The sequence below is a fragment of the Glaciibacter kafniensis genome (assembly GCF_039538945.1).
In the GTDB taxonomy this organism is placed as follows: domain Bacteria; phylum Actinomycetota; class Actinomycetes; order Actinomycetales; family Microbacteriaceae; genus Cryobacterium; species Cryobacterium kafniensis.
In genome coordinates, this window is the sequence record NZ_BAABCN010000017.1 from 114,748 (window position 1) to 170,406 (window position 55,659).

The following is a 55,659-nucleotide window of genomic DNA, read 5'->3' on the forward strand; positions in this document are numbered from 1 at the left end:
ACGCGGTGTCGGCACTCTCATTTGTCATATTTGGTACCTCGCTTGTGCTCGTAACGGGGACGTTCTCGCTACCATCCATGCGTCTAAGAGAGGCAGTTGGGGCGCACAGTCAAATCCAGTCAGCGCTCCGGAAGGTTCGGCCACTAGTCGAGGGAGTGCCGTCTTCTCCGTTTACCAAAGCGCTGAGAGCGATTCTGGCAACAGCTGTGATTGCTGCATTTCCAGGATTGGCTCTCCTGGCCATTCAAATGGGTATCGGAATGACCCCGGATTGGAAAGCGATTGGCTTCCTCCTCGGGCTTTCAGGATTCTTCGCCATTGTCTCGTTCGTCTCTCTATTTCTCTGGCTTGTTTCAAGCCGAGGGATTTCAGATAGATTGCTTGCCGTTTGTGTTCCGTGCGTAATCATCGGAGCAGGGGCGGTCATTGTCTTTCTTGGCGCAATAAGCTCCGGGGTCGAAGCGGTTGCCGTCTCTCTGATCCCACTCGTCTTGGTTCCTTTCATTGTGACTTGGGTTCCAGCGGCAGTTCCCGCCCCAGCGAGGAGACATTCGTTGCGAAATGCGTCGGCAATCGCTGCGTATCGTTATCTGACCAGTCGGCTGGAGGCTGCTGAGAGTGACCTTCTCACATCGGGAGTCAGCAAACCCGATGAAGAAGACCGATCAATCCTTCGATACCTGGGTGTATCTGGTCGATAGCGCTATCCACCTTGCGCGGAAGGCCACGGGCAGAGCATCGCATCGCGAGTTCTTGGAAAAGTTCGGGCGCAGCTGTCGATTTGCGCACCTGGTCCGCGTCGTATAGGTAGGAGCCCCGATAGACGGGCCCACCTCCAACGAAAGGTACAGACCAATGTCGAACAACAAGTCAGCCACTACTCAGCTTGAGGCGACCGACGAGATCCGCAGCCTCTTCAGCGAGATCTACGCCGCCTGGGCCGACAACGATGCGGATGCCTTCGTGGCACCGTATCGGGATGACGCCACGGTGGTCATGCCGGGCGCATATCACCGTGACCGGGAGGAGATCCGCAGGTCAATGGCGACTGGCTTTGGGGGACCGCTCAAAGGTTCCCGGACGGTCGACGAAACTCTGAGCATCCGCCTTATCGGTGACACAGCGATCGTCGTCAGCAAGGCCGGCATTCTCCTGGCAGGTGAAGCAGAACTCCCGGCCGAACGGGAAGTCATTGCCACCTGGGCGCTGGTTCGAGAGGATGGGCGCTGGCTCGTCGCCTCATACGCCAACGCGCCGGCCCACTGAAACTCGAATGCCCAAACCAGAGTTCACACGACGGGAGTACGAAGTGTCAAAGTATTTGGTGATGATCTTCCAAGATGAAGTGGTCACGAAAGAAGAAGCCGGCGAGACGGTCAGCGACGACTACCTCGCGTTCATGAAGAGGCGCGGGGGATCTCTGCTCAACGGGGCCGCACTCGAGCCGCCGGAGACGGCCACGACCATCCGCCGCGATGGCTCCGGCGGATTCACGGTGACCGACGGTCCCTTCGCCGAGTCGAAAGAGACGCTCGGCGGCTACTACCTGATCGAGGCCGCCGACCTCGACGAGGCGCTGGAAATCGCCAAGGAAATTCCCGCCGGCGTCGCAGTCGAGGTGCGGCCGGTGCGAGTGGCGAGCTGATGTCGCCAGCCGCCAGCTCGGAGGTCGCTGCTGCGGTTGCGGATGCGCACCGTCGGGAGTGGGCGTTCGTGTTGGCGGCCACCATGCGTGTCGCCGGCGATATCGACACAGCCGAAGAAGCCGTTCAGGATGCCTACGCCAGCGCGCTGTCGACATGGGGCACGCGCGGCATCCCGGAGAACCCGGGAGCATGGCTCACCGTGACCGCACGGCGACGCGCGTTGGACATCCGCCGACGTGCCGCGACAGCGCAGCGGGCGCTCCCCAAACTTCTCGAACCAGAGGCGCATTTTGGAGATGAACCCGGCCAAGACACCGAGGACATCACCGACGATCGGCTGCGGCTGATCTTCGCCTGCTGCCACCCCGCCCTCTCCGCTGACGCCCAGGTCGCCCTGACGCTGCGGCTCCTGTGTGGGCTGTCGACGGCCGATGTTGCGCGCGCGTTTCTGCTGCCGGAGGCGACGATGGCTGCGCGGATCACCCGAGCGAAAAAGAAGATCTCAGCCGCGCACATCCCGTACCGCGTGCCGGCGGCATCCGAACTCAGAGAGCGTGTCAACGGCGTGCTCTCCGTCGTTTACCTGGTGTACACGACCGGGCACACCGCTCCCTCGGGAGCGAACTTGATGCGCCGAGATCTCGCCGAACGCGGCCATGAGTTGGCGAGAATGCTGCGCGTGCTGCTTCCCGGCGACCGCGATGTCGCCGGGCTTCTCGCACTCGTGTTGCTCACGGATGCCCGCAGGGACGCCCGGATCGATGAGCACCGTGAACTCGTGCTGATGGAGAACCAGGATCGAACGAAATGGGACCGCGCAGCCATCAACGAAGGGGTGGCGCTGCTGCGGGAGGCATTGACGCAGCGGCCTCCGAGTCGTTTTGCGCTGATGGCAGCGATCGCGGCCGTGCATGACGAGAGCGCGTCGTGGTCAGACACTGACTGGCAGGAAATCCGGGGTCTCTACGACCTCCTCGTGGAGACGTGGCCGTCGCCCGTCATTCAACTCAACCGGGCCATCGCCCTCGGCTTTGCGGTCGGATACTCGAGAGGCTTGGCCGAGCTGGATGCGCTCGGTTCCGAACCGCAACTCGCCCGCTACCCATATCTCGCGGGCGCCCGCGCCGATTTTCTGACCCGGCTCGGCCGTGTCGAGGAGGCCCGGGTCGCCTTCGAGGAGGCGCTCATCCTCACCGACAATGACACCGAACGACGCTATCTCCAGGGCCGTCTGAGCGAACTGCCGGGTTGACGACAGCTCAGGTGAGACGTTCGGACAAGTGAACGGTGACGTCATCGCCGACATTCTTGCCGAGCTTTTTGCGCAGCTTGGCGCTGATCGAGAGCATGTGGCCGCCGGAACCGGTCGGCATCAGTGCGAGTGAGACGGGTTCGTCATCGACTTCGCCAACCACTTTGATGGCCTTGCCTGTGCCGAACAGTTCGACCGAGTCCGGAACCTCCACGCACGACCACAGGTCACCCTTGATCTCGATTCCAATCGGGCCGGTGAAAGTGACGTCGAGGGGGCCGGGGGTTGTGCTCATAACAGGTGTTCCAATCTGGCCCAGGGGACCGCTCAGGCTCTAAAGAGCCTGAGGAGAGGCTACTCGCGAACGAGATCAGACGGATGATCCTCGGTGAGGCGGTCTCCATGGAGCGCTGCGAAAAATTCTTCTCCGTTTTTTGCTATTCAGTATTGCTATGTACCGGTACTCGTGCTTACTATGTACTGGTAGTTAGCATCACTGAGTAGTTAGAAGGACGAGTCCATGGGTAAGCAAATGACTGAGATGCTCAAGGGCACGCTCGAGGGGATCGTACTTGCGACGCTCGCCGTGCAGCCGGCATACGGCTACGAGATCACGGCGCGACTGCGCGAACAGGGATTCTCCGACATCGTCGAGGGCACCGTGTATGCACTGCTGATCAGGATTGAGCAGCGTGGCCTTGTCGACGTCGAGAAAGTTCCGTCTGAGAAGGGGCCGCCGCGCAAGGTCTACTCGCTGAACGCGCAGGGTGGCGAGTACCTCGACGAGTTCTGGAAGTCGTGGGCCTTTCTCGCAGAACGGATCGAACAGATCCGCGACCACATCGAGCATCCGCAAGAAGCACATCCGCAGGCAAAAGAAGCACATTCACAAGAAGAAGGAGCGTAATCATGGCGGCAAAATGGATCGAGACCCTCACCGGCTCGCTCGAGCAGAAGAAGCAATACAAGCAGGACAAGGCCCGCATCGACGCCCTTCCCGAGCCCTATGGGGCCGCAGCGAAGGCAATGCACCGGTACTTCATGTACTGCGGCGGCATCACTGACGGAGACACCCTCATTTCGATGTTCGGCGACCTGGCCGACCTGTGGGAGCGCGCCGCCGTCGACGGCACTCCGCTGCGCGAGATCGTCGGCGACGACCCGGTCGAGTTCGCCGAGACCTTCGCAGAGGCCTACAGCGGCAAGCGATGGATCGACAAGGAACGCGCTCGCCTGAACAAGGCGATCGAGGATGCCGAGCGAGAGGCAGAGAAATGAGCACCGAAACCGCTATCCGGGTGCAGGGCATCCAGAAGTCATTCAAGGACTTGCACGTGCTTCGAGGCGTCAACTTCGAGGTGAAGGCGGGGAGCATCTTTGCGCTGCTCGGCTCCAACGGTGCAGGCAAGACCACGCTGGTGCGCATCCTGTCAACGCTTGTGAAGGCCGACGCGGGCCGCGCCACTGTCCACGGCTTTGACGTCGCCGCGAAGCCCGGCGACGTGCGCGAGTCGATCAGCCTGACCGGCCAGTTCGCCGCGGTCGACGAAATTCTCTCCGGACGGGAGAACCTCGTGCTGATCGCCAAGCTGCGTCACCTGAAGAACCCGGGCGTGATCGCCGACGACCTCCTCGCCCGTTTCTCGCTCACCGACGCGGGAAAGCGCGCTGCGGCGAAGTACTCGGGCGGTATGCGCCGCCGACTCGATATCGCGATGAGCCTGATCGGCAACCCGCCGGTCATCTTCCTCGACGAGCCGACGACCGGACTCGACCCGCAGGCGCGCATCGAGGTGTGGCAGACCATCAAGAAACTCGCCGATAGTGGCACGACGGTGCTGCTCACCACGCAGTACCTCGACGAGGCCGAACAGCTCGCCGACCGGATCGCGATCCTGCACAAGGGAACGATCATCCAGAACGGCACCCTCAGCGAACTCAAGAAACTCCTCCCGCCGACCGCGGTCGAGTACGTCGAGAAGCAGCCTTCCTTGGAGGATGTCTTTCTCGCGCTCGTCGGCGACACCGGCGACACCGACTCCGCTGACGACAATGCCGACGTCCGCACCGAAGGTGCAGTCCCGTCAGGAAAGGAACTCCGATGACCACCAACGTCCTCAGCGATACCCGCGTCCTCACCGGCCGATCGCTGACCCACATCCTCCGCAGCCCCGACACGATCATCACGACCGCGGTCACCCCGATCGCATTGATGCTGCTGTTCGTCTACGTGCTCGGCGGTGCGATCAACACCGGTTCGGACGAGCCGTACATCAACTACATGCTCCCCGGAATCCTGCTCATCACGATCGCGTCCGGCGTGGCATATACCGCCTACCGGCTGTTCCTCGATCTGCAAGGTGGCATCTTCGAGCGCTTCCAATCGATGCCGATCGCCAGGTCGAGCGTGCTCTGGGCGCACGTGCTCACCTCCCTGGTCGCGAACCTGGTCTCGATCGCCATCGTCATCGGCGTCGCCGTGATCATGGGGTTCCGCACCGGAGCATCCGTCGGCGCCTGGCTCGCGGTCGCCGGCATTCTGGTGCTGTTCACCCTCGCGCTGACCTGGCTCGCTGTGATCGCCGGACTTTCGGCGAAGACCGTCGACGGCGCGAGCGCGTTCAGCTACCCGCTGATCTTCCTGCCGTTCATCAGCTCGGCGTTCGTGCCGACCGATTCGATGCCGGCCCCGGTCGCCTGGTTCGCTGAGAACCAGCCAGTGACCTCCATCGTGAACACCATCCGGGCCCTGTTTGCCCAGCAACCCGTCGGCAGCGACATCTGGGTCGCCCTCGCCTGGCTCGTCGGCATCCTCGTCGTCGCCTATGGGTTCGCGATCGCCATCTACCGTCGCAAAATCAGCTGACGCTCGGCTCGGCCCGCAGAGTGCGCGGCCCGCGACGAAAGCCGCTCGTTTCCACCAAGTGGACGCGAGCGGTGTCGTCATTGCGAATTGGCCTCGAAGGTTCTATCAGGCCGATGGGCGCCGCGACCGGACGGTGAATGAGCAGTCGAACTGGCGTCTCACCTTATTGAATGTGCCCCCACGCAGATTCGAACTGCGGCCCCTGCCTCCGGAGGGCAGTGCTCTATCCCCTGAGCTATGGGGGCCAGGGTGGTCACTACGTTACCAGTATCTGAGCGACGAAAATCCGCCACTCACGACGTCAGCACGACGCGACCACGACGCGACGACGACGCCGGCCCGCAGGAGGCCGCCCGAAACCTACCCCAGGTGCGACAGCACCGACGCGACGAGTGTCTGCGCATCGCCGGGCTCAGCGAACTCGGTCGAGCTCACGCTCACCCAGTGGGCGCCGGAGAGCACCTGAGCGGTGCCCACACCGCCGGAGGACGCAAAGAAACCCTCAATCGGCGTCGTGCCATACGTCGGCACGGCCTTGCCACCCAGCAGCGCCTGGTCGATCAGCGTGGCCTGCAGCACATCGTTCGGCTGCGTGACCGAGACCTCGAATGTCGCGTCGCTGGTCTGGTTAAGCCAGCCGCACGCCACACCGTCGTACTTCACCGCAGTCTGGGCCGCGGCACTCGTCGGCTCGAAATCGGGCGCGACGCCATAGTTCGGGTTGTACGCATAGACATCGTCTGGCGTCAGAATCTGATCGCAGGTGAGCGCGACAGGCGTGCCGATCGCCTCGGGAGTCGGCGTGGGAGTGGGCGTTTCGCCGGGGGCATCCGTCGCACCGGGGGCCGGAGCCGTCGCACCTGCCGAGGGCGTCGTCGACGAACCGGGCTTCGGCGAATCGGTGGAGCACGCGGTCAGCGCAAGAAGCACGAGCAATCCGGCGGCCAGGGGAGCGGCAACCCGGCGACGCGAGTTACGGCTGACAGACGGGCGGATGCGGGGAGAAGTCACGAGGGCTGGCACGCGATTGACCCTATCAAGCGCTCCATGCCGTTTCGGGTATTCGTCGCATCGACGCGACAGGTTGCCTACCGGTTGACACCGTATGGGCCCGGAATAGCATGAAAACAGGGCCCAGTTCAGAGCTCACACCCATAGAAAACTCAACGCAATCCAAGGAGATTGTCATGGCCGACAACGTCGTGACGCGCCTGGAAGTCAAGTCTCTCGACTTTCCCGACGACCGCCGCACTCCAGACAAGACCACCATCGACGTCAACACCCTCGGCGACTACTCGATCGGACGCCTCACCTTCCAGCCCGGCTGGAGCTGGTCAGAATGCATCAAGCCCGTCGTCGGCACCGATCTTTGCGAAGTGAACCACGTCGGCTACTGCATCGCCGGCGAAATCGAAGTTCAGACCGAAGACGGCACCCGCGTGCTGATCACCGCCGGCGACACGTACACGATCCCGCCCCGGCATGATGCCCATGTCGTGGGAGACAAGCCGTTCGTCACCCTCGAACTTGTCGGCGCTCCGAACTACGCGATGCCCAACGCCGCTCATCTGCAGAGGCCGCGACTGAGGTAGCGCGAACAGCGCAAGCGACACAGCTGGGGCACCTTTACCGCACCGCTGCCGGACAGCGCGGGATGCTGTCGTCGCTTGGCGCCAGCCCGCCGTTTTCACGGCGTTCAGCCGCGCGCCCGTAAGATTGAGCGTGTGACTCCTGCTGAACTCTCCCAAGCCCTGTTCGACCTCGTCAACGCGCTCGTTGAGCGACGACGCCAGGCTGGGAATGAGATCGCAGACCTCGGCCTCACCGTCGCCGACGTCACGCTCGAACGCCCGCGCAATCGCGACCACGGCGACTGGGCCTCCAGCATCTCGATGAAGATCGCCAAGCCGCTCGGCACGAACCCGCGCGAGGTCGCCACCGAGCTCGGCGCCGGCCTCGAAGCCGTTGATGGCGTCGCATCCGTTGAGATCGCCGGCCCCGGCTTCATCAACATCCGTCTCGAAGCCGCCGCCGCCGGCGCGCTTGCGAAGACCATCGTCGAAGCCGGAAGCGTATACGGCAACGGGCATATGTATGACGGCATCAAGATCAACCTCGAGTTCGTCTCGGCGAACCCCACCGGCCCGATCCACATGGGCGGTGTGCGCTGGGCCGCCGTGGGCGACAGCCTCGCCCGCGTGCTGCAGGCTGAGGGCGCGGATGTCACGCGCGAGTACTACTTCAACGATCACGGTTCGCAGATCGACCGCTTCGCTCGCAGCGTTCTCGCCGCCTACCTCGGCGAGCCCACCCCCGAAGACGGCTACGGCGGAGCGTACATCGCCGACATCGCCGACAAGGTCGTCGAGCTGTACGACGGAGACATCGCTGCGCTGCCGCGCGTAGAGCAGCAGGAGATCTTCCGCTCGGTCGGCGTCGACCTCATGTTCACCGAGATCAAAGAGAAGCTGCACAGCTTCGGCGTCGACTTCGATGTCTTCTTCCACGAAGACTCCCTGCACGAGTCCGGTGCGGTCGAACGCGCCATCGAGCGCCTGCGCGAACAGGGCCACATCTTCGAAGAAGACGGCGCCATCTGGCTGCGCACCACCACCTTCGGAGACGACCGCGACCGCGTCATCATCCGCTCGAACGGCGAGCCCGCCTACATCTCCGGCGACATCGGCTACTACCTCAACAAGCGTGAGCGTGGTTTCGACCAGAACCTGATCATGCTCGGCGCCGACCACCACGGCTACGTCGGCCGCATGATGGCCATGGCCGAGGCGTTCGGTGACACCCCGGGCGTCAACCTGCAGATTCTGATCGGCCAGATGGTCAACCTGCTGCGCGACGGCGAGCCCGTGCGCATGTCGAAGCGCGCCGGAACCATCGTCACCCTCGACGACCTCGTCGACGCCGTCGGTGTGGATGCCGGCCGCTATGCCCTGGTGCGCTCGAGCAGCGACTCGCAGCTCGACATCGACCTCGACCTGCTCGGCAAGCACACCAACGAGAACCCCGTCTTCTACGTGCAGTACGCCCACGCACGCACCTGCTCCGTTGCCCGCAACGCGCACGGCTCCGGTGTCGACCGCTCGGTCTTCGCCCCCGAACTGCTCGTGCACGACAGCGAGTCGGCTCTGCTCGGCGTGCTGCAGGAATTCCCGCGCGTGGTGGCCCAGGCTGCCGAACTGCGCGAACCGCACCGCATCGCCCGCTACATCGAAGAGGTCGCCGGCTACTACCACCGCTGGTACGACAACTGCCGCGTCATTCCGCTCGGCGAGGAGCCCGTCACCGACGTGCACCGCACCCGCCTCTGGCTGAACGACGCCACCGGTCAGGTCATCCGCAACGGCCTGGGCTTGCTCGGCGTCTCCGCTCCCGAAAAGATGTAGTCATGGCCGTCACCGTGAGTCGCCGCATCCGTGTTCTGGTCATCGTGGCGCTCTCGGTGCTCGCGCTCGTGGCGGTGTATTTCATCGCCGACGCCATCGCCCGCACCGTCGCCCAGAACCGGGTGGAGCAGGAGATCACCAGCAACCTGCCCGAGGGTGTGACCGGCGATGTCAACGTGACGATCGGCGGATTCTCGGTGATCGCCCAGTTCTTGGCCGGGGACTTCGACCGTGTGCAGCTCACCTCCTCGAACCTCTCGGTCAACGGGGCGACGGCCGTCGTCGATGTCGTGGCGACGGATGTTCCCACCAACACCGCAAAACAGATCGGCTCGGTCACCGGCGCGATCGATCTCGACCAGAAGTCGCTGAACATCCTGCTCAGCAAGGCGGTCGACGTGCCGGATGCGACCCTGGAGTTGCGTCAGGGCGATGTCAGCTACGCCGGGTCGATCGAGGTGCTCGGCATGCCGATCGGCTACACGGCGACAGCGATTCCGCAGGCGGCCGGCGACACGCTCTACCTGACTCCGACCTCGGCGGAGCTGACCAGTGCGCTCGGTTCGCTCGACGTGAGCGGCGTCATCAACCTGATTCTCGGGCAGAAGCCGGTGGCGATCTGCGTCGCCGAATACCTGCCGAAGGGTGTGGAACTGACCGGCGTCGACGTGACGCCCGAGCGCCTGCGGATCACGCTGGCCTCAAACACGCTGTCGCTCTCGCCGGATACCCTGAGCACGTTGGGGAGTTGCTCGGCGGGCTAGTTATTCGGCCGGCCAGTCGCTCGGCCGGTTGGCTGTTCGCAGCAGCGTCAGTTGTATTTCGTGATCGTCAGTGCGGCGGGCGTCCAGCGCACCTCCGCGCCGGTATCGGTCAGCATGCTCAATCCCGACTTGATGAAGACTGCTTCGCTCCTGCAGGTCGCTGCTTCTCTGCCCTGAACCGGATACGCCACCGAGAGGCAATAGCCTCCGGTGAAACTCCGCGCGATCCAGACGTTCCAGGCCACTGCGCCCGGGGACTGCAAGACCAGCCGGGACGACGCCGGGTCCATGAAGTCGTTCGGAGTCGGGAGCATGTCTTCGGACGTCTGCTGAGCGGCGAACCAGGTTTCGGCATTGTGAATGCCGGTTGCCAACTCGGCGACGGACAGAGCGGGCTGCGCCGACGGGTGTTCCGACGGGTGTGCCGACGGATCCGACGCCGGGTGCGCTGCCGGGTGCGCTGATGCCGATGGGCTCCCGTGATTCGTGCCGGCCAGGGCAGCCCCGCCAATTGCCCCGATCGCGACCAGGCCGATGGCGGCCAGCGTGATCAGCCCGCGATGCGAGGCCGTGGGCCGGGGAGGGGGAGCGACGGGCCTGAACGGTGAATCGGTCGAAGCCTCGCTCTCGCGGCCAGCAGCGCCAACGTTGCCGGCAGTGCCAGCAGTGCCAACAGCGCCGGCAACGTTGGCGTCTTCGATAGAACGGATGGCTGCAGCCTCGGCCGCCTGCAGCTGCTGAAGCGCCTCGTCGGCGCGTTGCTGTTCGGCGGGGGAGTCAACACGTCCGAATGCGAGGCGTTGGAGGTATGCGCGGTGCTCCGGGTCGTCGGCCGTCATGTCGTGAGCGTAGCCGGTCAGAAGTCAACGGGCAGGGCAATCGGAGAAAAGGGGCAACCCCTGCTCCGTTGGTCGAGGAGCGAGCGCCAGCGAGTGTCTCGAGACCTCGTGATCCGATATTCAAACGCAACTTGAGTCAAGGATTGGCTCGCGAGATCTCGAGACGCGGCCTCCTGCGTCGGCTGCTCCTCGATCAACGAAGTGGTCATTTGTCTAATAGACGCGGCCTCCTTCGTCGGCTGCTCCTCGATCAACGACATGGCCATGCCTCAGAGACGCATGCTCGCAGGCGCGCTCCTCGACCAACGAGGCGCACAGAGAGCGCCCCTACCGCGTGCGGGTGGCGGCCAGTTCCGCACCGTTCCAGCTCACGTTCACCCCGGTGCTAGTCGCCATGGACATTCCTGACGAAAGGAAACTGTCGGTGCTCCCGCAGGTGGACTCCGCAATCCCGCTCTCGGGGTGAAAAACCATCAGGCAGAACCCCTCCTCGCGAGTATTGCGTCCAATCCAGACTCCCCAGCCGTCCACGCCGGGGGCCTGAAAGACAAGCCGGGATGTCGTCGGATCAATCATCTCGATCGGCATGGGAAGAATGTCCTCCAGAGTCTGTTCGGTCGTGAACCAGCGCTCCGCCGCTTTGACATCGCCCACGGCCAGCACCGAGGGGAGCAAAGGTTGCGACGCGGCCGCCTCCAACGGAGTTCTCTCGTCGACATTCGTCGGAGTATCCGATGCGGTCCCCGGCGGGGCCTCGGCGGCGCTGCCACCGGCGGCGACCCCACCGGCGGCGACCCCACCGACGGCGAGCCCGACGAGGGCGCCAACGGTGATCAGTCCGATCGCCACGACCGGCAACACCCAGCGTGGCAGCGCAGAGAGCGGGCGGTCGAGCACGGATGCTGTGCGGGCAGCGCTGTTGACGTCGAATTCGTCGCGTGATTCGAGTGATTCGAGTGATTCGGGTGAGTCCGCGTGTGCGCCGTGCCGGGTGGCGTCCGTACCCCTGCCCGTTCTGGTCGCACCTGTTGCTGACCCGGTGTCGCGGATGCCGGTGGACTCAGTTTGCTGCAGCTGCCGAAGCGCCTCCAAAGCGCGCTGCTGCTCAGCGGGGGAGTCGGTGCGGCCAAACGCAATGCGTTGCAGCTGTGCGCGGTGCTTCTGGTCGTCGGCCGTCATGTCGTGAGCGTATCGGGTCAGCCGTCGCACCCGACTTCGGCACGAGTAAGGGGGCGCGTTTTCGCTTCTGAACTTGAGAGTCAAATGAGCCTGAAGTTCAGAAGCGAAAATGCCCAACCCCGTGGCAGCTCTATCGTGCCCGTGGCAGCTCTATCGTGCCCGTGGCAGCTCTGTCGTGCCCGTCGGTCGAGCCTGTCGAGACCCCGCGAGCCGAGCTCTCACCGTATTGCCGTATTGTCGCCCGCCGCCGCCACCGTTGTGGCGGCTCACCGATTCACGCCGGCACCGGCCGCTCGCGGCACACGGCGAGTCGCCGATTCGGCCAGCAATGCCAGAATGCGTTGCGCACCCGCGTCCACGGTCGTCGCCCGCCGGGTCACGACCGTGTCATAGCGAAAGACCGGATCGGTCAGTGAATGCAGCGTCACACCCTGCGGAAGGTGCCCAACGGTGAGTTCTGGAACAAGTGCGACGCCGGCGCCCGCCGCAACAAGCGCGAGAATCACCGAAAAATCGGTGGCCTCTGCAACGACCCGCGGGGTGAACCCGGCCAGACCGCAGGCACGCTGCACCATCTCGTAGCACGACCAGTTGCGGTGCGGAACGATCCAGTCGGCGGTCGCATATCCCGCCAGCTCGACCGGCGGGCTTACGTCCATGACCGGCAGTGAGGAGGCGAACCACACGGCCTCGGTCGCAAGAGGAGTCGCCACCAGGCTCGGAGACATCGTGGAGGGCAGATTCGAATAGGAGTGGGACAACGCAATATCGACCTCACCCGCCGCGAGGGCCGCGAGGGAATCCTCCGGTTCCATCTCGATGAGCTCAAGCCGCACCCCCAGCTCCGGGGTCTCCCGCACGCGAGCCCAGGTGTCGGCCACGATCGAGCGCGCGATCGACGGGAAAGCCGCCAGACGATAGGTGCCCGCCGAGCCCTCGCGGAGGGCGCTGACCTCCATTTCGGCCAGCGAGAGCATCTCCACGAGTGAGTGCCCGTGCTGGGCCAAGAGCCGCCCGGCTGGCGTGAGGGTGAGGCGTCTTCCGCTGCGTTCGATGAGCGGCAGGCCCACCTCGCGTTCGAGCGTGGCGAGCTGCATCGACACTCCAGGCGCGGTCAAGTGCAGGGCGCGGGCGACGGCGGCGACCGTGCCGAGATGGTCAAGTTCGGCGAGCATGCGCAGTTTTCGAATGTCCAACACATCAACCATATTTACGCCGCTGATCAGAAAAAGTAAATAGACCTAGTGGTGTTCGTCGGCAAAGCTGAAGCTATGCGATCTCCTCGAGCACTCCTCTCCGGCCTGGGCGTCGTCGTGCTCTGGGCGAGTGCGTTCCCGGCGATTCGGGTAGCAGCCCCCGAACTCGGCGTGGCCGGCCTCTCCCTCGCCCGGTTGGTGATCGCCGCTCTGCTGCTTCTGGTGCTCGCCCCGATTCTCAAAGTGCGCATCCCGGCCCGGCGCGACCTTCCGCTGATTCTCGCCTGCGCATTCTTCGGCATGGCTGCTTACCAGGTGCTGCTGAACTGGGGCGAACTCGACGTTCCGGCCGGCACCGCCAGCATCATCGTGGCCGCGGCCCCCCTCGTGAGCGTTGCCATCGCAGCCGGGCTGCTGGGCGAGCGGCTTACCGGCCTCAAGATCATCGGCAGCGCCGTGGCTCTCGCGGGTGTCGCCCTGGTCTCCCTGACCCGCTCGGGTTTCACCGCGTCATCCGCCCTCTGGATCGTGATTGCCGCCATGGTCGTGCAGGGCATCTATCACCCGCTCACCAAGCCGCTGCTCAAGAAGTACTCTGGCCTCGAGGTCGCTACCTATTGCATGGTGGGGGGCGCCGTCATGCTGCTGCCGACCGTGCCGTTCGCCTGGGCCGATCTCGGTCAGGCCAGCCCGGCCGCCTGGTGGGCCGCCGGCTACCTTGCGGCACTCCCGTCGGCGCTCGGCTTCGTGCTCTGGGGCTACGCTGTGGCGCGGATGTCGATGGCCACGTCGACCTCGCTGCTCTACCTGGTTCCGCCGGTCGCGGTGCTGATCTCGTTCCTCTGGTTGGGGGAGGTACCCTACCCGGGCGAGCTCGTCGGTGGAGCCGTGGTGATCGTGGGGGTGGTGACAGTGGTGCTCGGCGACCGACTGCGTGCTCGGTGGTCGGGGCATCCGTTGGCCGAGCCGCCTCCGGTGGTCGAGCGTGTCGAGACCCGGTCACGAGATCTCGACACGCTCGATCAACGATCGAGCTAGCCCTTGACCGCGCCCGCGGTCAGACCCTGCACGATGTACCGGCTGGCGAAGGCGAAGAGCAGCATCGTTGGAATGATCGTCAGCACTGCGGCCGCCGACATCGAACCCCAGTCAATGTTGAAGCTCGAGATGAAGCCGTTCAACGCGGTCGGGATTGTCTTGTTTGAATCCCGGTTCATCAGCGTGACCGACAGAAACAGCTCGTTCCAGCAGTTCACGAAGTTGAAGATGAACGCCGCCACGATGCCCGGCTTCATCACCGGAACGATGACCTTGAACAGGGCTCCGAACCGGGACAGGCCGTCGATCATCGCCGCTTCTTCGAGCGCATCGGGCACATTGGCGAAGAAGCCACGCAACATGATCGTCGAGAACGGAATGCAGACGGCGATGTAGATGAGCATCAGGCCCATCTTGTTGTCGACCAGACCCAGGTTCACCATCATCAGATAGAGCGGCCCGAGAGCGATGAACGCGGGAATCATCTGGGTGACCAGGAACGCCATCATCAGCACACCCTTGCTGCGAAACTCGAAGCGGGCCAGCACATACGCCGAGAGCATCGAGATCAGGGTGGCCAGGGTTGCCGCGACGGTGGCGACGAGCAGGCTGTTGCCGATGTAGGTGCCGAACTGGGCCTTCTCGAACAGGCCGATGTAGTTCTCGAACGAGAACACCTCAGGCCAGTAGGTGAGCGGGTAGCTGAAGATCGCGCCGGGCGTTTTGAACGAGGTGATGATGATCCAGTAGAGCGGGAAGATCGTGATGACCAACCAGAGCCCCAGGAACAACACCCGAACGATGCGGGCCGGCAGTGTTTCTCGATCGATCACGATGTAACCGCCTTCTTCTCGCGAATGGCCATCAAGTAGAAGGCAGAGAACACAATCAGGATCGCGACGATGATCAGGCCGATCGCCGAGGCCTGGCCGTAGTCGCCGCGCTGCGTGGTTTGAATCATCCAGGTCGTCACAATGTGCGTCTGGTTCGCCGGGCCTCCGCCGGTCATCGCCCAGATGATGTCGGGAAAGTTGAAGATCCAAATCACACGCAGCAGGATCGTCAAGGCGAGCGTCATCCGAATGTAGGGAATCGTGATCTCGAACAGCGTGCGCGCCTTACCGGCGCCGTCGAGGGCCGCGGCTTCGAAGAGCTCATCGGGCACCGACTGCAGCGCGGCCAGAATCATGATCGCGAAGAAGGTCACGCCGTACCAGACGTTGGCGATCGTGACAGCGATCATCGCCGTCGTCGGATCGGCCAGCCAGGGGATCGGCGTGTCGATCAGGCCAGCCTTCTGAAGCAGGTCGTTGACGACACCGAATTCGCTGTTGAACATCCAGCGAAACAGGATGCCGATGAGAAAGCCAGAGATCGCCCACGGAAAGAAGATGAGGGCCTGGTAGAGGCCGCGGAAGCGAAACTTGCGGCGCAACCACAGGGCGATCGCGAACCCGATCACCAACTGCGGAATGATCGAGCCGACGACCCAGACCAACGTGTTGCGCAGCACCGTATAGAACACGGGGTCGGCGAAGATCGTCTGAAAGTTCTTCAGGCCGACAAAAGAGGTGTCGGTGAGGTTGGCGAAGTTCCAGTTGCGAAACGCCATCTGGCTGCCCGAGAGCATCGGGTAGTAGATGAACACCGCGACGAACAGAATGGCCGGCGCCATGAAGCCCAGAATTGTCAGGCCCTTGCGCATGGTGAATGAGCGTTTGCGACTGGAACGGATGCCGGAGGGCGGCCCCGCCGGAGCGCCCGCACGAGGCGGACGCTCCAGGGTCTCAGTGAGTGTACGAGTCATGGGGAGTGTGGCCTAGGAGTTCTTCCACTTGTCGGTCCAGTAGCTGTCCCAGCTCTCGAGCAGCTGTTCCTGTGTCATCTGGCCGATCAGCACCTGCTGCAGTTCGGAGTCAGACTTCTGAATCCATTCCGTCCACCAGGCGGAATCCCGGGGCTGCACCGCTGTGATGTAGGTGTCGGGGTTCTCGTTCATCGTGACGTAACTGGCCCAGGCGCCGGTCTTGTAGAAATCGGTGTCGGCGGCATCCTTCAGGATCGGCACGAGGCTGTTCCCCTGCGCGAAGGTCGTCGCGGCGTCGCCTTCGGAGAGGAAGGAGATCAGCTTGGCGGCTTCGGCCTTGTGCTCGCTCGACTCGGCCGTGCCCCAGCCTGCGGTGGCCATGGGCTGGATCGCCTTGCCGGTCGGGCCGGTGAGCAGGGGAGCGGTGTTCCACTGCTCTGCGGTGACCGCGGTGGACTGACTGATCGAGGCGATGACCTCGGGGTCCTGCAGCAGGAAGGCGGTCGAGCCGTTCGAGAACGCCTCCACCATTTCGGGGTAACCCCAGGCGACCGACGAGGGCGGGGACGCCTGCTCGAAGATATCGAAGTAGGTCTTCAACGCATCCCGAGCCTCGGGAGCCGAGAAGATCGTCTTGCCGTTGGTCAGCTTGAACGCGTTGTCCTCGTCGATCTGGTCGGCCACGTAGGCCTCGATGGCAACGACGACGTTCGAGTTTCCGTTTGTGCCGCCCCGGAACGCGTAGCCGAACTTGTTCTTGTCGGGATCCTGAATGGCCGTGGCCTGATCGAGCAGGTCATCCCAGCTGGCCGGCGGGGCGCTGAACCCCGCTTCCTTCACCAGGTCTGATCGGTAGAAGAGGCTGAGGCCGTAGAAGCCGTACGGCACGTAATAGGTTTTGCCGTCAGCGGTCTTCGCGTACTTCGCCGCGTTGTCGGTCAAGTTCTCCCAACCCGACCAATCGGCGAGCTCGGTCGACATGTCGGAGAGCCAGCCGTTGGTGACGAACGGACCGACCGTGATGTCGCGCACCTCCAGCACGTCGATGCCGCTGCCGGCCTGCAGCATCTGCTGAATCTTCTGGTCGGCCTGATCGGTGGGCGGCGAAACGAGCTCAACGTTGATGTCAGGGTTCTTCTCTTCGAACTCGGCGATGAGTCCCTTCAGAAGATCGGTGCGCGCCGGGCTTGTCAGGCTTTCGACCATCTGTAGCGTGACCGTTCCGTCGTCGGCTTGGGCGGAGCATCCGCTCAAGGCGAGCGCCGCGACGAGACCGAGACCGAGACCGACGAATGACTTCTTGAGAGTCACAGTTTTCCTCTTTTCATGGTGATGGTGTGATGAAGCGATGGTGGTGCAGGGAACGTGAGTGAAACGGGTCAAGCTCGGGCGCGCGATGCCTCGCGCGCCCACTCGCCCAGCGCAGGAACACAGCGCTTGGCGAAGTAGTCGAAGTCGGCCGACGTGTTGTACACGTGGGTCGACAGTCGGTAGTAGCCGATGCCCTCGAAGCTGGTGAAGGCGCCCTCGACGCCCAACTCGGCAACAACCCGGTCGCGCAGGGCGTCGGCGTCGGCATGGGTTTCGGCCAGGCCGACCGGCAAACGCACCAGGCGCAACGCATTGACCGGCATTCCGACGTCGACGTGGTGGTCGTCGCCGGTGATCGCGCCGAACGCGGCAGCGATGGTGTGTTCGGCGTAGTCGGCCAGCTCGGTCAGGTAGCTGCGCGCGGTATCCCAGCCCCAGGTGTCCTCGATGAAGTCGAGTGAGGTGGGGGTGGCCAAATAGCTGGTGAGGTCGAGGGTTCCCTGGGTGTCGAAGCGGTCGGGAAACGGATGCGGGGCGCCCCAGGAATCGATCAACGGGTAGAGCTCGTCGGCGAGGGGCCCCTGGGCGACAAGTGCCGACGTGCCGCGGGGGGCGCAGCCGAACTTGTGGAGGTTACCGATCCAGAAGTCGCAGTCGAGCCCCTCGAGCGGACGCTCGTAGAGTCCGGGAACGTGGGCGCCGTCGACCAAAGTCGGGATTCCGCGGAGCCGGGCTTCGGCGGCGATCGACTGAACCGGAAGCAGCCGGGCGGTAGGTGACGTGATCTGGTCGATCACGATCAGCCCCGTCGCTTCGGTGACTTCGGCCATGATCGCGTCGTGCGCTTCGGCGGCCGTGGCGTTCAGTGGAACGTGGGCGGTGCGCACGACGCCGTTCCAACGCCGGGCCAGCCGTTCGGCGCCCATCGTGACGGCGCCATAGCCGTGGTCGGTGACCACGATCTCCACGCCGTCGCGCACCGGCAGGGAGGTGAAGACGACGCTGGCCCCGCCGCTCGCGTTCGGAACGAGTGCGGTGCTGCCGGGGTCGACACCGAGAAAGTCGGCGATCGCCAGGCGGGCTTCCCTCACCCGGGCCGGCAGCGCCGGAAACCACGCGACGGGCGCCGCATCCATCTCGGCGCGCAGCGCATTCTGATGCAGCTGAGCCACCAGGGGCACTGCGCCAAACGAGCCGTGGTTGATGTGCACGGAGTCGGAGTCCAACGTCCAGGCGGCGGCGGCGGGCCGGCCGTCCGGCAGCGAGAGGGCGAGAGGAGCAGTGGCTCGGATGGTGCTCATATGCTGGCGGTTTTCCTGTCTGATCACGAGGGAAGGTACGTACGACTCTCGCAGAGAGATCAGATGACTTCGATTACATCTTTGTTACAAGGTCGTAAACAGTGAGCCTAGAGGGCAAATGCCGAAAAGTCATCTAACAACTTTGTTGATGTGGTCTCCCGCGGCGAATATGCTGGAACCACAGAAAGAACCAGTCGGCATCCGCCGCACCGCTACCATGTGGCTTGCGGGTGCCGCTCTGCGGGCGGCAGCGACGAGATCACGAGTGAGGGGAACCGGATGTCTGCTGTCGACGACGCATTCCATGGCTTGCGGCAGATGATTTCTTCTGGGCGTCTCGTCGCCGAGCAGAAATTTCCACCGGAATCCGAACTGTGCGATGAACTCGGTGTCTCTCGCGGGTCGTTGCGTGAGGCGGTGCGGATGCTGTCGGCACTGGGTGTGATCGAGTCGCGACATGGGTCGGGCACCTACGTCTCCCAGCTCCGCGCCGAGGACATCATCGGGTCGCTTTCTCTCACGGTCGGGCTGCTTCCGCTGTCGGGGCTGCTCGACATGTACGAGCTCCGCCGCGTTTTGGAAGCCCACGCCGCGGCGCAGGCGGCGGCGCGCATCACCGACGAAGCCGAAGCTGAGATGCTCGGTCTCATCGCGCAGATGGAGGCCACCGATGACACCGATCTGGCTTCGTCCTGCGACGCCCGGTTTCATGAGGCGATCGCCCACGCGGGAGGCAACCCCACCCTGATGGCATTGCTGGGCGTGTTTCGGTCACGATCGCGGGCCTACCAAGTGTTCGAGTTGCCGAACGGTGCCGAACTCAAACGCATCAGCGACCTCGGCCACCGGGCGATCGCCGACGCGATAGTCGCGCGCGATCCGGCCGCGGCATCGGCGGCGGCTGCGGCGCACGTCGCGCAGACCGATGCCTGGCTGCGGCTCTATCAGCCCCCGCTCTCCGAGAAGTAGCGCGCCCGTCAGTGCGCCCGTGAGGTGCCAACTTCTGCTAGTCCGAATGCCTCGCAACTAGCAAAAGCCGGCACCTCACGGGAGACGACGGAAGACCGCCGAAGAAAACTTTGCCGACCGTGTCGATTGCAGCCGGTGCCGTTCGACGTCAGAGTATGAGGTAAAACTGCCTCTCCACGAAAAGCACGACGAACAAAGGGAAAGTGATCCGTCATGAAATTCATGCTGCTGCTCAAGGCCGATGAAAACACCGAATCGGCAGCGACTCCGACTGACGAAGACCTGAACGCGATGGGGCGCTACAACGAAGAACTCATCGCGGACGGTGTGCTGCTGGCCGGCGAGGGGCTGCACGGCAGCGCCTCAGGAGCCCGAATCGAGTTCTCCGACGACGACCGCACGGTCATCGACGGCCCGTTCACCGAGACCAAGGAGCTCATCGCCGGGTTTTGGATCATCCAGGCCGCCTCCCGCGACGAGGCAATCGAGCGGGCGAAGCGGGTTCCGCTCAAGACCGGCGAGATCGAGGTGCGCCAGGTGTTCGACGTGTCAGAGTTCGACCAGGACAACGAGTTCGTGAAGAAAGAGGTCGAGTGGCGCGAAGAACACGGGGAGTCCCGCACCGCCTGATCGATCGACCGATGACCTCCGAACCCGGCTCGACAGCCGACAAGGCCGCCGAGACCAAACGCGCGATCGAGGCGGTCTGGCGCATTGAGTCGGCCCGCCTCGTCGCCACACTGGTGCGCATGGTCGGCGATATCTCGCTGGCTGAGGAGTTGGCGCAGGATGCCCTCGTCGAGGCCCTGGAACAGTGGCCGCAGTCGGGCATCCCGCGCAATGCGGGTGCCTGGCTCACGGCCACCGCCAAGCGCCGTGCCATCGACAGCTGGCGCCGCAAGGAGCGGCTCGGCAAGAAATACGGCATGCTCGCCCACGATCTGCGCACTGACGAGCGCACGGCGCTGCATCCTGGAGACGCGGCTGGAGAGACGCTCGACGATCCTGTCGGCGACGATCTGCTGCGGCTCATCTTCATCGCCTGTCACCCGGTGATCTCGCGTCAGGCGCGGGTCGCTCTTACCCTCCGGCTGCTCGGCGGGCTGTCCACCGAGGAGATCGCTCGCGCGTTCCTCACGCCGCCGGCCACTCTCGCGCAGCGGATCGTGCGGGCCAAACGCACCATTTCCGACGCCCAGGTGCCGTTCGAGGTGCCTTCCTGTGCCGAGTTCGGGGCCCGGCTAAGCTCGGTGCTCGAAGTGATCTACCTGGTCTTCAACGAGGGCTACTCGGCCACCGCAGGCGACGACTGGATGCGCCCGGCCCTGTGCGAAGAGGCGCTGCGGCTCGGTCGGGTGCTCGCCGGGCTCATCCCGAACCAGCCAGAAGTGCACGGCCTCGTCGCGCTGATGGAGATCCAAGCCTCGCGGAGGGGAGCCCGCACGAACCGTTCAGGCGAGCCGGTGCTGCTGCTCGTTCAAGACAGGTCGCGCTGGGATCAGCTGCTGATCCGCCGCGGGCTGACCGCTCTGGCGAGAGCGGAAGCCGAGGCGCGTGGTGCCGGGCCGGGGCCCTACCTGCTGCAGGCATCCATTGTCGCGTGCCATGCTCGTGCCCGCCGCGCCGCCGACACCGACTGGGCACAGATCGCCGCGCTCTACGACCAGCTCGCCCGACTCACGCCGTCGCCCGTTGTCGAACTCAACCGCGCGGTCGCCGTCTCCATGGCAGCCGGACCCGCCGAAGGGCTGCGCATTGTTGACGCCATCGTCGCCACCGGCGCTCTCACTCGCTATCACCTGCTGCCGGCGGTGCGCGGCGATCTTCTGCTGAAGCTCGGCCGCTCAGCCGAGGCGCGCGACGAGTTCGAGCGGGCGGCCGCCCTCACCCAAAACGAACGCGAGCAGGCGTTGTTGCGGGCGCGGGCGTCTGGCGACCGGCGCTGAGCCGAGCGGCGCTGAGCCGAGCTGCGCTGAGCTGCGCTGAGCGTTCTACCGCCCCGGGGGCCGATATGCCGGTGACTTCGTGGCGGCTTCGTCAAGATCTTCAACGGTCATGAGTGGTCTCAGATGCAGCTTCACCGCGCCCGTCGAATTGATCATGAGCGACAGGGCAGCGGCGGAGGCCTGGTCTGGGATGTCGAAGACCCCCACGACGTCGGTTTCTCCGAATGCGTAGTAGAAGCATTCGAGCGAGCCTCCGACCGACGCCAGGGCGGTGACGACCGCTTCACGACGCTTGGATCCGCCCTCGCGCAGGAGCCCGCTGATTCCCTCGCCCACATAATTTGCTTCGAACAAGTATTTGGTCATGGTCTTTCCCGTCTCGTGATGTCCCGCACACGGGCATCCGAAGGTGCACCCCGACACCTCAGAGTGAAGGCCGGGTCTGGCCCCCAAGGCGGGCTTGGCGCACATGGTATGCCCGCCGCTGCGCGCCGACAACCGGGGCGGGCACGGCGAATTCGTTCGATGGTCGACCTGCTGGCGCGCGCTGCGACCAGTTGCGACCGGTTGCGACATACCGCGCTCTGCTGTCGATGCAGACGGATGTCGCCGGTGAATGCGGCAGGCGGCTCGCGACTGTGAGACGGTGAGTTGTGGAGATTTTCGGCAAGCCCATCGACGCCCAGACCCGGTGCGTTCACTACGCGACCGAGCATGATGTCGTCGCGATCAAGTTCGTCTGCTGCGAGCGCTTCTACCCATGTCACCTCTGCCATGAGCAGACTGCCGACCATGCGGCGCAACAATGGCCGGCCGATCGGCAGGGTGAGCAGGCGATTCTGTGCGGCGTCTGCCAGCAGACGCTGTCGATTTCGACGTACCTCGGCGTCAGCGCCTGCCCGCACTGTTCCGCCGAGTTCAACGAGGGGTGCCGGCTGCACCGGCACCTCTACTTCGAGGAGGCGCGACTCTCAGCTGTCGCGCCGTCGATCGTCTAGCTCGCGCTCATTCCGGGCTGAACCGCAACGTAGTCGATGCGATTCTTGGACTGCACGGTCTTGACCGGACGCCGTGAGAAGCCCTTGGCGTCGAGGTGGTTCTCGACTCGGTAGGTCTCCTGCGCAGCGTCGTAGATCTCGTTGAGCCGGCTGCCCGAGAACTCTTCGACTGAGCCATCGGCGAAGACGACGCCGACCTGAACGGTCTGCGGAAAGTGCCTGTTCATGCGGATGAAGCCATCGGCATCCTGCTTGAGCGTAATCATCTGGTTCCTGCCTTCGTGAAAGTGACCCCTTAGTCTCGCGCATGCGGCCGTTGCGTTTGTCGAGGAGGCCGCCCGCCATCGGGTCGAGACCTCGCGAGCCGATGTTCGAACGCAACCCAAGTTCAAGGATTGGCTCGCGAGATCTCGAGACGCGGCCTCCTTCGTCGGCTGCTCCTCGATCAACGAAATGGTCCTGCGTCGGCTGCTCCTCGATCAACGAAATGGTCCTGCGTCGGCTGCTCCTCGATCAACGGAATGGTCCTTCGTCGGCTGCTCCCCGAGCACCGAGAGCTAGCGCAGCGCCGCCACCCCCGTCAGCCTCTCGGCCTCCGCCCACAGCTCACCGGCCAGCGCCAGATCGCGAGCCTGCTTGCTCGAAGCCCCGTCTGGCTGCAGCCCGTCGAAGTACGTTCCACTCGGCGACGGGATCGTCTCGGCCGTGGCCAGGTGCACGAGGGGAGCGGCCCCGGCCTGCGGGGTGATTCCCAAGCCGCCGTTGCCGACGAGTGCGCCGACCTTCATGAGTGGCGAGTCTGCACCGAAACGAGTGTTCACGAAGCCCGGGTGAAATGAGTAGGCGTCGACTCCGCTGCCGAGAGTGCGGCGAGCGAGCTCGCGCGTGAACAGGATCGTCGCGATCTTCGCGGTTCCGTAGGCGCGCCAGCCGCCGTTCCAGCGGCGCTTCGTCCAGTCGAGGTCGTCGAGTCGCAGCTGACCGAACCGGTTTGCCACGCTCGCCGTTGAAATGACCCTGACCGCGTGCGAGCGCGCACCCGCACCTGGCGCACCCGGCGCATCCGCTCGTGCCATCGCATCCGTCACGTGGCCGGCCTCCGCAGCGGATGCTGTCGCCTCGAGACGCGGAAGCAGCAGCTGGGTCAACAGAAACGGCGACAGAAAGTTCGACTGAATCGTCAGCTCGTGGCCGTCTTCGGTAATCGTGCGCTTCGAGACGAGCCCGCCCGCATTGTTGGCCAACACGGTAATCGTGGGGTAGCGCTCGAGCAGCGCGTCGGCCAGCGCGCGCACCTCGGCGAATGACGCGAAGTCGGCCAGAAATGCCTGCCCGCCGACCTCCGCTGCGACGGCCCGGGTGCGCTCGGGATTGCGCCCGACGATGGCAACCTCGGCCCCGCGTTCGGCGAGGGTCTTCACGGCCTCCCGGCCGAGGCCCGAGCTGGCGCCGGTGACAACAATGGTCATGCCGTGCAGTGTGCGTTCCATGGGCTCAGCGTAACGAGCGAAGCTTCGCTCACTCCGAACGCTACCGTGAACTTAATGTTCCCGTTGCTGCAATACCTGATGTGAGTACCGATAGCGACATCCTCAACCGGTCCCGGGCGGCCCCCGCGGTGTTCAGCGAGCTCTACGATCGGCATGCCCCGGCGATTCATCGCTACGCGGCGCGACGCATCGGCGAGCATGCTGCCGACGACGTCATGAGCGAGACCTTTCTCGTCGCCTTCGAGCGCCGGGCAGACTTCGACGTCACGAGGGACGACGCGCGGCCGTGGCTCTACGGCATCGCGACGACCCTGATCAAGAAGCACGCGCGACTCGAAGCCCGATCGTGGAGAGGCTTGGTCGCGGGTGCCGCCGCCGACCGTGCCGCAGAAGGCGCCCACGACGCGATTGAGGCTGTCGGTGTGCGCGTCGACGCCGAAGTCGCGATGCGACGCCTCGCATCCGTTCTGAAACGGATGCCGGCACGCGACCGCGACGCCCTGCTGCTCTACGCCTGGGGAGACCTCGACTACGAGGGCGTCGCGCAGGCACTCGGCGTGCCGATCGGCACGGTTCGCTCACGTCTGAATCGCGCGCGGCAGAAGCTGCGCGCGGCCGTTGCATCGGGCTCTGCCCAGGAATTGGAGGTTGACCATGGACGATTTGACCCTCTTGCGCACAGTGCGCAGTGACGTTGCCGCCCCGACCGACGCCGTACTCACCCGCGGTCGCGCTGCACTCTTCGAGAAGATCGCGGAGGAGCCGGGGGAGCGGATCGGAGCACCGTCCGCGCTCGCCGCACCCGTCGCATCCGCGCACGGCCGACGCACGCCGCGTGCACGCCGGCTGCGCTGGGCCGGTTTCAGTACACTCGGTGCCGGCGTTTTGCTGACGACGCTGGTGCTCACCAACGTGCTCGGCTTCGGCGGCTGGCGCGCCACCGTCGATCCGGCCGCCGCCGCCGTGCTGAGCGACGCGGCATTCGCCGCCATCGAGAACTCCGATCCGGTTGTTGCTCCCGGCCAGTACCTGTTGGTCAACACCTCGGCGGTCTACGGGGCGACAGTCGACGACAACGGCAAACGCATCAGCTATCTGACCATCAACGAGGATCAGGTCTATCTGCCGGCCGATCGAAGCGAGGAATGGGTGTGGAAGCGCAATCCGCGGTCGCCGTACGAGTCTTTCGGAACTGAGTCGAAACGACTGGCTCTGAAGAGCTACGACGAAACGATGGCGGGGCCCGAAGCGAACGGCGAGCTTCTGCGCGCCACGGCCGGTGCCTTCTACAGCTCTCCGTCGCCCGTGTCGCCGACCGCTCTGGCGAAATTTCCGAGCGATCCGAATGAGCTGCTGAGCTACATCTACCGCGCAACGGAGGGGGGCGGCCAGTCGCGGGAGGGCGTGGCGCTGATGTTCATCGCCGAGATTCTGCGAAGCGGAGCGGTCGGGGCTGACCTGAGAGCCTCGTTCTACCAGGCTGCCGCGCTCATCCCTGGCATCGAGATCGTTGAGCGACAGGCCACCCTCGACGGGCGCACCGGAATCGCGATCGGCCGGGTCGAGAACGCCGACCACTCACGCCAAGACCTGATCATCGATCCGGCGACCGGGCTGCTGATCGGCGAACGCCGCGTGGAGTTGGAGGCTGTGGAGGGATATCCCGCCGGCACCGCCACATCGTGGACCGCGATCACGACGTCGGTCGTCGATGCGGCACCCGACGGTGGCACGCCCAATGGGGCAGCAGACGTACAGGGCTGCACGCTGACCGCACCGGGCACGTTCCAGTGCTGAGCCAGCCGATCGACGCGGTGGCAGCATCCGTTCACATGGATGCGTCAGGTCGCGCACTCGTGCGACCCGACGCGGTCGACCTGCCGCCCACCATCTCGATCGATCTGACCGCGTACCTGCGCCTTGTCGGGACACCCGACTGACCCGTAGCTCTCGATAAAGTTCAGCCCTGACGGCACACATCCTCTGGGGAGAGATGGTGCCGCTCAGGGCTGAACTTTATCGGTGCCGTTCACTGATCAGGATCAACAGCGGATGCGCGGCCGACGAGACGCAGCCGCAGAGCCGTCGCACTGGTCGAGGAGTCATATTCCATTCACGGCACGTGACACCCAATAAACTGGCAAACGCATCCCCGCAGCAGCCTGTATCCCCGGGCCTACGCAGACGATTGATTCGGCACGCTCACCAGGCGTTCGCTAGAATTCCCGTATTCGCTCGTTGACACAGCGATCATTCATTCACTGGCTTCAGGGACCAACCCGGGTTCGCTCGCCACTCAGTGAGACACCCACTCGATCATTCCGTGAGGTTTTCACCCGTGGCCACCAACCCCCTTGCACCCGACTGGCTGACTCTGCCCGCCGACGCCAACGCGCTCGCCGACGGTCTCTGGCCGGCAACCGCGTTTCGCACCGAAACGGGTGAATTCAGCGTCGGTGGAGTCGCCGCCTCCGAACTTGCCAGCACGTTCGGCACGCCGCTCTACGTCATCGATGAAGCGGATGCCCGTAGCCGCGCCCGAGCATTCCGCGTCGCATTCGAGACCGAGTTCACCCGCATCGGTACGACAGCCAAGGTGTACTACGCGGGCAAGGCATTCCTCACCACCGAGATCGTGCGCTGGATGCTGGCCGAGGGCCTCAATATCGACATTTGTAGCGGCGGAGAGCTCGCCGTTGCGCTCGCCGGTGGAGCACCGGCCGCGCGTCTCGGATTCCACGGCAACAACAAGTCCCTCGCCGAAATCGACGAGGCGACCCGGATCGGCATCGGCACGATCATCATCGACAGCACGATCGAGATCGAGCGCACCGCGGCCGCCGCCGCCCGGCACGGCATCGTGCAGAACGTTCGCCTGCGCGTGAACAGCGGCGTGCATGCGCAAACCCACAGCTTTCTGGCCACCGCGCACGAAGACCAGAAGTTCGGCATCACTCTCGATGACGCCCCGGCCCTCGTCGCCGCCATCCGCTCGCACCCGAGCCTCAACTTTCTCGGCCTGCACTGCCACATCGGCTCGCAGATCTTCGGCGCAGACGGTTTCGCCGAATCGGCCAGCCGCCTGCTCGCCCTGCACGCCACACTGTTGGAGACGGGACCTGTCCCCGAGCTGAACCTCGGCGGCGGCTTCGGCATCGCGTATACGAGCACTGACTCACCGACCCCGATCGCCGAACTGGCTGCCCGCATCGCCGACATCGTCGCTGCAGAGTGCGCCACCCGCGGGATCCCGCTGCCTGCCATCGCGTTCGAGCCAGGACGTGCCATCATCGGCCCGGCCGGTGTCACCCTCTATGAGGTCGGCACCATCAAACCCGTCGACGTCGGCGGCCACACCCGCCTCTACGTGAGCGTCGACGGCGGCATGAGCGACAATGCCCGCACGGCTCTCTACGAAGCCGACTACTCGGTGCGCATCGCCAACCGGCTCTCCGACTCCGACCCTGCGCTCGTGCGTCTCGCCGGCAAGCACTGCGAGAGCGGCGACATCGTCGTCGACGCCGACTACCTGCCCGCAGACGTCACCCCCGGCGACCTGGTGGCGGTTGCCGCAACCGGCGCCTACTGCTGGTCACTCTCGAGCAACTACAACTACCTCAGCCGCCCGCCCGTTGTCGCCGTCGTCGACGGCACCGCGCGCATCCTGATTCGTGGTGAGACGATCAACGATCTGCTCGCCCGCGACACCGGCATTGATACCGGTTATCGAGCCTGCCGAGATACGACGGTCTCGACAGGCTCGACCACCGATATTGACGGCGTCACGACACCCGCAACCAACGAACTGAAAGACAGCTCACGATGATCGAATACCGCAATTTGCGTGTCGCCCTGCTCGGTGGCGGCTCGGTAGGCGCTCAGGTCGCCCGCCTGCTGCTTGAGCAGAAAGAGGAACTCGCCAACCGCGTCGGCGCCGGCCTCGAACTGATCGGCATCGCCGTGCGCGACATCAACGCCGAGCGCACCGTCGACCTGCCGCGCGAGCTCTTCACCACCGACGCCGAATCACTCATTCTGGGCGCCGACGTCGTCGTCGAGCTCATGGGCGGAATCGAGCCGGCCCGCAGCTACATTCTGATGGCGATCAACTCGGGGGCGGATGTCGTCACCGCCAACAAGGCGCTGCTCGCGGCCCACGGCCCCGAACTCTTCGAAGCCGCCGACAAAGTCGGCGCACAGCTCAACTATGAGGCCGCCGTCGCCGGTGCCATCCCGATCGTGCGGCCGCTGCGCGACAGCCTGGCCGGTGACACCGTCAAGCGCATCCTCGGAATCGTCAACGGCACGACGAACTTCATCCTCGACCGGATGGACACCGAGGGAGACACCCTCGAAGAGGCCCTCGCCACCGCGACGGCACTCGGTTACGCCGAAGCCGACCCCACCGCCGACATCGGCGGCTACGACGCTGCGCAGAAGGCTGCGCTGCTCGCCAGCCTCGCCTTCCACACCACCGTGCCGCTCGAAGACGTCTACCGCGAGGGCATCACCGAGGTCACCCCGCAGGAGATCGAGTCGGCGCGCAAGGCCGGCTACGTGATCAAGCTCCTCGCCATCTGCGAACGCCTCACCCACCCGACCACGGGTGTCGAGGGCGTCTCGGCGCGGGTCTACCCGGCGTTCGTGCACCGCAGCCACCCGTTGGCCGCCGTGCACGGTGCCAACAACGCCGTCTTCGTCGAAGCCGAAGCCGCCGGCAGCCTGATGTTCTACGGCGCCGGCGCCGGGGGAGTGGAGACGGCCTCTGCCGTGCTCGGCGACCTCGTCTCGCTCGCCCGTCGCCACGTTTTGGGTGGTCCAGGTGTGGCCGCGTCCAGCCACGCCGACCTGCCGGTGTTCGAAATCGGCAATGTGTCGACGCGTTACGCGATCACCTTGGAGGTCAGCGATGAGCCCGGTGTTCTCGCCACGATCGCCAGTGTTTTCAGCGATCACGGCGTCTCGCTGGCGCAGGTCGAACAGTCGATGACGCCGGAGTTTCCGAGCACCGGCAGTCAAGAGGCGGTCTCGGCGACGGCTACCCTTGTGATCGGAACCCACCTTGCGAGGGAGGCCGCACTTGCGGCCACCGTGTCGGCACTTGCCGCCAACAGCGTCGTCACCCGCGTCGCATCCGTTTTGAGAGTTGAAGGAGCCTGATGTCCAGCGAACGAGAGTCCAGCCGGCCCGTTTCACGCCAGTGGCGTGGAGTGCTGCGCGAGTACGCCGATCGCCTCGACATTTCGGCGGCCACGCCCATCATCACGCTCGGCGAAGGCGGCACCCCGCTGATTCCGGCTCCGGCGCTCTCTGCCCGCACCGGTGCGAAGATCTGGATCAAGTACGAAGGCATGAACCCGACAGGTTCGTTCAAGGACCGCGGCATGACCATGGCCGTGTCCAAGGCGATGGAGGACGGCGCGAAAGCCATCATCTGCGCTTCGACCGGCAACACCAGCGCCTCGGCCGCCGCCTACGCGGCGCACGCCGGCATCACCGCCGCTGTGCTCGTGCCGGAAGGCAAGATCGCCATGGGCAAGCTCAGCCAGGCCATCGCGCACAACGGCCAGCTGTTGCAGGTGCAGGGAAACTTCGACGACTGCCTCGACATTGCTCGCGACCTCGCCGCCAACTACCCGGTGCACCTGGTCAACTCGGTCAACAACGACCGCATCGAGGGCCAGAAGACTGCAGCGTTTGAGGTCGTCGAGGTGCTCGAAGACGCACCCGACTTCCACTTCCTGCCCGTCGGCAACGCCGGAAACTACACGGCCTACTTCCGCGGCTACAGCGAAGAGCTGGCCCGTGGCGCCACCACGAAGCTGCCGCGCATGTTCGGCTTCCAGGCTGCCGGCAGCGCACCGATCGTTCTCGGCAAGCGTGTTGAGCACCCCGAAACCATCGCCAGCGCCATCCGCATCGGCAACCCGGCCTCCTGGGAGCCGGCCCTGGTCGCCCGCGAGACCAGCAACGGCTACTTCGGTGCGATCAGCGACGAGAAGATCCTCGAGGCCTACCGTATTCTCTCGGCCGAGGTTGGAATCTTCGTGGAGCCGGCATCCGCCATCAGCGTTGCCGGTCTGCTCGAACGTGCCGAGGCCGGTCAGGTTCCGGCCGGTGCGACGATCGTGCTCACCGTCACCGGTCACGGTCTGAAAGACCCGCAGTGGGCGCTTCGCACCGCCGACGGTTCCGACGTCAAGCCGACCATCGTCGCGGTTGACACGGCCGAGGTTGCCAGCGTGCTCGGGCTGGCCAAGGCATGAGCGTGAACCCCACGCTCGCCGGACGCTCCGTCACGGTTCAGGTTCCCGCCACCAGCGCGAACCTCGGTCCCGGCTTCGACACCCTCGGACTCGCGCTCGCGCTCTATGACCAGCTCGAGGTCAGCGTTCGGGATGCCCCCGGCGCGAGCGTCGAGGTGCACGGCGTCGGCGAGGGCGAGGTTCCCACCGACGAGTCGAACCTCGTCGTGCGTGCCGTCGCCCACACCTTCGCCCACTACGGCATCGAGCTGCCCGGGCTCAATCTCGTCGCGAACAACGTCATCCCGCACGGCCGTGGCATGGGCTCGTCTGGCGCGGCAATCGTGTCGGGCATCATGGCCGCCAAGGGGCTGCTCGAGGGAATCGTCGAGATCGACTCCGAGGCGCTTCTCGCCCTCGCCACCGAGATGGAAGGGCACCCCGACAACGTCGCACCCGCCCTCTTCGGCGGATTGACGATCGCCTGGACGACCCCGGAAGGCCCCCGTCACAAGCGCCTCAACGTGCACCGCGGGGTGTCGCCGCTCGTCTTCGTTCCCGAGCACGCCATGTCGACGGCGCTGGCTCGCAGCCTGCAGCCGGAGTCGGTGCCGCACGAAGACGCCGTCTTCAACGTGTCACGCTCCGCCCTGCTGATCGCTGCGCTCATCCAGAGCCCGGAGCTTCTGCTCGCGGCCACCGAAGACAAGCTGCACCAGAGCTACCGGGCCGCAGCGATGCCAGAGACCAACCGTCTGATCACGATGCTGCGCGAGCAGGGCTTTGCCGCTGTCGTGTCCGGCGCCGGTCCGTCGGTGCTCGTCTTGGCCAACGACCCCGGTCAGCGTCTTGTGGCAGCCGAGCTCGTCGCTGCGCAGTCCGAGACCCCGTGGCAGGCGCTCATGCTCGCCGTGGACTTCTCCGGTACGACGGTCACGCCGACCGCGGTGCGCGTCGACGCGTAGCCCGATTCATCCGTTTCATCCGTTTCGCGAAACTCCTCGTCTGCCGATCTCGGCGGGCGGGGGGTTTCGTGTTTCTTCCCCAGGGTTCGTCGCGCCGGCCGTTCTCGTTGCGGTTCTATCCCGTTGCGGTTCCGTCCCGTTGCGGTTCCGTCCCGTTGGTCGAGCTTGTCGGGGGCCCCGAGACCTGCCCTCCAGAACGCGCCCGACCCCTGCGACGAACTGTGTCAGATGACCATTTTCTTGCCCCAAAACGGTCATTTGCCACAGCTCGGCGCCAGAAATGGATCTCGTGATCGACCCGAGCGCGTGGCGCGGGTCGAAAACCGCGGCGCCGGCTGAACTCAACCGACATCACTGTTTTCAACAGGCGGCGCGGCACTTCGTCGGTCGAGTGGGGTCGAGTGGGGTCGAGTGGGGTCGAGCGGGGGCGAAGACCGTCGCGCGGGTCGGGTGCCGGCACGCTAGCCGGCGCCGTTGCGCGCAACGGCACCCGACCCGCGCAACGCTGGTCTCGAGGTCGAGAACCCAAGGGAATCGCACGCGACGGCGAGCGGATGCCGCGCGACGCATCCGCCCCACCGCGACGCGCCCCGCTGCGACGCGCCCCGCTGCGACGCGCCCCACCGCGATACGCCCCACCGCGATACGCCCCACCGCGACACACCCCACCGAGACGCGCCCCGCTGCGAGACGCCCCGCTGCGAGACGCCCCGCTGCGAGACGCCCCGCTGCGAGACGCCCCGCTGCGAGACGCCCCGCTGCGAGACGCCCCACCGCGACACGCCCCCAACGGGGGTGTCCTGTTGACGGATGTCACAGTGCTAGGCTTGCAAGGCACCCCGTTAGAAGTCGCCTCTCGCGAATCTGCCTTCGGTGCATTCCCTGTAACTCACTGCTATCGCGTTCCGTGCGTAGCTGTGTGTGTTCATTCCAATCCACCTCAACGGGTTGGATCACCCGCAGCGCCTCAGTCGCTGCAACAGCTCTCCTGGCACAGCATCATAGAAACCAGGGGAAAGGAACCCTCTTCGTGACAAACGTCAATCTCCGTGCCTCAGGTGCGGACTCTTCAAGCCTGAACGCCCTCCGCGTCGCCGAGCTCCAGACTCTGGCCGCCGACCTGGGCATTTCCGGCGCCTCCAAACTTCGTAAAGGAGAACTCGTGGAAGCAATTTCCGAGATCCAGAACAAGAACGCCGACTCCGCTGCTCCTGTGAGCACCGCGACCGTCGCCGAATCAGCCGCACCCGCCGCTGCTGCACCCGCCGCCACGGTTGACGCACCTGCGTCGACCGAGCCCGCCGCTGCGGCCCCCGCCGAAGCATCCGCCGACGCCGCGCCGCGCAAGCGTGCCTCGCGTCGTGTCACCACCGCAACCTCCGCCCCCGCCGCCACTCACGTCAACGCTGACGGCGCAACGGGCCTCGGCATCATGGTCCTCGACGCAACACCCGCGTCAACCGAAACTCCTGCAGCGGCCGCCACCGGCCGCTCACGCAGCCGCGCCGCTGCCGCCAGCACCGAGGTTGTGGCCGAGGCCGCAACCGCTGAGGCTCCGACGACGGATGCCGCCGCCGCTGAGAAGCCGGCTCGCCAGACCCGCAAGCGCGCCAGCAAGCCTGCCGGTGCCCCCGACGTGGCACCCATCGCTGACGCTGCATCCGCTGCCGGTGCGGCCACTGAAGCTCCGGCCGACGCACCCGCGGCCAGCGCAACAGACGCTGTGGCAACCGACTCCGTCGTCGATGCCGGCACCGGCCGTCGCGAAGGCCGTGAGGGTCGTCGTGGCTCACGCCGCGGCGCTGCTGCGCAGCGCGACGAGGCTCAGGCAGACGCTGCCGCCGAAAAGCAGGCCGAGAAGCCGGTTGAGAAGACCGCCGAGACCGAGACCGCTGCCGAAGGCACCGACGAGTCCGGCGCCGAGGCAACGACCGACGCGTCAGAGCAGCCCCGCCAGGGACGCAACCGCAACCGCAACCGTGCTGAGCGCGGAGAGCGTGCCGAGCGCAACCAGGGCGACCGCAGCCAGGGCGGCGCCGAGCGCGCGCCCCAGGGCGAACCGCGTGCTGAGCGCGCACCCCAGACCGAGCGCACCGACCGCACCGACCGCACCCAGGGCGGTGCCGAGCGCACCGAAGACGGCAACCGTCAGCAGAACCAGCGCCAGGCCAACAACCGCAACCAGAACGAGCGCGGCGAGCGTGCCCAGAACGAGCGCGGCGAGCGTGCCCAGAACGAGCGCGGCGACCGCAACCAGGGCGATCGCCAGCAGGGTGACCGTCAGCAGAACGAGCGCGGCGACCGTCAGCAGAACGACCGCAACCAGGGCGAGCGCACTCAGGAGCGCAACCTGCTCGAGGAGGAGCTGGGCGGCCGCAACAACCGCAACCGTTTCCGCGACCGCAAGCGTCGCGGCCCTGGCGTCGGCGACGACTTCGAGCCCGAGCTGAACGACGACGATGTGCTGATCCCCGTCGCCGGCATCCTCGACGTTCTCGACAACTACGCGTTCGTGCGCACCTCCGGCTACCTGCCCGGTGCCAGCGACGTCTACGTCTCGCTCGGCCAGGTCAAGAAGTACAACCTGCGCAAGGGTGACGCCGTCGTCGGCTCGATCCGTCAGCCGCACGAAGGTGACCAGGCCGGCCGCCAGAAGTACAACGCGATCGTCAAGGTCGACTCGATCAACGGTCTGACCGTTGAAGAGGCCGCCACCCGCGTCGAGTTCCAGAAGCTCACCCCGCTCTACCCGCAGGAGCGCCTGCGCCTCGAGACCGAGCCTGGCAAGCTGACGCAGCGCATCATCGACCTGGTCGCCCCGATCGGCAAGGGCCAGCGCGGCCTGATCGTCGCGCCGCCGAAGGCCGGCAAGACCATCGTCATGCAGCAGATCGCGAACGCCATCGCCACCAACAACCCCGAGGTTCACCTCATGGTCGTTCTGGTCGATGAGCGTCCCGAAGAAGTCACCGACATGCAGCGCACCGTCAAGGGTGAGGTCATCGCCTCCACCTTCGACCGTCCCGCCGAAGACCACACCACGGTCGCCGAGCTCGCCATCGAGCGTGCCAAGCGTCTCGTCGAGCTGGGCCACGACGTCGTCGTGCTGCTCGACTCGATCACTCGCCTGGGTCGTGCCTACAACCTGGCCACGCCGGCTTCTGGTCGCATCCTCTCCGGTGGCGTCGACGCCGCGGCGCTGTACCCGCCGAAGCGTTTCTTCGGTGCGGCGCGCAACATCGAAAACGGTGGCTCGCTCACCATCCTCGCGTCGGCTCTCGTTGAGACCGGCTCGAAGATGGACGAGGTCATTTTCGAAGAGTTCAAGGGCACCGGCAACATGGAGCTGCGCCTGTCACGCCACCTGGCCGACAAGCGCATCTTCCCTGCCGTCGATGTGAACGCATCCGGCACCCGCCGCGAAGAAATGCTGATGAGCGCCGACGAGGTCAAGATCACCTGGAAGCTGCGTCGGGCCCTGGCCGGTCTTGAGCAGCAGCAGGCGCTCGAGGTCATCCTCGGTCGCCTCAAGGAGACCTCGTCCAACGTCGAATTCCTGATGCAGGTTCAGAAGTCGATGCCGACTCCGAACGGTTCAGACAAGGACCACTGATGTTCGAGTCTGTATCTACCCTGCTGGCCGAACACGACGAACTGCAGGCACAGCTGGCCGACCCCGAGTTGCACTCGAACCCGGCCCGCTCGAAGAAGGTCAACCGGCGTTACGCCGAGCTCAGCCGCATCATCGCGGCCTACAACGAGTGGAAAGAGGTTGAGGACAACCTCGCCGCCGCTCGTGAGCTCGCCGATGAAGACGACGCGTTCGCCGAGGAGATCCCGGGGCTCGAAGAGCAGCTGGAGGCCACCGCTGAGAAGCTGCGGCGCCTGCTGATCCCGCGAGACCCCAACGACAGCCGCGACGTGATCATGGAGATCAAGATGGGGGAGGGCGGTGCCGAGTCGGCACTGTTCGCCGCCGACCTCCTGCGCATGTACCTGCACTACGCGGAGTCGAAGAAGTGGAAAACCGAGATCATCGAGCAGACCTCGAGCGACCTCGGCGGCATCAAGGATGTCCAGCTTGCGATCAAGGGCAACTCCACCGACCCGGCAGAAGGCGTGTGGGCGCACCTCAAGTACGAAGGTGGTGTGCACCGTGTTCAGCGGGTGCCGGCCACCGAGTCGCAGGGTCGCATCCACACCTCGGCCGCCGGCGTGCTCGTCTTCCCCGAAGTCGATGAGCCCGAAGAGGTCGAGATCCACCCGAACGACCTCAAGATCGACGTGTACCGCTCGAGTGGCCCCGGTGGCCAGTCGGTCAACACGACGGACTCCGCCGTGCGCATCACCCACCTGCCCACCGGCATCGTGGTGGCCATGCAGAACGAGAAGAGCCAGCTTCAGAACCGTGAAGCCGGTATGCGCGTGCTTCGCGCCCGCGTCTTGGCTCGTCAGCAAGAAGAGATCGACGCCGCGGCATCGCTCGTACGCAAGGGCCAGATCCGCACCATGGACCGCTCCGAGCGCATCCGCACGTACAACTTCCCCGAGAACCGCATCGCGGATCACCGCACCGGGTACAAGGCGTACAACTTGGATGCCGTCATGAACGGCGCCCTGCAGCCCGTCATCGAGTCGTGCATCACGTCCGACGAAGAGACGCGTCTGGCAGAGATCGGCGACACCGAGGCGTAGCCTCACCCGTACGTCAGTTCCCGAGAATCGCCGTTTCCACCGACAATCGCCGGTGGGGCGGCGATTCTTGACGTTAACGGCAACTCTCGCCGAGTTTGACACTTCCGGTCCACCTTCCCCGGTGTGCCGGGGAAACTTGACCGGAACGGTCAAGCTCGGCGCACCGGTCTGACGACGGATGCGTCGCGCCGGGCCCCGAGACAGCCGCCGCTAGGCTGAGCCACACCATGAACAGCCACTCGAGCCCCGACGAACCTGCAACGCCCGTGCGTGTCTCAACCGGTCGCCTGGCCGACGGCGAGCAGGTTCAACGGTTGCTCACCGAGGCCTACGAACGGTACGCGCTGGTGCACGAGGGCCGGGTTGCCGACTACATTCCGCTGCTCGCCCAGGCGTCACCCGACCTGTTCGGCCTCGCCGTCGTCAGCGTCGACGGTGACATCTTCACCGCCGGTGACGCCGACTACGAGTTCTCGATCCAGAGCGTCTCGAAGCCGTTCGTCTTCGCGCTGGTCGCCGAAGCCCTGGGCCACGCCGCGGCCCGCGAGAAGATCGGCGTCAACAACACCGGGCTCCCGTTCAATTCGGTCATGGCGATCGAACTCAACGACGACCGCACCGCCAACCCCATGGTCAACGCGGGCGCGATCGCGACCACGAGCCTGATTCCCGGCGACACCGCCGACGCCAAATGGCAGTTCATCCAACAGGGGCTCTCCCGATTCGCCGGACGCGAGCTGCAGCTCGACGGCGAGGTCTACGCCTCAGAAACCGCGTCGAACCGCCGCAACCAGGGCATCGCGAAGCTGCTCGCCGGCTACGACCGCATGTATTTCGAGCCCCTCGAAGCGACGGATGTCTACACCCGGCAATGCTCGCTCAACGTCACGGTCACCGACCTGGCTGTGATGAGCGCGACCTTGGCCGACGGCGGGATCAACCCGATCACCCAGCAACGCGTGGTCTCGGCCGACACCTGCAAGCGCGTGTTGGCCGTGCTGGCGACGGCGGGCCTCTACGAGCACAGCGGTGAGTGGCTCTATGACATCGGCCTCCCGGCCAAGAGCGGGGTCAGCGGCGGAATCATGACCGCCGCCCCCGGTAAGGGCGGACTCGCGACGTTTTCGCCGCCCCTCGACTCAGCCGGCAACAGCGTGCGCGGTCGGCGCGCCACGACGATGCTCTCCGACGTGTTGGGCCTCAACCTCTTCGCGTCGAAGTCGGCCGAATAGCCCGCACGCCCCCGCACGCCCCGCTCGCCGAGCTTTACACTTGCGGTCGAGTTTCCCCGGTGCGCTGGGGAAACTCGACCGGAACGGTCAAACTCGACGTGAAGGATGCTCGCGACAAATCGCGGATGCACGCGCCTTACTCGGAGTGGGTGAGCCCGCGCGCCGCCTCGATCGTTTCGGGCTTCGCCGGTCGAATCGTCGCGGGCACGCCGACGAGCAGCGAGTGGTCTGGCGCATCCTTGGTGACCACGGCGTTCGCGCCGACGGTGCTCCAGGCGCCGATCGTGATCGGGCCGAGCACCTTGGCCCCGGCACCGACCGTCACGCCGTTCTGCAAGGTCGGGTGCCGTTTCGCACCCCGGGGAATCCCGTGGGCGCTTTTTCCGCCCAAGGTCACGCCGTGGTAGAGCATGACGTCGTCGCCGAGCTCAGCGGTCTCGCCGATCACGACACCCATCCCGTGGTCGATGAATAGTCGTCGACCGATTGTGGCACCCGGGTGAATCTCAACGCCGGTCAAGAAGCGCGTGAATTGGGAGAGCAGGCGTGCGGGAAGGCGCATTCCGGCTCGCCAGAGTCGATTCGCGACCCGATACGACCAGACGGCGTGAAGCCCGCTGTAGGCAAAAAACACCTCAGCCTTGCTGCGTGCGGCCGGGTCGTGAGCGCGTGCCGCGGCGATGTCCTCACGGATACGCGAAAAAACTCCCATGCGCCTATTGGAACACAAAACAGTGGCCAGGCGTCCCCGCCTGGCCACTGCCTCTCCCAATCAGTCAGCCCTAGTCGAGCAGGTCTTCGTAGAGCATCGTCGAGATGTAACGCTCGCCGAAGTCCGGAACCACCACGACGATGGTCTTGCCGCTGTTCTCCGGCAGCTTCGCCTGCTCCAGAGCTGCCCACACGGCAGCACCGCCCGAGATGCCGGCGAGGATGCCTTCGTCGGTGGCCAAGCGACGTGCGGTGGCCAGCGAGTCGGCCAGCGTGACATCCGTGACCGAGTCGTAGATCTCACGGTCGAGAATGTCGGGAACGAAGTTCGCACCGAGACCCTGGATCTTGTGCGGGCCCGGCGTGCCGCCCGAAAGGATGGGGGAATCGATCGGCTCGACGGCGACGACACGCATGTCGGCGTTTTGCGATTTCAGGTACTGGCCGGCTCCGGTGATGGTGCCGCCGGTGCCCACGCCCGCCACGAAGATGTCGACGGCGCCGTCGGTGTCTTCCCAGATCTCGGGCCCCGTGGTCGCCGTGTGGATCGCCGGGTTCGCCGGGTTGGCGAACTGGCTGGCCAAGACGGCACCCTCGGTCTCGGCCACGATCTCGCGGGCCTTCTCGACGGCGCCACGCATGCCGTCGGCTCCGGCGGTCAGCACGATCTCTGCGCCATAGGCGCGCAGCAGCACACGACGCTCCTTGCTCATGGTCTCCGGCATAGTCAGGATGACCTTGTAGCCACGGGCTGCACCGACCAGTGCGAGGGCGATGCCGGTGTTTCCGCTGGTGCCCTCCACGACGGTTCCGCCGGGGAGCAACGCGCCCGATTTCTCGGCGGCGTCGAAGATCGCAACGCCGATGCGGTCTTTGACGCTCCCGGCCGGGTTGTAGAACTCAAGTTTGGCGAGCACTGTCGCCCCTGAGTTGCCGGTGACTCTGTTGAGTCGAACCAGGGGTGTCCGCCCGACCGCTTCAGTGATGTCGGAGAAAATCTGTGCGGGCATGTTCGGTGCCTTTCGGTGAGTGTCATCGGTGAGGTTCACAGCCGAGTTCAGCCTAGGCCCAGCGTTCCCCACCGGCGAGTGCGTTACGTTTCTTGATGTGAACCCGACACCCGCTTCAGATCAGTCAGCTCCGCAGCCAGCCCCGCTGCCCGCCCCGCACTCCGCCCAGCCGCCCGTCACCGTCGCCACCCTGCGCGACCAGGTGAGCACGATTCTGCGTGCGGCTGGCATCGTCGACCCAGAGGTTGACGCCGATCTGCTGATCGGCCACGTGCTCGGCCAGAGCCGCGGTCAGATCCAGGCCGCAGGCATCGTGGGCACGAGCCTGTCAGAAACGGATGCCGCCACCATCCTCGAACTCACCGCGCGCCGTGCGACGCGCGAGCCTTTGCAGCACATCACCGGCAAAGCTCCGTTCCGTCAGCTTGAACTGTCGGTTGGTCCAGGTGTCTTCGTGCCGCGGCCCGAAACCGAGCAGGTCGTGCAGTTCGCGATCGACGCCCTGATGTCGATGCCCGACGCCGAACCGATCGGCATCGACCTCGGCACCGGAAGCGGGGCGATCGCCCTGGCGATGGCCACCGAGGTGCCGCACGCGCGCATTTTCGCCGCGGAGAACTCGCCAGAGGCCTTCCCCTGGACCACGAAGAACTTCGCCGACTCCGGCGCGACCAACGCGACTCTCGTCTTCGGCGACCTGGCCGACGCGTTTCCGGAGCTCAATGGAACCGTGGCCGTCGTCATCTCCAACCCTCCCTACATTCCGGCCGCGGCGATTCCGCGTGACCCAGAAGTGCGTCTGTTCGACCCGGCCCACGCCCTCTATGGCGGAGAAGACGGGCTGGATGTCGTGCGCGATGTCTCGCAGACCGGGCTCCGACTGCTGCGCTCTGGCGGAGTTCTCGTGCTTGAGCACGGGGAGCTGCAGGGCGCCGAGATCCGCGCCATTCTGGATGCCGACGGCTGGCGTGCCACGGCCACCCACCGTGACTACACGACTCGCGACCGGGCGACGACGGCGATCCGCCCGTAGCCGCCTCGGCGCGCGAGTGCCGGTCCCGAATCCGTTGATCGAGGAGCAGCCGACGGAGGAGGTCGCGTCTATCAGGTAGATGGGCCATTTCGTTGATCGAGGAGCGCGCGAGCTTGCGAGCACGCGTCTCGAGATCTCGCGAGCCAATCCTTGAACTCGGGTTGCGTTCAAACAGTGGCTCACGGGGTCTCGAGCTGTGGCGCCGCTGCGCGGCATTGTGGTGGACGAATTTGACCATCTCGTTGGTCGAGGAGGCCGCCCGCGGCCGTCTCGAGACCCGGTGAGCCGACGTTCAGACGCAACCCGAGTCAAGAGATCGGCTCGCCGGGTCTCGAGCTGTGGCGCCGCTGCGCGGCATTGTGGTGGACGAATTGGACCATTTCGTTGGTCGAGGAGGCCGCCGGCGGCCGTCTCGAGACCCGGTGAGCCGACGTTCAAACGCAACCCAAGTCAAGAGATCGGCTCGCCGGGTCTCGAGACGCGCGCTCCTTCGTCGCGTGCTCCTCGACCAACGAAATGGCCCATATACCTAATAGACGCGCGCTCCTTCGTCGCGTGCTCCTCGACCAACGAAAAGGCCATATACCTAATAGACGCTCGCTGGCGCTCGCTCCTCGACCACCGAGGTGGAGGAGGATCAGCGCGCGCGACCCGCGAACTCATCGATCGCCGCGTTCAGTCCGGCGACGTCGTACTCCCCGTCGTTCTGGGTGAAGTGAAAAGCGTGCATCCCGGCATCCCTGGCGCCCTTCACGTTCTCGGCGCTGTCGTCGAAGAGGATCGCGTTCTCTGGCGCCACCCCGAAGAGTCCCAGCGCCCTCGTGTAGATCCGGCGCTGGGGTTTCTCGGCCCCGAGTACTGCAGAGGTCAGGTCGTTCTCTTTGAGGATGTCCGCGACATCGGGCGCCAACACCGGCAGCGAATCCCGAAACGGGATGGGATTGTTCGACAGCAACGACACCGTGCCCAGGGTGGCGGCCCGCCGAAGCGCGGCGATCGCTCCGGAAATCGGCGTCATCGCGGCAGCCCTGGCCTCCTGCCACTGCTCGAGGGTCAGGGTCGTGCCGGTCACGCTCTGCCAGACCTCGAGGTATTCCTCGGTCGAGCGGTACTCCCCGGCGTTCGCCGCCGCCTCGTGCCCGTTCTCCCACCAGGTCTTGGCCAGGTGGTACTCGCTGGCCCCGGTGAGCCGAGCCAGTGCAGGCAAGCGACGGCGAAAATCGTAGGCATAGAGGGTCTTGTCGCAGTCGAAGAAGTACACGTCCGGAGCCATGTCCCCAGTATCCCCCAAGGCATCTGCATTAGAATCGGTGCAAATGACACGCATCTACAACTGCTCGGTCGCATCGGAATTCACGGCCGGCATGAGATTGGCACGCTCGGCGATCGGTCGCGGTGCCCTCGTCGTCATCCCCACCGACACGGTCTACGGCATCGCCGCCGACGCATTCAGCCCAGAGGCTGTGCAGAAGCTGCTGGATGCGAAGGGGCGTGACCGCCAGTCGCCGCCGCCCGTTCTCATCCCCGGCCTACCCGCCCTCGACGGCCTTGCCGCCGAGGTTCCGCAGCCGGCCCGCGACCTCGCAGAGGCGTTCTGGCCGGGTGGGCTCACCCTCATCCTCAAGGCACAGCCGTCGCTCGCCTGGGACCTGGGGGAGACCAAGGGAACCGTCGCGCTTCGTGTTCCGAGCAACCAGGTCGCACTCGATCTGCTCGCCGAGACCGGGCCGCTCGCCGTCTCATCCGCCAACCGCACCGGAATGCCGTCGGCGATCGACGCGGAGGGCGCCGAAGAAATGCTCGGCAACAGTGTCTCCGTCTATCTCGACGGGGGAGTGGCCGGGCTCGAATACGACGCGATCGGCGACCGCCCCGGTGACACCTCGTCGACGATCGTCGACGCGACGGGTTTCGAGCACAATGGCGGAAAGCTGCGCATCGTGCGAAACGGCGTGATCTCGCGCGCCCAGATCGAGGCCGTGATCGGCGACGCTCTCGCGGCGATTGCAGAGCCGACGGCTGCCGATGCCGCGGAGGCGACGCCCGCGAAGGATGCGACGGACGCGACGGACGCAGCAGCGACGGACGCAGCAGCGACGGATGCATCAGCGACGGAGGCCGCAGTGCTTCCCGTCGATCTGACTGCCGCCGACTCCTCTGCGCGCCGCTAACCATGACTCTTTTCTTTCTTCTCGCGCTGATCTCAGCGGTCGTCACCTTCGGGGCATCGCTCGTGGTCTACAAGGTGGCGCACAAGTACCGGCTCTACCCGAAGATCCGTGAACGCGACGTGCACACCCGGCCGACGCCACGGCTCGGCGGCGTCGCCATGTTCCTCGGAATCATGGTCGCGTTCGGCGTCTCCTATCTCATCGCATCCCAGTTCGCCCCACTGCGTCTGGTGTTCTCGAACCCCACGCAGATCTTGGCCATTCTCGGCGCGGCCCTGCTGATCGTGCTGCTCGGCGTGGCCGATGACCTCTGGGACCTCGACTGGATGACGAAGCTGGCCGGCCAGTTCATCGCCGCCGGCCTCGTCGCCTGGCAGGTGCAGATTCTCTCCCTGCCGATCGGTGGCCTCACCGTTGGGTCCGGCTGGATGTCCATCGTGATTACCGTGATGGTGATCGTGATCGTGATGAACATGATCAACTTCATCGACGGTCTCGACGGTCTCGTCGCCGGTGTCGCACTCATCGCCAACGGCACGTTCTTCATCTACAGCTACCTGTTGGTGCGCGACACCTCACCCACCAACTACTTCAACCTCGCCTCTCTGATCGCGGCAATCCTGGTCGGCGCCTGCGCCGGATTCCTGCCGCTGAACTGGCGCCCCGCCAAGTTGTTCATGGGGGACACCGGATCGATGCTGGTCGGACTCTTGATGGCCACCTCCGCCATCGCGATCACCGGTCAGATCGACCCGACCGCGCTCAACCGGTCGCAGCTGTTCCCCGCCTTCATCCCCATCCTGCTGCCGGTGGCGATTCTGATCATTCCTCTCCTCGACTTCGGCCTGGCCGTGTTCCGTCGCGTACGGGCCGGCAAGTCGCCGTTCAGCGCCGACCGCAAGCACCTCCACCACCGCCTGCTCGACATGGGACACTCGCACCTGCACGCCGTGCTGATCTTCTACGGCTGGACTGCCGCGGTATCCATCGGCTGCCTGCTCTACTTCGTGCTCCCCGTCTACCTCGGGCTGCCCAGCTGGTACGCAAGCATTTTTCTGGTGCTCGCCCTGCTCGCCTGCACCATCGTGACGCTGGCTCCGCTCAGCCGTCGCAAGGCAGCAGAAGCAGCGACCCAACTCACACCGACCCAGAATGACCCGAACGAAGCAAGCGTGGGATTTGACCCCCTGGATGCGGCTTCCACGATGACCAAGGACAACTCATGACCTCCGCTTCTCCCGCCTCGACACCGGCGCCCGAACCCACCTCGGTGCCGATCTTCCGCAAGATTCTGGTCTACGGCTCGATCCTGTCGCTCGGCATCGCCGTGATCGGAGCCATCATCGGTGGAATCGTCGCTGGCGGCAACGGAGTGATCAGCGCACTGGTCGGAGCGCTCATGGCCGCGATCTTCATGGGCATCACCGCAGGTAGCCTCCTGATCGCCAACAAGTACGCCGGGCGTGAGTCTGCGATCGGTGCGTTCTTCGGCATCGTGATGGGCGGCTGGCTGCTCAAGTTCGTGCTCTTCCTGGTGCTCGTCGTGCTGCTCAAGGGGCAGCCCTGGATCGAACCGGGCGTGCTCTTCTTGAGCATCATTGCCGGCGTCGTCGGCTCGCTCGTCGTTGACATAGTTGTGCTGATGAAGAGCCGGATGCCGTACGCCAGCGACATCACGCTGCCGCCTGCCCCCCACGACGACTGAATCTCGCTCTCGATTCGGTCTCAGCACTGTTTTATTGCTACAGTGTGTAGAGATCCCCCCCGGTTGACAGCTGCTTCACTGCGGTCAAAACCGGCCCCCATTCGTCGTCGCGTGAGCCTCGTGCTCCGCCCCGAAACAGGAGATAGCGCTGCTAGAGAACGCTGTAAACCTGCTGGTCCCGCTCGCCAACGACGACGGTGGCTTTCATGGTCCTACGATCAACGAATTCTTCCCCGAAGTAATTTTCTTCGCCGACACCCCCTTCGAGATGAACCGAATCATTCTGATTCGTTTTCTCGCGGTTGCTGTTCTGATTCTGGTTTTCTGGATCGGCACGCGCCGTATGAAGATCATCCCCACCCGGATGCAGAGCCTGGCCGAGATGGGCTTGGACTTCGCACGCGTCAACATTGCTGAGGACATCCTCGGCAAGAAAGACGGCAAGCGATTCCTGCCGCTGATCACCACGATGTTTTTCATGGTTCTGTTCATGAACCTGACAGGCGTCATCCCCGGCTTGAACATCGCGGGAACGTCAGTCATCGGTGTTCCGCTTGTTCTGGCGGTTATCTCCTACGTGACGTTCATCTACGCCGGACTCAAGAAGCATCCGGGCACGTTCCTCCGCAACTCACTGTTCCCACCCGGAGTTCCGCCGGCCCTGTACATCATCGTGACGCCGATCGAGTTCATCTCGACCTTCATCATCCGGCCGATCACTCTGACGCTGCGACTCTTGATGAACATGGTCGTCGGCCACCTGCTGTTGGTGCTCTTCTTCGCAGCAACCCAGTTCTTCTTCTTCGCGACAGACGGCGGGTTCAAGCTCTTCGGAGTGGGAACCCTCGTGTTCGGCTTCGCGTTCACCCTCTTCGAGGTGCTGATCGCGGTCCTTCAGGCTTATATTTTCGCCCTGCTCACCGCTGTCTACATCCAGCTTGCGCTGGCTGAGGAACACTAAACAACGAATCCGGCACTCGCCGAATTTCGCTCATCACGGAAGGAATCACACGTGGACGCAACAACCGTTCTCGCGGCACTCTCAGGAAACATCGCGACCGTTGGCTACGGCCTCGCCGCAATCGGCCCGGCAATCGGCGTTGGTATCGTCGTCGGCAAGACCATCGAGGGTGTTGCTCGTCAGCCCGAACTCGCCGGTCGTCTGCAGGTTCTGATGTACATCGGTATCGCCTTCACCGAGGCGCTGGCCTTCATCGGTATCGCAACATACTTCATCTTCACCACCGGCCAGTAATCCTCTTTTCTCTCTAGTTAGGAGGCATGATGCTTCACGCAGTAATAGCAGCAGCCGCCGAGGGTGAGCAGATCAACCCGCTCATCCCTGCGGTCTACGACATGATCTGGTCGGCAGTCTGCTTTGTCGTGATTTTGTTCTTCTTCTGGAAGCTCTTTCTTCCGAAGATGCAGAAGCTTCTCGATGACCGTGCAGAGGCCATCGAAGGCAACATCGCCAAGGCTGATGACGCCCAGCGCAAGGCCGAGGCTGCTCTCGAGCAGTACACGGCTCAGCTCGCTGACGCGCGTGCCGAAGCCGGAGCGATCCGCGACCAGGCTCGCACCGACGGAGCCAAGATTGTCGCTGAGCACAAGGACCAGGCACTGGCTGAGGCCGCGCGCGTTACCGCGACGGCTAAGGCACAGATCGAAGCTGAGCGTCAGTCGGCCGTCGTGTCGCTGCGCAGCGAGGTCGGAACCCTGGCCATCGACCTTGCCTCCGGTGTTATCGGCGAGAGCCTGACCGACGATGCGAAGGCTAGCGCCATCGTTGACCGGTTCCTGGCTGACCTCGAAGCCTCGGAGTCCTCGGCTTCCGTAGCCGGAAAGAAGTAACAACATGGGAAGCGCCACCAGAGAAGCACTGGCTTCGTCGCGGGCAGCACTTGCTGCCCTCGACGCAACCATTGATCTGGCGACGGGCGAAAGCCTCCTCGACGCCGGCCGTGTGATTGGCAGCTCGTCGCAGCTGCTCTCCGCACTGGCCGACCCGTCGGCGGATGTCTCGGCCAAGCAGGCACTCGTCTCGCGCGTGTTCGGTACAGCCGTGACGCCTGCCGCCTTGGAGCTGCTGAAGGCCGTCTCCGCTGAGCGCTGGTCGAGCCACGGCGACGTGCTCGCCGGGATCGAAGAACTCGGACTGCGGGCAACTGCCCGCTCCGGTGCCGGAGACGGATCGATCGAAGGCGAGCTCTTCGCTTTCGGCACGACGGTTTCCTCCGACTCCGAGCTCGAGCTGGCCCTGGCCAGCAAGCTCGGACTCCCCGAGGCAAAGGCCGGTCTGGTTCAGGCCCTTCTGGCCAACAAAGTCTCTCCGCAGACGCTCGTCATCGTGCGTCACCTCGTGCAGCAGCCGCGCGGCCGTCGGATCGGTGAGCTGCTTCGGCACGCTGCCACCGTCGTCGCCGACCAGGCTGGAACCACGATTGCAACTGTCATCTCGGCGAATGCACTCGCACCCGCCCAGATCGACCGGTTGAAGAAGAGCTTGGCCGACCGCTATGGCCGCGCCTTGACGCTCAATCAGATCGTCGACACCAGTGTCGTCGGCGGCCTGCGGGTGCAGATCGGGGATGACGTCATTGATGGCAGCATCGCAACCCGAATTGCTGACCTGCGACTCCAGCTTGCTGGCTGACCTCACACCAGCCAGAACTCATGAACCTCGAAACGGCAGCGTTTCGAAAAGACAGAACTGTACACCCAGTACAGAAAAGGGAAGATGATGGCAGAACTCACGATCAGCCCGGATGAGATCCGCGGCGCTCTCCAGGACTTCGTTAAGTCCTATGAGCCAAACAAGACCGCGACCACCGAGGTCGGTTACGTCACCACCGCCGGTGATGGAATCGCTCACGTCGAGGGTCTCCCCGGCGTCATGGCCAACGAACTGATCAAGTTCTCCGACGGAACCCTGGGCCTCGCTCAGAACCTCGACGAAGACGAGATCGGTGTTGTTGTTCTCGGTGAGTTCACCGGCATCGTCGAAGGCATGGAAGTTCACCGTACCGGTGAAGTTCTCTCCGTTCCCGTCGGCGACGGCTACCTCGGCCGCGTCGTCGACCCGCTGGGTGCCCCGATTGACGGTCTCGGCGAGATCGCCACCGAAGGCCGCCGCGCACTCGAACTGCAGGCGCCCGGCGTCATGCAGCGCAAGAGCGTTCACGAGCCCATGCAGACCGGTATCAAGGCCATCGACGCCATGATCCCGATCGGCCGTGGCCAGCGTCAGCTGATCATCGGCGACCGCCAGACCGGTAAGACGGCCATCGCGATCGACACGATCATCAACCAGAAGGCCAACTGGGAGTCCGGCGACACCAACAAGCAGGTTCGCTGCATCTACGTCGCCATCGGCCAGAAGGGCTCCACCATCGCTTCGGTGAAGGGTGCCCTCGAAGACGCCGGAGCGATGGAGTACACCACCATCGTCGCCGCCCCCGCTTCAGACCCGGCCGGCTTCAAGTACCTCGCCCCCTACACCGGCTCGGCCATCGGCCAGCACTGGATGTACGCCGGCAAGCACGTTCTCATCGTCTTCGATGACCTGTCCAAGCAGGCAGAGGCCTACCGCGCTGTCTCGCTGCTGCTGCGTCGTCCGCCGGGACGCGAGGCATACCCGGGTGACGTGTTCTACCTGCACTCCCGTCTGCTCGAGCGTTGTGCCAAGCTCTCCGACGAGCTGGGCGCCGGCTCGATGACCGGTCTTCCGATCATCGAGACCAAGGCGAACGACGTGTCTGCCTACATCCCGACCAACGTGATCTCGATCACCGACGGCCAGATCTTCCTGCAGTCCGACCTGTTCAACGCCAACCAGCGTCCCGCTGTCGACGTGGGCATCTCGGTCTCGCGTGTTGGTGGCGACGCTCAGGTGAAGTCCATCAAGAAGGTTTCCGGAACGCTGAAGCTCGAGCTGGCCCAGTACCGCTCGCTCGAAGCTTTCGCCATGTTCGCGTCAGACCTCGACGCGGCCAGCCGCCGTCAGCTCGCCCGTGGAGCACGCCTCACCGAGCTGCTCAAGCAGCCGCAGTACTCGCCGTTCCCGGTTGAAGACCAGGTCGTTTCGATCTGGGCAGGCACCAACGGCAAGCTCGACGAGGTTCCGGTTGAAGACATCCTGCGCTTCGAGCGCGAGCTGCTTGACCACCTGGCCCGCAACACGAGCGTTCTGACCACGCTGCGCGAGACCAACGTTCTCTCCGATGAGACCGTTGCCACGCTGACGGCTGAGGTCGACAAGTTCAAGCTCGAGTTCCAGACGGGCGAGGGCAAGCCGCTCGCCTCAGTGGGCAAAGAGCAGTTTGACGCCATCGCAGTCGAAGACGTCAACCAGGAAAAGATCGTCAAGCAGAAGCGCTAGCTGATTCCGACCGGTTCGACGCCCCAGCGGTGGTCGAACCGGTCGGAACTGGCAACCGATCTCGGTTGCTTCGCTTGTAAAGACACAACCAACACCAGAGAAAGAGACACATGGGAGCGCAACTTCGGGTCTACCGGCAGAAGATCAAATCTGCCCAGACGACCAAGAAGATCACTCGGGCCATGGAGCTGATCTCCGCCTCGCGCATTCAGAAGGCGCAGGCGCGAGTCGCGGCGTCCACCCCGTATTCGCGTGCGATCACTCGTGCAGTGTCCGCGGTTGCCACCTACTCGAACGTTGAGCACGTGCTGACGACCGAACCGGAGAAGATCCAGCGCGCAGCCGTTGTGATCTTCGCCTCCGACCGTGGTCTGGCCGGAGCATTCAGCTCGCAGGTCCTGCGCGAGTCTGAAGAGCTCAGCGAGCTGCTGCGCAGCCAGGGCAAGGATGTCGTGTACTTCCTTGTTGGCCGCAAGGCAGTCGCGTACTTCAGCTTCCGTCACCGCGCTTCAGAGCGAATCTGGACCGGCGGAACGGATCAGCCGCAGTTCGAGACCGCGAAGGAAATCGGCGACGCACTGCTCGAAAGTTTCCTCCGCGACTACGAAGACGGTGGCGTTGACGAGATTCACATCGTTTACAACCGCTTCGTCAGCATGGTCACTCAGGTGCCAGAGGTTGTTCGTCTGCTGCCCCTTGAGGTTGTCGAAGGAGTCGAAGAGCCCTCGGAGAGCACCATCCTCCCGCTCTACGAGTTCGAGCCCGAAGTTGAGACCGTTCTTGACGGTCTCCTGCCGGTGTACATCGAGAGCCGCTTGTTCAACGCCATGCTGCAGTCGTCTGCTTCAGAGCACGCCAGCCGCCAGAAGGCAATGAAGTCGGCAAGCGACAACGCAGACAAGCTCATCACTGACTTCACGCGCTTGGCTAACAACGCGCGTCAGTCTGAGATCACGCAGCAGATTTCCGAGATCGTGGGTGGAGCCGACGCGCTCTCATCCGCCAAGAACTAAACCCCAGAGAAGAGAGAGCAATGACTGACACCGCAACAGCGCCAGTCCAGGCCGTGGCGCCGGCTGGTGCCGTGGGCCGTATCGCACGCGTGACTGGCCCCGTCGTCGACATCGAATTCCCCCACGACTCGATCCCGGGCATCTACAACGCGCTGAAGACGACCATCGTCATCGGCGAGACCTCGACCGTGATCACGCTTGAGGTTGCACAGCACCTCGGTGATGACCTCGTTCGTGCGATCGCACTGAACCCGACCGACGGTTTGGTCCGTGGCCAGGAAGTTCAGGACACCGGCTCACCGATCACGGTTCCCGTCGGAAACGTCACAAAGGGCAAGGTCTTCAACGTCATCGGCGAGGTGCTCAACGCCGAGCCCGGCGAGAAGCTCGAGATCACCGAGCGCTGGCCCATCCACCGCAAGCCCCCGGCATTCGACCAGCTCGAGTCGAAGACTGAGCTCTTCGAGACCGGTATCAAGGTCATCGACCTTCTCACCCCGTACGTTCAGGGTGGAAAGATCGGCCTCTTCGGTGGTGCCGGTGTCGGCAAGACCGTTCTGATCCAGGAAATGATCCAGCGCGTTGCGCAGGACCACGGTGGTGTGTCGGTGTTCGCCGGTGTCGGTGAGCGTACCCGTGAAGGTAACGACCTCATCCGCGAAATGGAAGAAGCAGGCGTCTTCGACAAGACCGCCCTCGTCTTCGGCCAGATGGACGAGCCGCCGGGAACGCGTCTGCGCGTCGCCCTCTCCGCCCTCACCATGGCTGAGTACTTCCGCGACGTGGAGAAGCAGGACGTTCTGCTCTTCATCGACAACATCTTCCGCTTCACCCAGGCCGGTTCCGAGGTGTCGACCCTTCTCGGTCGTATGCCTTCCGCCGTGGGTTACCAGCCGAACCTCGCCGACGAGATGGGTGTTCTTCAGGAGCGCATCACCTCGACGCGTGGTCACTCGATCACCTCGCTGCAGGCGATCTACGTGCCGGCCGACGACTACACCGACCCGGCTCCGGCGACCACCTTCGCCCACCTCGACGCCACCACCGAGTTGTCGCGTGCGATCGCCTCGAAGGGCCTCTACCCGGCCGTCGACCCGCTGACCTCCACCAGCCGCATCCTCGACCCCCGCTACTTGGGTGCCGATCACTACAACACGGCTGTGCGCGTCAAGGCCATCCTCCAGAAGAACAAGGAACTCCAGGAGATCATCGCGATCCTCGGTGTTGACGAGCTCTCTGAAGAAGACAAGGTCACCGTCTCGCGTGCCCGTCGCATCGAGCAGTTCCTCTCGCAGAACACCTACATGGCGAAGAAGTTCACCGGTGTTGAGGGTTCGACTGTTCCGCTCAAGGACACCATCGAGTCGTTCACGGCTATCGCCAACGGCGACTTCGACCACGTGGCCGAGCAGGCCTTCTTCAACGTCGGTGGCATCAACGACGTCGAAGAGAAGTGGGCTCAGATCCAGAAGGAGAACCGCTAACCATGGCTTCAGCCCCGCTGAACGTCAGCGTTGTCGCGGCGGACCACCAGGTGTGGTCCGGCGAGGCGACCATGGTCGTTGCTCGCACCGTCGAAGGTGAGATCGGTATTCTCGCCGGGCACGAGCCGATGCTCGCGATCTTGGCTCAGGGTGAGGTTCGTATGACTCTCGCCAACGGTTCCAAGGTCACGGCTTCGGCCGATGACGGGTTCCTCTCTGTTGAGAACGACACGGTCACCATCGTGGCCCGCAAGGCAGAGCTCGTCTAACACGTGCTGGTACTGCTTCCGCCTTCGGAAACGAAGCGCGACGGCGGAAGCGGCGGCCCATTGCGGGTCGCCGCTTTCGCTTATCCGGCGCTGACCGACCAGCGCAGCACGCTCGTGCGTGCGCTGGTTGCTCTCGCCCACGACACGGATGCCTCGGTGGCCGCTCTCAAGCTGGGTCGAACGCAGCTGGCTGAGATCGACCGCAACAGGGTTTTGGCGTCGTCGCCGACAATGCCGGCGATCGACCGGTACACCGGGGTTCTCTATGACGCGCTCGACGCGGAGAGCCTGGACGCGGCAGACCGTGAGTTCGCCGGTCGGCACGTGCTCGTGCATTCGGCACTCTTCGGTCCGATCGGTGCGCTCGATCTCGTGCCCGCCTATCGTTTCTCTCACGACTCGCGACTTCCGGCGCTGGCCTTGAAGAAGCACTGGAGCGCATCCGTCGCTGCAGCCCTCGCTGAGACCTCCGGACTCGTGCTGGATCTGCGGTCTGAGGCCTACGTGGCGCTGGGTCCCGTGCCGAAACGCACCGGATCGTTCTTTCTGCGTGTCGTCACCGAGGCTGCCGACGGCCAGAAACGCGCGCTCAACCACTTCAATAAGAAGTCAAAGGGTGAGTTCACCCGCGCGCTGCTCAAGAGCCGGCGCAACTTCGAGACCGTCGACGAACTGCTGAGTTGGGCACCGACGGCGGGGTTTCAGTTGCAGCCCGGTGCGCCAGGCGAACTCGAGCTGGTTGTCGAGCAGATCGTGGCGGCGAAGCGCGCCTGAATCGAGTCGGCAGCTTGTCTAGGCCAAGCCGCTCCAGGACGGGCCGCTCCAGGACGGGCCGCTCCAGGCCGGGCCGCTCCAGGCCGGGCCGCTCCTCATCAGGCCGTCTCGACCCGTTCGCTTCAGACCACGTCGACTTCGATCAAATCGAGGATGGCCCCGACCGGGTCGGTCTCGATGCGCGGCGGTGCGACCACGAACGGGATTCGCTCGTGGGTGAGGAGCCACGCCTTGGTGACTACTCCGGCGCCCTGGCTGTAACCCGTGATCTCGCCAGAGACCGAGAGCACGCGGTGACAGCCGATGAAGAGGGGGAGCGGGTTCGCTGCGATGGCGCCGCCCACCGATCGACCGGCGCCCGGCTGGCCGACAGCCTGCGCGACCGCGCCGTAGCTGGTCGCCGTGCCGAACGGAATGGCCTTCAGCGCCGACCAGACGCGTTGCTGAAACTCTGTTCCGTGATCGAGGCTCAACGGGAGGTCAAACGTGGTGCGGGTGCCGGCGAAGTACTCGGTGAGTTGAAGCACTGCGGCGTCAAGCAGCGGCGAAGGATGCTCGCCGAACGCATCGAGCGGGAGTTGGTCGGCGTAGCCGATCCTCACCGACAGAAGATGATCGTCATCTGCGGTGAGTTCGATTCGGCCGAGGGGACTTGTCATGCGCGCAAGCGCGTAGTGCTGCGGGAGGGCGGTCTGTGAAATGTGTGGAGTGGTCATGCCGCTGACGGTAGTTAGCGCGGGGTGCCCACAAAGGGCGGTGTACACGTTCGGTGGAGAACTCACGCCCTGCCTCTCCGGTGGAGAACCCCGCACGTACTTCGCCGAGTTTGACACATGCGGTCGAGGTACCCCGGCACACCGGGGTACCTCGACCGGAAAGGTCAAACTCGGCGGGCGAGCGGGCAACGCTTAGGGTGGAGGCATGGCTGACATCGACTATCGCAGGCTCGGCAACTCAGGACTGATCGTTTCGACGATCGGACTCGGCTGCAACAACTTCGGGCGCACTGGCACAGCATCGGAGGGACAGATCGGCACGAGCGCCGTCATCGATGCGGCGATTGACACGGGCGTCACCCTGTTCGACACCGCTGACATCTACGGCGCTGAGCGCGGCCTCAGCGAGACCCTGATGGGTCACGCGTTGAAAGGCAAGCGCGACACCATTGTGCTGGCGTCGAAGTTCGGCATGGACATGGGCGGACTGAACGGCCCCGACTGGAACGCGCGTGGCTCACGCCGCTACATCCGCCTCGCCGTCGAAGCTTCACTCCGCCGCCTACAAACCGACTGGATCGATCTGTACCAGTTGCACCAGCCCGACCCGAATACCCCGATCGAAGAGACGCTGTCGACACTCGATGATTTGATCACCGAGGGAAAGATTCGTTACATCGGCCACTCCAACCTCGCCGGCTGGCAGATTGCAGAGGCCGAGTTCACCGCCGCGCTGCATGGGCATCCGAAGTTCATCTCGTCTCAGAATGAATACAGCCTGCTGGTGCGCGGTGTTGAGGCCGAAGTGCTGCCGGCCGTGAACGCCTACGGGCTCGGCTTCTTGCCCTTCTTCCCGCTCTACAACGGACTCTTCACCGGCAAGTTCAGCCGCAACGGCGGGCCAGCCGACAGCCGCATCATGCGCATCAGGCCTCATCTGGCCAACGAAGCGCCCTGGGACCTGATCGAGCAGTATGAGGCATTCTGCGCCGAGCGCGGAGTGAGCATGCTCGCCGCGACGCTGGCCTGGCTGCTCGCCCAGCCCGGCCTGACCAGCGTGATCGCTGGCGCGACGAAGCCGGAACAGATCGTGCAGAACGCGGAGGCCGCAACGGCCTGGAAACCCACCGCCGACGACGTCGCCTGGATCTCGAACCTGTTCGCCTGAGCAGTTTGCGCCCGAGAGGCGAGCGCACCGCGCCATCCGCTGAGTCGCATCTGAACGTCCACACAGACTCCTTGTGAGTGAGCGCTCACTCAATTACGCTCGCCCCATGGTTGAGACGATCGCGACAGAGAAGAGTGCGACGGAGAGGCCTGCGCGGGCGCCGTCGTTGTCGGTCGAAGACCGGCAGTCGATGCTCATCGATGTGGTCACCCCTCTGCTGTTGCAGCACGGCCGCGCGGTGACAACGAAGCAGATCGCCGAGTGCGCCGGCATCGCTGAGGGCACCATCTTTCGCGCGTTCGGCAGCAAGGACGAACTCATTCGGGCGGCAATCGACCGGCACCTCGATCCAGAGCCGTTCCGGGCGCAGCTGCGCCTGGTCGACCTTGACCTTCCGCTTGAGGAACGCATCACCGCCATCGTCACTCTCATGCGCGAGCGCTTCACGACGGTGTTCACCCTGATGAGCGCGCTCGGCGCCACCGGTCCGCCCCCGCACAGCGACGACGGTCGGCGCGAGTTCGCCGAGATCATCTCGCGTTCGTTGGCCGGGGATGCCGCGCGGCTGAATGTTGACCCGGCACGTGCGGCCCAGATCGTGCGCATGATCGCTTTGGCGGCCTCGGTTCCGCAGATGCGAAACGGTCAATCCTTCGACGACGGCGAAATCGCCGCACTCATTTTGTATGGCATTGCCGGCCGACCGGCCGACCGCGTCTCGAACTAGGAGAATCACGTGCTCTGGAAATTGCTTGTGCACCATTTGCGGCCCTACTGGCCGCTGCTCGTCGCGGTCGTCGTCTTTCAGACCGCGCAGTCGATCGCATCGCTCTACTTGCCGACGCTCAACGCTGACATTATCGACAACGGCGTCGCCACGGGCGACACCGACTACATCATGAGCACGGGCGCGATGATGCTCGGCATCACTCTGCTGCAGATCGCCTGCGCGATCACCGCGGTCTATTTCGGCGCGAAGGTGGCAATGGCGCTCGGCCGCGATCTGCGCCGCGAGGTTTTCACCCGGGTGGGGGAGTTCTCCGAGCAGGAGGTCACCCGCTTCGGCGCGCCGTCGCTGATCACCCGGTCGACCAACGATGTGCAGCAAGTGCAGATGCTCGTGCTGATGACGACGACCTTGGTGGTCGCTGCGCCCATCCTCTGCATCGGCGGAATCATCGTGGCCATGCAGCAGGACCTGCAGCTGTCGTGGCTGATTGTGGTCAGCGTTCCGATCCTGCTGATCGCGGTCAGCCTCATCGTGACGCGCATGGTGCCCCAGTTTCGCAAGATGCAGGTGCGCATCGATACCGTCAACCGGGTGCTGCGTGAACAGCTGACCGGCATCCGTGTGGTGCGTGCATTCGTACGTGAGAACGTGGAGACAGAGCGATTCACCCAGGCGAACGCGGATGTCACGGAGGTCGCTCTGAAGGCCGGCCGCCTGATGGCGTTGATGTTTCCGGTGGTCATGCTCGTGCTCAACGTTTCGAGCGTCGCGGTGATCTGGTTCGGTGCATTCCGGATCGAGGACGGCTCGATGCAGGTCGGCACCCTGATCGCATTCCTCAGCTACCTGATGCAGATTCTGATGGCGGTCATGATGGCCACGTTCATGTTCGTGATGATCCCGCGGGCGGCGGTCTGCGCCGACCGGATCGGCGAGGTGCTCGGCACAGAGACTAGTGTCAGGCCGGCAGTCAACCCGGTCACCGAAACCAGCGGGGCCGGTGAACTGGAAATGCTCGACGTCGGCTTCTCCTACCCGGGTGCAGAGCAGCCGGTGCTCAGCAACATCAGTTTGATCGCCCGGGCTGGCGAGACCACCGCCATCATCGGCAGCACCGGGTCGGGCAAGACGACACTGGTCAATCTCCTGCCACGCCTCTTCGACGTGTCGACGGGAGCAGTGCTCATTGACGGCGTCGACATCAGGGAGATGAGTCAGGACCTGCTCTGGAGCTACATCGGCCTGGTTCCGCAGAAGCCATACCTGTTCTCGGGAACGGTACGCAGCAATCTGCACTACGGCAGACCCGATGCGACAGAGGAGGAACTCTGGCAGGCACTTTCCATCGCCCAGGCGA

58 protein-coding genes and 1 tRNA gene (2 of these 59 cut by a window edge) are annotated in these 55,659 nt (G+C 64.6%); 42 read left to right on the top strand and 17 right to left on the bottom strand.

The window, feature by feature from the left end; translation table 11 throughout:
• The 4 genes from ABD791_RS19330 to ABD791_RS19345 all read left to right on the top strand — a co-directional run.
• On the top strand, positions 1 to 701 hold the 3' portion of the coding sequence (locus ABD791_RS19330) for a hypothetical protein (RefSeq protein ID WP_345069516.1). Its footprint begins 397 nt before the window's first position; only the last 701 of its 1,098 coding nucleotides appear in the window; its start codon lies off the left edge, out of view; the stop codon is at positions 699 to 701.
• 154 nt (positions 702 to 855) lie between these two features.
• Positions 856 to 1,266, top strand: a complete 411-nt coding sequence (locus ABD791_RS19335) for an SgcJ/EcaC family oxidoreductase (protein ID WP_345069517.1) — start codon at positions 856 to 858, stop codon at positions 1,264 to 1,266.
• Positions 1,267 to 1,309: 43 nt separating this feature from the next.
• Positions 1,310 to 1,645, top strand: coding sequence for a YciI family protein (locus tag ABD791_RS19340; protein ID WP_345069518.1), 336 nt, complete (start codon positions 1,310 to 1,312; stop codon positions 1,643 to 1,645).
• Positions 1,645 to 2,898 (top strand): RNA polymerase sigma factor, encoded by a 1,254-nt coding sequence (locus ABD791_RS19345; protein ID WP_345069519.1) that lies wholly within the window; start codon positions 1,645 to 1,647, stop codon positions 2,896 to 2,898. Before ABD791_RS19340 ends, ABD791_RS19345 begins: the two co-directional genes overlap by 1 nt.
• Before the next feature lie 7 nt (positions 2,899 to 2,905).
• Here the strand turns inward: ABD791_RS19345 and ABD791_RS19350 are convergent, their stop codons facing one another.
• On the bottom strand, positions 2,906 to 3,193 hold the full coding sequence (locus ABD791_RS19350) for a DUF1905 domain-containing protein (protein ID WP_345069520.1): 288 nt from the start codon (positions 3,191 to 3,193) through the stop codon (positions 2,906 to 2,908).
• 225 nt (positions 3,194 to 3,418) lie between these two features.
• Between ABD791_RS19350 and ABD791_RS19355 the strand changes: the two genes are divergently transcribed.
• From ABD791_RS19355 to ABD791_RS19370, 4 genes are read left to right on the top strand one after another with little or no spacing between them, the layout of a single operon-like run.
• A complete protein-coding gene (locus ABD791_RS19355; protein ID WP_345069521.1) occupies positions 3,419 to 3,805 on the top strand; it encodes a PadR family transcriptional regulator in 387 nt (128 codons plus the stop codon).
• A 2-nt stretch (positions 3,806 to 3,807) separates the two neighbouring features.
• The gene (locus tag ABD791_RS19360; protein WP_345069522.1) at positions 3,808 to 4,176 is read left to right on the top strand and encodes a DUF1048 domain-containing protein; all 369 of its coding nucleotides are present in this window, start codon (positions 3,808 to 3,810) and stop codon (positions 4,174 to 4,176) included.
• On the top strand, positions 4,173 to 5,003 hold the full coding sequence (locus ABD791_RS19365; protein WP_345069523.1) for an ABC transporter ATP-binding protein: 831 nt from the start codon (positions 4,173 to 4,175) through the stop codon (positions 5,001 to 5,003). The genes ABD791_RS19360 and ABD791_RS19365 overlap by 4 nt, the downstream gene beginning before the upstream one ends.
• Positions 5,000 to 5,764 (top strand): ABC transporter permease, encoded by a 765-nt coding sequence (locus ABD791_RS19370; RefSeq protein WP_345069524.1) that lies wholly within the window; start codon positions 5,000 to 5,002, stop codon positions 5,762 to 5,764. The genes ABD791_RS19365 and ABD791_RS19370 overlap by 4 nt, the downstream gene beginning before the upstream one ends.
• A 173-nt stretch (positions 5,765 to 5,937) precedes the next feature.
• Here the strand turns inward: ABD791_RS19370 and ABD791_RS19375 are convergent.
• A tRNA-Arg gene (locus tag ABD791_RS19375) sits at positions 5,938 to 6,009 on the bottom strand.
• Positions 6,010 to 6,124: 115 nt separating this feature from the next.
• Positions 6,125 to 6,787, bottom strand: a complete 663-nt coding sequence (locus ABD791_RS19380; protein WP_345069525.1) for an iron ABC transporter ATP-binding protein — start codon at positions 6,785 to 6,787, stop codon at positions 6,125 to 6,127.
• Between the two features lie 164 nt (positions 6,788 to 6,951).
• On the opposite strand from ABD791_RS19380, the gene ABD791_RS19385 reads away from it, so the two are divergent.
• The 3 genes from ABD791_RS19385 to ABD791_RS19395 all read left to right on the top strand — a co-directional run bounded on the left by ABD791_RS19385 (position 6,952) and on the right by ABD791_RS19395 (position 9,929).
• A complete protein-coding gene (locus ABD791_RS19385) occupies positions 6,952 to 7,356 on the top strand; it encodes a cupin domain-containing protein (protein ID WP_345069526.1) in 405 nt (134 codons plus the stop codon).
• A 132-nt stretch (positions 7,357 to 7,488) separates the two neighbouring features.
• A complete protein-coding gene (gene argS / locus ABD791_RS19390) occupies positions 7,489 to 9,165 on the top strand; it encodes an arginine--tRNA ligase (RefSeq protein WP_345069527.1) in 1,677 nt (558 codons plus the stop codon).
• Between the two features lie 2 nt (positions 9,166 to 9,167).
• Positions 9,168 to 9,929, top strand: a complete 762-nt coding sequence (locus tag ABD791_RS19395) for an LmeA family phospholipid-binding protein (RefSeq protein ID WP_345069528.1) — start codon at positions 9,168 to 9,170, stop codon at positions 9,927 to 9,929.
• Between the two features lie 47 nt (positions 9,930 to 9,976).
• Here the strand turns inward: ABD791_RS19395 and ABD791_RS19400 are convergent, their stop codons facing one another.
• From ABD791_RS19400 to ABD791_RS19410, 3 genes are all read right to left on the bottom strand, one after another.
• Complete coding sequence (locus ABD791_RS19400; RefSeq protein ID WP_345069529.1) at positions 9,977 to 10,768, bottom strand: hypothetical protein; 792 nt, start codon at positions 10,766 to 10,768, stop codon at positions 9,977 to 9,979.
• A 327-nt stretch (positions 10,769 to 11,095) separates the two neighbouring features.
• Positions 11,096 to 11,947, bottom strand: a complete 852-nt coding sequence (locus ABD791_RS19405) for a hypothetical protein (RefSeq protein WP_345069530.1) — start codon at positions 11,945 to 11,947, stop codon at positions 11,096 to 11,098.
• A 266-nt stretch (positions 11,948 to 12,213) separates the two neighbouring features.
• Positions 12,214 to 13,146, bottom strand: coding sequence for a LysR family transcriptional regulator (locus ABD791_RS19410; protein ID WP_345069531.1), 933 nt, complete (start codon positions 13,144 to 13,146; stop codon positions 12,214 to 12,216).
• A gap of 72 nt (positions 13,147 to 13,218) precedes the next feature.
• Here ABD791_RS19410 and ABD791_RS19415 point away from each other — a divergent pair, with 72 nt between their 5' ends.
• Entirely contained in the window at positions 13,219 to 14,181 is a 963-nt protein-coding gene (locus ABD791_RS19415; RefSeq protein ID WP_345069532.1) for a DMT family transporter, read from the top strand.
• Here the strand turns inward: ABD791_RS19415 and ABD791_RS19420 are convergent.
• The 4 genes from ABD791_RS19420 to ABD791_RS19435 all read right to left on the bottom strand — a co-directional run bounded on the left by ABD791_RS19420 (position 14,178) and on the right by ABD791_RS19435 (position 18,600).
• Entirely contained in the window at positions 14,178 to 15,014 is an 837-nt protein-coding gene (locus ABD791_RS19420) for a carbohydrate ABC transporter permease (protein WP_345069533.1), read from the bottom strand. The genes ABD791_RS19415 and ABD791_RS19420 overlap by 4 nt on opposite strands.
• Positions 15,011 to 15,988, bottom strand: coding sequence for a carbohydrate ABC transporter permease (locus ABD791_RS19425; RefSeq protein ID WP_345069534.1), 978 nt, complete (start codon positions 15,986 to 15,988; stop codon positions 15,011 to 15,013). The genes ABD791_RS19420 and ABD791_RS19425 overlap by 4 nt, the downstream gene beginning before the upstream one ends.
• A gap of 12 nt (positions 15,989 to 16,000) precedes the next feature.
• Complete coding sequence (locus tag ABD791_RS19430; protein WP_345069535.1) at positions 16,001 to 17,299, bottom strand: ABC transporter substrate-binding protein; 1,299 nt, start codon at positions 17,297 to 17,299, stop codon at positions 16,001 to 16,003.
• Positions 17,300 to 17,367: 68 nt separating this feature from the next.
• Positions 17,368 to 18,600, bottom strand: a complete 1,233-nt coding sequence (locus ABD791_RS19435) for an aminotransferase class V-fold PLP-dependent enzyme (RefSeq protein ID WP_345069536.1) — start codon at positions 18,598 to 18,600, stop codon at positions 17,368 to 17,370.
• Between the two features lie 279 nt (positions 18,601 to 18,879).
• Here ABD791_RS19435 and ABD791_RS19440 point away from each other — a divergent pair, with 279 nt between their 5' ends.
• The 3 genes from ABD791_RS19440 to ABD791_RS19450 all read left to right on the top strand — a co-directional run bounded on the left by ABD791_RS19440 (position 18,880) and on the right by ABD791_RS19450 (position 21,515).
• Positions 18,880 to 19,569 (top strand): FadR/GntR family transcriptional regulator, encoded by a 690-nt coding sequence (locus ABD791_RS19440; RefSeq protein WP_345069537.1) that lies wholly within the window; start codon positions 18,880 to 18,882, stop codon positions 19,567 to 19,569.
• 213 nt (positions 19,570 to 19,782) lie between these two features.
• Positions 19,783 to 20,199 carry a YciI family protein gene (locus ABD791_RS19445; protein ID WP_345069539.1) on the top strand — a complete coding sequence of 139 codons (417 nt, stop codon included), beginning with the start codon at positions 19,783 to 19,785 and terminating at the stop codon, positions 20,197 to 20,199.
• 11 nt (positions 20,200 to 20,210) lie between these two features.
• The gene (locus tag ABD791_RS19450) at positions 20,211 to 21,515 is read left to right on the top strand and encodes an RNA polymerase sigma factor (RefSeq protein ID WP_345069540.1); all 1,305 of its coding nucleotides are present in this window, start codon (positions 20,211 to 20,213) and stop codon (positions 21,513 to 21,515) included.
• Positions 21,516 to 21,560: 45 nt separating this feature from the next.
• Here the strand turns inward: ABD791_RS19450 and ABD791_RS19455 are convergent, their stop codons facing one another.
• Complete coding sequence (locus ABD791_RS19455) at positions 21,561 to 21,881, bottom strand: GYD domain-containing protein (protein ID WP_345069541.1); 321 nt, start codon at positions 21,879 to 21,881, stop codon at positions 21,561 to 21,563.
• Positions 21,882 to 22,168: 287 nt separating this feature from the next.
• Here ABD791_RS19455 and ABD791_RS19460 point away from each other — a divergent pair, with 287 nt between their 5' ends.
• The gene (locus tag ABD791_RS19460) at positions 22,169 to 22,513 is read left to right on the top strand and encodes a CHY zinc finger protein (RefSeq protein ID WP_345069542.1); all 345 of its coding nucleotides are present in this window, start codon (positions 22,169 to 22,171) and stop codon (positions 22,511 to 22,513) included.
• Here the strand turns inward: ABD791_RS19460 and ABD791_RS19465 are convergent.
• Positions 22,510 to 22,779: a hypothetical protein gene (locus tag ABD791_RS19465; RefSeq protein WP_345069543.1), complete on the bottom strand. Its 270-nt coding sequence runs from the start codon at positions 22,777 to 22,779 to the stop codon at positions 22,510 to 22,512. The two genes, ABD791_RS19460 and ABD791_RS19465, sit on opposite strands and share 4 nt — an antisense overlap.
• A 291-nt stretch (positions 22,780 to 23,070) precedes the next feature.
• Positions 23,071 to 24,003: an SDR family NAD(P)-dependent oxidoreductase gene (locus ABD791_RS19470; protein ID WP_345069544.1), complete on the bottom strand. Its 933-nt coding sequence runs from the start codon at positions 24,001 to 24,003 to the stop codon at positions 23,071 to 23,073.
• An 80-nt stretch (positions 24,004 to 24,083) separates the two neighbouring features.
• On the opposite strand from ABD791_RS19470, the gene ABD791_RS19475 reads away from it, so the two are divergent.
• From ABD791_RS19475 to glsA, 10 genes are all read left to right on the top strand, one after another.
• Entirely contained in the window at positions 24,084 to 24,695 is a 612-nt protein-coding gene (locus ABD791_RS19475; RefSeq protein ID WP_345069545.1) for an RNA polymerase sigma factor, read from the top strand.
• On the top strand, positions 24,658 to 25,800 hold the full coding sequence (locus ABD791_RS19480; protein ID WP_345069546.1) for a CU044_5270 family protein: 1,143 nt from the start codon (positions 24,658 to 24,660) through the stop codon (positions 25,798 to 25,800). Before ABD791_RS19475 ends, ABD791_RS19480 begins: the two co-directional genes overlap by 38 nt.
• Positions 25,794 to 25,943 (top strand): hypothetical protein, encoded by a 150-nt coding sequence (locus ABD791_RS19485; RefSeq protein WP_345069547.1) that lies wholly within the window; start codon positions 25,794 to 25,796, stop codon positions 25,941 to 25,943. Before ABD791_RS19480 ends, ABD791_RS19485 begins: the two co-directional genes overlap by 7 nt.
• 398 nt (positions 25,944 to 26,341) lie before the next feature.
• Complete coding sequence (gene lysA / locus ABD791_RS19490) at positions 26,342 to 27,829, top strand: diaminopimelate decarboxylase (protein WP_345069548.1); 1,488 nt, start codon at positions 26,342 to 26,344, stop codon at positions 27,827 to 27,829.
• Positions 27,826 to 29,163, top strand: a complete 1,338-nt coding sequence (locus tag ABD791_RS19495) for a homoserine dehydrogenase (RefSeq protein ID WP_345069549.1) — start codon at positions 27,826 to 27,828, stop codon at positions 29,161 to 29,163. The genes lysA and ABD791_RS19495 overlap by 4 nt, the downstream gene beginning before the upstream one ends.
• A complete protein-coding gene (thrC, locus tag ABD791_RS19500) occupies positions 29,163 to 30,269 on the top strand; it encodes a threonine synthase (protein WP_345069550.1) in 1,107 nt (368 codons plus the stop codon). Before ABD791_RS19495 ends, thrC begins: the two co-directional genes overlap by 1 nt.
• Positions 30,266 to 31,213 (top strand): homoserine kinase, encoded by a 948-nt coding sequence (gene thrB / locus ABD791_RS19505; protein ID WP_345069551.1) that lies wholly within the window; start codon positions 30,266 to 30,268, stop codon positions 31,211 to 31,213. The genes thrC and thrB overlap by 4 nt, the downstream gene beginning before the upstream one ends.
• 1,030 nt (positions 31,214 to 32,243) lie before the next feature.
• Positions 32,244 to 34,826 carry a transcription termination factor Rho gene (rho, locus tag ABD791_RS19510; protein ID WP_345069552.1) on the top strand — a complete coding sequence of 861 codons (2,583 nt, stop codon included), beginning with the start codon at positions 32,244 to 32,246 and terminating at the stop codon, positions 34,824 to 34,826.
• A complete protein-coding gene (gene prfA / locus ABD791_RS19515; protein WP_345069553.1) occupies positions 34,826 to 35,908 on the top strand; it encodes a peptide chain release factor 1 in 1,083 nt (360 codons plus the stop codon). The genes rho and prfA overlap by 1 nt, the downstream gene beginning before the upstream one ends.
• Positions 35,909 to 36,135: 227 nt before the next feature.
• Positions 36,136 to 37,140, top strand: a complete 1,005-nt coding sequence (glsA, locus tag ABD791_RS19520) for a glutaminase A (protein WP_345069554.1) — start codon at positions 36,136 to 36,138, stop codon at positions 37,138 to 37,140.
• A gap of 136 nt (positions 37,141 to 37,276) precedes the next feature.
• On the opposite strand, the gene epsC is transcribed toward glsA, so the two are convergent.
• On the bottom strand, positions 37,277 to 37,852 hold the full coding sequence (epsC, locus tag ABD791_RS19525; RefSeq protein WP_345069555.1) for a serine O-acetyltransferase EpsC: 576 nt from the start codon (positions 37,850 to 37,852) through the stop codon (positions 37,277 to 37,279).
• A 70-nt stretch (positions 37,853 to 37,922) separates the two neighbouring features.
• Positions 37,923 to 38,861 (bottom strand): cysteine synthase A, encoded by a 939-nt coding sequence (gene cysK, locus ABD791_RS19530; protein ID WP_345069556.1) that lies wholly within the window; start codon positions 38,859 to 38,861, stop codon positions 37,923 to 37,925.
• 145 nt (positions 38,862 to 39,006) lie between these two features.
• Here cysK and prmC point away from each other — a divergent pair, with 145 nt between their 5' ends.
• Positions 39,007 to 39,894 carry a peptide chain release factor N(5)-glutamine methyltransferase gene (prmC, locus tag ABD791_RS19535; RefSeq protein WP_425562278.1) on the top strand — a complete coding sequence of 296 codons (888 nt, stop codon included), beginning with the start codon at positions 39,007 to 39,009 and terminating at the stop codon, positions 39,892 to 39,894.
• A 637-nt stretch (positions 39,895 to 40,531) separates the two neighbouring features.
• On the opposite strand, the gene ABD791_RS19540 is transcribed toward prmC, so the two are convergent.
• Positions 40,532 to 41,167: an HAD-IA family hydrolase gene (locus tag ABD791_RS19540; RefSeq protein ID WP_345069557.1), complete on the bottom strand. Its 636-nt coding sequence runs from the start codon at positions 41,165 to 41,167 to the stop codon at positions 40,532 to 40,534.
• Positions 41,168 to 41,210: 43 nt separating this feature from the next.
• Here ABD791_RS19540 and ABD791_RS19545 point away from each other — a divergent pair, with 43 nt between their 5' ends.
• From ABD791_RS19545 to ABD791_RS19600, 12 genes are all read left to right on the top strand, one after another.
• Positions 41,211 to 42,065: an L-threonylcarbamoyladenylate synthase gene (locus ABD791_RS19545; protein WP_345069558.1), complete on the top strand. Its 855-nt coding sequence runs from the start codon at positions 41,211 to 41,213 to the stop codon at positions 42,063 to 42,065.
• Positions 42,066 to 42,067: 2 nt separating this feature from the next.
• Positions 42,068 to 43,291 (top strand): MraY family glycosyltransferase, encoded by a 1,224-nt coding sequence (locus tag ABD791_RS19550; protein ID WP_345069559.1) that lies wholly within the window; start codon positions 42,068 to 42,070, stop codon positions 43,289 to 43,291.
• A complete protein-coding gene (locus tag ABD791_RS19555) occupies positions 43,288 to 43,770 on the top strand; it encodes a Cg1360 family ATP-synthase-associated protein (RefSeq protein WP_345069560.1) in 483 nt (160 codons plus the stop codon). Before ABD791_RS19550 ends, ABD791_RS19555 begins: the two co-directional genes overlap by 4 nt.
• Positions 43,771 to 43,912: 142 nt before the next feature.
• A complete protein-coding gene (gene atpB, locus ABD791_RS19560) occupies positions 43,913 to 44,731 on the top strand; it encodes a F0F1 ATP synthase subunit A (protein ID WP_345069782.1) in 819 nt (272 codons plus the stop codon).
• Positions 44,732 to 44,782: 51 nt separating this feature from the next.
• Positions 44,783 to 45,025, top strand: coding sequence for an ATP synthase F0 subunit C (gene atpE / locus ABD791_RS19565; RefSeq protein ID WP_345069561.1), 243 nt, complete (start codon positions 44,783 to 44,785; stop codon positions 45,023 to 45,025).
• Between the two features lie 29 nt (positions 45,026 to 45,054).
• Complete coding sequence (locus ABD791_RS19570) at positions 45,055 to 45,621, top strand: F0F1 ATP synthase subunit B (RefSeq protein WP_345069783.1); 567 nt, start codon at positions 45,055 to 45,057, stop codon at positions 45,619 to 45,621.
• A 4-nt stretch (positions 45,622 to 45,625) separates the two neighbouring features.
• Positions 45,626 to 46,423: a F0F1 ATP synthase subunit delta gene (locus tag ABD791_RS19575; protein WP_345069562.1), complete on the top strand. Its 798-nt coding sequence runs from the start codon at positions 45,626 to 45,628 to the stop codon at positions 46,421 to 46,423.
• 87 nt (positions 46,424 to 46,510) lie between these two features.
• Positions 46,511 to 48,148 carry a F0F1 ATP synthase subunit alpha gene (gene atpA / locus ABD791_RS19580; protein WP_345069563.1) on the top strand — a complete coding sequence of 546 codons (1,638 nt, stop codon included), beginning with the start codon at positions 46,511 to 46,513 and terminating at the stop codon, positions 48,146 to 48,148.
• A 110-nt stretch (positions 48,149 to 48,258) separates the two neighbouring features.
• The gene (locus tag ABD791_RS19585) at positions 48,259 to 49,161 is read left to right on the top strand and encodes a F0F1 ATP synthase subunit gamma (RefSeq protein WP_345069564.1); all 903 of its coding nucleotides are present in this window, start codon (positions 48,259 to 48,261) and stop codon (positions 49,159 to 49,161) included.
• A 20-nt stretch (positions 49,162 to 49,181) separates the two neighbouring features.
• Positions 49,182 to 50,645, top strand: coding sequence for a F0F1 ATP synthase subunit beta (gene atpD / locus ABD791_RS19590; RefSeq protein WP_345069565.1), 1,464 nt, complete (start codon positions 49,182 to 49,184; stop codon positions 50,643 to 50,645).
• Positions 50,646 to 50,647: 2 nt separating this feature from the next.
• Entirely contained in the window at positions 50,648 to 50,914 is a 267-nt protein-coding gene (locus tag ABD791_RS19595) for a F0F1 ATP synthase subunit epsilon (protein WP_345069566.1), read from the top strand.
• A gap of 3 nt (positions 50,915 to 50,917) precedes the next feature.
• Positions 50,918 to 51,688: a YaaA family protein gene (locus tag ABD791_RS19600; protein WP_345069567.1), complete on the top strand. Its 771-nt coding sequence runs from the start codon at positions 50,918 to 50,920 to the stop codon at positions 51,686 to 51,688.
• A gap of 122 nt (positions 51,689 to 51,810) precedes the next feature.
• On the opposite strand, the gene ABD791_RS19605 is transcribed toward ABD791_RS19600, so the two are convergent.
• Entirely contained in the window at positions 51,811 to 52,404 is a 594-nt protein-coding gene (locus tag ABD791_RS19605; protein ID WP_345069568.1) for a methylated-DNA--[protein]-cysteine S-methyltransferase, read from the bottom strand.
• 205 nt (positions 52,405 to 52,609) lie between these two features.
• Between ABD791_RS19605 and ABD791_RS19610 the strand changes: the two genes are divergently transcribed.
• The 3 genes from ABD791_RS19610 to ABD791_RS19620 all read left to right on the top strand — a co-directional run.
• Positions 52,610 to 53,572 (top strand): aldo/keto reductase, encoded by a 963-nt coding sequence (locus ABD791_RS19610; protein WP_345069569.1) that lies wholly within the window; start codon positions 52,610 to 52,612, stop codon positions 53,570 to 53,572.
• Positions 53,573 to 53,678: 106 nt separating this feature from the next.
• A complete protein-coding gene (locus ABD791_RS19615) occupies positions 53,679 to 54,299 on the top strand; it encodes a TetR/AcrR family transcriptional regulator (protein WP_345069570.1) in 621 nt (206 codons plus the stop codon).
• A gap of 9 nt (positions 54,300 to 54,308) precedes the next feature.
• Positions 54,309 to 55,659, top strand: partial view of an ABC transporter ATP-binding protein gene (locus tag ABD791_RS19620; RefSeq protein ID WP_345069571.1) — the 5' portion only. It continues 383 nt past the right edge of the window; only the first 1,351 of its 1,734 coding nucleotides appear in the window; it begins with the start codon at positions 54,309 to 54,311; the stop codon falls past the right edge of the window.

What these genes read in the sequence shown, in the direction of transcription:
- ABD791_RS19495 (WP_345069549.1), top strand. Translation starts at nt 27,826, where the DNA reads ATGATCGAATACCGCAATTTGCGTGTCGCCCTGCTCGGTGGCGGCTCG.
- ABD791_RS19550 (WP_345069559.1), top strand. Translation starts at nt 42,068, where the DNA reads ATGACTCTTTTCTTTCTTCTCGCGCTGATCTCAGCGGTCGTCACCTTC.
- glsA (WP_345069554.1), top strand. Translation starts at nt 36,136, where the DNA reads ATGAACAGCCACTCGAGCCCCGACGAACCTGCAACGCCCGTGCGTGTC.
- ABD791_RS19545 (WP_345069558.1), top strand. Translation starts at nt 41,211, where the DNA reads ATGACACGCATCTACAACTGCTCGGTCGCATCGGAATTCACGGCCGGC.
- ABD791_RS19385 (WP_345069526.1), top strand. Translation starts at nt 6,952, where the DNA reads ATGGCCGACAACGTCGTGACGCGCCTGGAAGTCAAGTCTCTCGACTTT.
- ABD791_RS19540 (WP_345069557.1), bottom strand. Translation starts at nt 41,167, where the DNA reads ATGGCTCCGGACGTGTACTTCTTCGACTGCGACAAGACCCTCTATGCC.
- ABD791_RS19370 (WP_345069524.1), top strand. Translation starts at nt 5,000, where the DNA reads ATGACCACCAACGTCCTCAGCGATACCCGCGTCCTCACCGGCCGATCG.
- atpD (WP_345069565.1), top strand. Translation starts at nt 49,182, where the DNA reads ATGACTGACACCGCAACAGCGCCAGTCCAGGCCGTGGCGCCGGCTGGT.
- ABD791_RS19365 (WP_345069523.1), top strand. Translation starts at nt 4,173, where the DNA reads ATGAGCACCGAAACCGCTATCCGGGTGCAGGGCATCCAGAAGTCATTC.
- ABD791_RS19615 (WP_345069570.1), top strand. Translation starts at nt 53,679, where the DNA reads ATGGTTGAGACGATCGCGACAGAGAAGAGTGCGACGGAGAGGCCTGCG.
- ABD791_RS19455 (WP_345069541.1), bottom strand. Translation starts at nt 21,881, where the DNA reads ATGACCAAATACTTGTTCGAAGCAAATTATGTGGGCGAGGGAATCAGC.
- ABD791_RS19400 (WP_345069529.1), bottom strand. Translation starts at nt 10,768, where the DNA reads ATGACGGCCGACGACCCGGAGCACCGCGCATACCTCCAACGCCTCGCA.
- epsC (WP_345069555.1), bottom strand. Translation starts at nt 37,852, where the DNA reads ATGGGAGTTTTTTCGCGTATCCGTGAGGACATCGCCGCGGCACGCGCT.
- ABD791_RS19435 (WP_345069536.1), bottom strand. Translation starts at nt 18,600, where the DNA reads ATGAGCACCATCCGAGCCACTGCTCCTCTCGCCCTCTCGCTGCCGGAC.
- ABD791_RS19345 (WP_345069519.1), top strand. Translation starts at nt 1,645, where the DNA reads ATGTCGCCAGCCGCCAGCTCGGAGGTCGCTGCTGCGGTTGCGGATGCG.
- ABD791_RS19355 (WP_345069521.1), top strand. Translation starts at nt 3,419, where the DNA reads ATGGGTAAGCAAATGACTGAGATGCTCAAGGGCACGCTCGAGGGGATC.
- ABD791_RS19595 (WP_345069566.1), top strand. Translation starts at nt 50,648, where the DNA reads ATGGCTTCAGCCCCGCTGAACGTCAGCGTTGTCGCGGCGGACCACCAG.
- ABD791_RS19570 (WP_345069783.1), top strand. Translation starts at nt 45,055, where the DNA reads ATGCTTCACGCAGTAATAGCAGCAGCCGCCGAGGGTGAGCAGATCAAC.
- cysK (WP_345069556.1), bottom strand. Translation starts at nt 38,861, where the DNA reads ATGCCCGCACAGATTTTCTCCGACATCACTGAAGCGGTCGGGCGGACA.
- ABD791_RS19605 (WP_345069568.1), bottom strand. Translation starts at nt 52,404, where the DNA reads ATGACCACTCCACACATTTCACAGACCGCCCTCCCGCAGCACTACGCG.
- thrC (WP_345069550.1), top strand. Translation starts at nt 29,163, where the DNA reads ATGTCCAGCGAACGAGAGTCCAGCCGGCCCGTTTCACGCCAGTGGCGT.
- prfA (WP_345069553.1), top strand. Translation starts at nt 34,826, where the DNA reads ATGTTCGAGTCTGTATCTACCCTGCTGGCCGAACACGACGAACTGCAG.
- ABD791_RS19415 (WP_345069532.1), top strand. Translation starts at nt 13,219, where the DNA reads ATGCGATCTCCTCGAGCACTCCTCTCCGGCCTGGGCGTCGTCGTGCTC.
- ABD791_RS19350 (WP_345069520.1), bottom strand. Translation starts at nt 3,193, where the DNA reads ATGAGCACAACCCCCGGCCCCCTCGACGTCACTTTCACCGGCCCGATT.
- ABD791_RS19555 (WP_345069560.1), top strand. Translation starts at nt 43,288, where the DNA reads ATGACCTCCGCTTCTCCCGCCTCGACACCGGCGCCCGAACCCACCTCG.
- ABD791_RS19335 (WP_345069517.1), top strand. Translation starts at nt 856, where the DNA reads ATGTCGAACAACAAGTCAGCCACTACTCAGCTTGAGGCGACCGACGAG.
- ABD791_RS19610 (WP_345069569.1), top strand. Translation starts at nt 52,610, where the DNA reads ATGGCTGACATCGACTATCGCAGGCTCGGCAACTCAGGACTGATCGTT.
- ABD791_RS19405 (WP_345069530.1), bottom strand. Translation starts at nt 11,947, where the DNA reads ATGACGGCCGACGACCAGAAGCACCGCGCACAGCTGCAACGCATTGCG.
- atpA (WP_345069563.1), top strand. Translation starts at nt 46,511, where the DNA reads ATGGCAGAACTCACGATCAGCCCGGATGAGATCCGCGGCGCTCTCCAG.
- ABD791_RS19575 (WP_345069562.1), top strand. Translation starts at nt 45,626, where the DNA reads ATGGGAAGCGCCACCAGAGAAGCACTGGCTTCGTCGCGGGCAGCACTT.
- ABD791_RS19395 (WP_345069528.1), top strand. Translation starts at nt 9,168, where the DNA reads ATGGCCGTCACCGTGAGTCGCCGCATCCGTGTTCTGGTCATCGTGGCG.
- ABD791_RS19465 (WP_345069543.1), bottom strand. Translation starts at nt 22,779, where the DNA reads ATGATTACGCTCAAGCAGGATGCCGATGGCTTCATCCGCATGAACAGG.
- ABD791_RS19440 (WP_345069537.1), top strand. Translation starts at nt 18,880, where the DNA reads ATGTCTGCTGTCGACGACGCATTCCATGGCTTGCGGCAGATGATTTCT.
- ABD791_RS19480 (WP_345069546.1), top strand. Translation starts at nt 24,658, where the DNA reads ATGGACGATTTGACCCTCTTGCGCACAGTGCGCAGTGACGTTGCCGCC.
- ABD791_RS19470 (WP_345069544.1), bottom strand. Translation starts at nt 24,003, where the DNA reads ATGGAACGCACACTGCACGGCATGACCATTGTTGTCACCGGCGCCAGC.
- ABD791_RS19585 (WP_345069564.1), top strand. Translation starts at nt 48,259, where the DNA reads ATGGGAGCGCAACTTCGGGTCTACCGGCAGAAGATCAAATCTGCCCAG.
- ABD791_RS19445 (WP_345069539.1), top strand. Translation starts at nt 19,783, where the DNA reads ATGAAATTCATGCTGCTGCTCAAGGCCGATGAAAACACCGAATCGGCA.
- ABD791_RS19450 (WP_345069540.1), top strand. Translation starts at nt 20,211, where the DNA reads ATGACCTCCGAACCCGGCTCGACAGCCGACAAGGCCGCCGAGACCAAA.
- ABD791_RS19425 (WP_345069534.1), bottom strand. Translation starts at nt 15,988, where the DNA reads ATGACTCGTACACTCACTGAGACCCTGGAGCGTCCGCCTCGTGCGGGC.
- thrB (WP_345069551.1), top strand. Translation starts at nt 30,266, where the DNA reads ATGAGCGTGAACCCCACGCTCGCCGGACGCTCCGTCACGGTTCAGGTT.
- ABD791_RS19360 (WP_345069522.1), top strand. Translation starts at nt 3,808, where the DNA reads ATGGCGGCAAAATGGATCGAGACCCTCACCGGCTCGCTCGAGCAGAAG.